Origin of the sequence: Streptomyces sp. NPDC051310 (assembly GCF_044455245.1) — a bacterium.
Lineage (GTDB): Bacteria > Actinomycetota > Actinomycetes > Streptomycetales > Streptomycetaceae > Streptomyces.
The window spans coordinates 56,948-104,147 of record NZ_JBITEO010000001.1; the positions used below are offsets into that span (position 1 = coordinate 56,948).

The window sequence follows — 47,200 nt, forward strand, 5'->3', positions numbered from 1 at the left end:
AGCGTCCAGTCGATGAACAGGGCTCCGAAGCGTCGCCCGAGCGGGGCGATGGAGCCGGGCCCCTCCTGCGGCAGCCCGAGCCGCTCGCCCCGGTAACCGAAGTCGACACCCATGTCCTCGGCGGCCGCGCGCGGTCCGGAGAGCCACGATCCGATTGCTTGCCTGTTGTCCACCCGACCACGGTACTGTGCCCGCTTTCGATCACTTCCGCCCGGGTCCTTGCCGTGTTACCCGTCGGGCTGCTGGTTAACTTCACCGAAACAAATGGGTCATGCCTGAGAAATCCCGGGTACCTAGGGTCGGAACCAGCGTGTGCCACCGCACTGGCCTCACGACCGAGCTGCAACCCCGCCCCTCCCTGGGTGGGAGTAGGAGGAGTTGGATGTTCCAGAACGCCGACGAAGCCAAGAAGTTCATCAAGGACAACGACGTCAAGATGGTCGACGTCCGGTTCTGCGACCTTCCGGGCGTGATGCAGCACTTCACGATCCCGGCGACGGCGTTCGACCCGGCTGAGGAGCTCGCCTTCGACGGCTCGTCGATCCGCGGTTTCCAGGCCATCCACGAGTCGGACATGGCGCTGCGGGCCGACCTGTCCACGGCCCGGGTGGACCCCTTCCGCCGCGACAAGACGCTGAACATCAACTTCTTCATCCACGACCCGATCACGGGCGAGCAGTACAGCCGTGACCCGCGCAACATCGCCAAGAAGGCCGAGGCCTACCTCGCCTCCACCGGCATCGCGGACACCGCGTACTTCGGTCCCGAGGCCGAGTTCTACGTCTTCGACTCGGTCCGCTTCGAGACCTCCGCGAACCAGGGCTTCTACCACATCGACTCCGAGGCCGGCGCCTGGAACACCGGTGCGCTCGAGGACAACCGCGGCTACAAGGTCCGCTACAAGGGCGGCTACTTCCCGGCCCCGCCGGTCGACCACTTCGCCGACCTGCGCGCCGAGATCTCCCTGGAGCTGGAGAAGTCCGGCCTCCAGGTCGAGCGCCAGCACCACGAGGTCGGCACCGCCGGCCAGGCGGAGATCAACTACAAGTTCAACACGCTGCTCGCCGCGGCCGACGACCTGATGCTCTTCAAGTACATCGTGAAGAACGTCGCCTGGCGCAACGGCAAGACCGCGACCTTCATGCCGAAGCCGATCTTCGGTGACAACGGCTCGGGCATGCACGTCCACCAGTCGCTGTGGCAGGGCGGCGACCCGCTCTTCTACGACGAGCAGGGTTACGCGGGCCTCTCCGACACCGCCCGCTACTACATCGGCGGCATCCTGAAGCACGCCCCGTCGCTGCTGGCCTTCACCAACCCGACGGTGAACTCCTACCACCGCCTGGTGCCGGGCTTCGAGGCTCCGGTGAACCTCGTGTACTCGCAGCGCAACCGCTCCGCCGCGATGCGCATCCCGATCACGGGCTCGAACCCGAAGGCCAAGCGCGTCGAGTTCCGCGCCCCGGACCCGTCGTCCAACCCGTACCTGGCCTTCTCGGCGCTGCTGCTGGCCGGCCTCGACGGCATCAAGAACAAGATCGAGCCGGCGGAGCCGATCGACAAGGACCTCTACGAGCTCGCCCCCGAGGAGCACGCGGGCGTCCCGCAGGTCCCGACCGACCTCGCCTCGGTGCTGAAGGCGCTGGAGGAGGACAACGAGTACCTCCAGGCCGGTGGCGTCTTCACGTCCGACCTGATCGAGACGTGGATCGACTACAAGCGCACCAAGGAGATCGAGCCGATCCAGCTGCGGCCGCACCCGCACGAGTTCGAGCTGTACTTCGACATCTAGGAACACCCGGCCCGCTCCCGCGGGCCGTCGCCGAGGACCGTCACCCCGCAGGGGTGGCGGTCCTTCCGCATGACGGCGGGCGCTCACGCGGACAGCGAGCGCTCCAGCGGGGTGCGGAAGCGGGGGGTGACGCGGGTGCCGGCCAGCCGGGCGTGGAGGCGGGACGCTTCCGCCTTGACGGCCTTCACCGCCTCGCTCCCGGGGTCCGTCAGCAGGCGCCAGACCGGCTCGCCGTCCGGGCGCTGGGCCCAGCCGCCGATGATCCGGCCGTTCCACCAGACCGTGGGGCCGATGTTGCCGCTGCGGTCGAAGAGCTCGGCGCGGTGGCCGGGGTCGAGGTACCAGTCGCGCTGCTGCCAGCCCATGGGCGTGGGGTCCAGCGCCGGGAGGAACGCGGCCCACGGCGCCGGCTCCCCGGCCGGGCCGGTGTCGCCGGGCAGTACGTACCCGGTGGCGCCCTCGTCGAGGTCGGTCTCGACGGCCTCGACGGCCGACAGCGCCTTGCGGACGTCCGTGACCTTCCAGCCGCTCCACCAGGCGAGGTCCGCCTCGGTCGCCGGGCCGTAGGAGGCCAGCCACCGCCGGACGAGCGCGGCCTGCGCCTCCGCCGGCGCAAGGGCCGGCAGCGCGGGGGCGATCGCCCAGCGGAACCGGCTGGACGTCCACGAGCCGAGCGGGCGGCCCCGCACCACCTTGCCCTCGGTGCCGAGCAGCCGCAGCAGCCGCGTGGCCACGGTCTGCGGCTGTTCGTAGCGGGTCCCGGGGCCGTACAGGAACTGCTCCCGCAGCCGCGGCTCGTCCTGGGCGAGCTCGGCGGCGGTGGACTCGCCGCGCCGCTCCAGGGCCGCGAGGGCCGACTTCTCGACGTCCGCGAGCCACGCCTCGTCGAGGGAGCTGCCGGCCTTCAGCTGCTTGATGAGCGTGGCCCGCTCCCGGGCGGCGACGGCGTCGGTGGTGGACGACTGGACGACGGGCGCCAGCGCGGTCGGGACGACGAAGAGCGTGTGGCGCATGGCGTGCATCCGCACCAGGGTGCGGTCTTCGTACGGCGCGCGCTCCATGGCCGCCACCGGGTCACCGGCCGCACCCGCCAGCCGCGCCCCCGCGGCCAGGTGCACGGTGGCCGGGTCGGTGCCGTGCAGCGCCGTCAGCGCGCCGGCGACCTGCTCGACCGTGCCCGCCCGGGCTTCGGGGGCCAGGTGGTGGCGTACGGCGATACGGCGCCTGCGCTCTTCGCCGGTCATACGGGGACGCGGAGTCGGCATGGAGGAAACCTCACCGGGCGGACGGAGCAGGCCCGTGTCCGCCGCCCCCGGAGGCGGCGGACACGGGGAAGGGGCGGGCCGCTCAGCGGCCGGAGCGGATCAGGGTGCGCACCATGCGGCAGGTGGCGTCGGACGGCCGGTGCACGCCGACACGGGCCGCCGTGGTGCGTATGGTCTCGTCATCGGCCTTCGAGGGGTGGTAGACGCCCGAGTCGAGCAGGGCGATCGCCAGGCGCATGGCCTTGAGGCGGCGGTTGTGGGAGACGTACCACTCGCGGGGACGGCCCGCCGGCAGTGGCTTCCTGTGCAGAGGCTTCCAGGGTTCGAGGGGCAGTGTCCGGACCGCGGCGACAGCCATCGGCGACCTCCTGGTACGCGGTGTGGGGCCCTCCCCCGGGCCCTCACTGACTACCCCGATTTTACCGGCGACCACTGACAATCGGCCCTGGCCGGACGGGGTGTGAGGGGGCCGGGCGGTACGGTGTCGGCCATGGAGATCTGGATCAATCCCGCCTGTTCGAAGTGTCGCGGAGCCCTGGAACTGCTGGACGGGGAAGGCGCGCAGTACACGGTCCGCCGCTACCTGGAGGACGTGCCGTCCGCCGACGAGATCCGGGGCGTGCTGGAGCGGCTCGGTCTGGAGCCGTGGGACATCACCCGTACCCAGGAGGCCGCCGCCAAGGAGCTCGGCATGAAGGACTGGCCGCGCGAGGCCGGTGCGCGCGAGCGCTGGATCACGGCCCTGTCCGAGCACCCCAAGCTCATCCAGCGCCCGATCATCACGGCGGACGACGGTACGGCGGTGGTCGGCCGGACGGAGGAAGCGGTCCGCGACGCGCTCGGCCGCTCCCGCTGAAACGCCTGTGACGAAAGGGAGTTGAGACGAACCGGCTCGCTACTCGTACGTAGGGGCACACACGGAACCCATCCGGCCGCCGCTCCCCCGTGCGGCCGGGGACAGGAGCCCCCACGTGTCACGCAAGAAGACCCTCGGCGCGAAGAAGAAGATCGCCCTGTTCGCCGGCGCGGCAGCGCTGGTCGGCGGTACGGCGGTGGTGATGACCGGGACCAGCCAGGCGTCGGTCGCCTGCGACGGACTGGCCACCGCGCTGAGCAACAACGAGAAGTTCATCGCCGGGCAGCGGGCCAACCCCGACGCCCAGTCGGAGGCGCGGATCGCCAACCGGCAGGCGGTCATCGAGCAGATCAAGCGCCAGCAGGCCGCGTCGGGCTGTGAAGTGGGCCAGGGCGGCGCGGGCCAGGGCGGCGCCGACCAGGCGGCCGGCGGCAACGGCGGCGCGGGCCAAGCCCCCGGCGGCAACGGCGGCGGACAGGGCGGGGCCGACCAAGCCCCCGGCGGCAACGGCGGCGGACAGGGCGGGGCCGACCAAGCCCCCGGCGGCAACGGCGGCAACGGCGGCGCAGACCAAGCCCCCGGCGGCAACGGCGGCGGACAGGGCGGGGCCGACCAAGCCCCCGGCGGCAACGGCGGGGCCGACCAGGCCGCCGGCGGGAACGGCGGCGGACAGGGCGGGGCCGCAGGTGAGGTCGTCTGCGCCGGGTCCACCGTGACCCTCTCCGGCGAGGGCGGCGCCCCCGCCGCCTCCAGCAACCAGTTCCCGGTCGGCACCCGGCTGAAGGTGACGAACCTCGACAACAACAAGTCCACCACCGTCGAGGTCACCTCCGTCTCCGGCAGCTGCGCCCTGCTGAACAACGCCGCGTTCGAGCAGGTCCGCGAGCCGGGCAAGTTCCTCATCCGCAAGGCCCGCATCGAGCGCGTCGGCTGACGCCGGACGGGCCCCGGCGGACCCCGCCGGCGGGGGCGCGGCTTCGGCCGGTGAGCCGCGCCCCCGCCGAAATCGGTTCGGGCCCGCGCGGCCACCGGTGCTACGTTGCGGGGGCCGGCCGCGGGACTCCGGCGCGACTTCCGGGACTTGCCCTGTAAAGCAACGATTCAGCTGTTCGCGCCCCCATTCCCCGGCCGGCACCTGCTTTTGCGCACACCGGGGGGAAGGCGATGGCGGAGACGTTCTCCGACCTCATAGCGGCCGAGGACGTGCTGCTGTTCGTCAACGCGGCCGTGACGGCGACGGGGCAGCGGGAGTTCCGCTCCGGAGCCGACGAGCAGCGGCTGTCGCTGTCCTTCCTCCACGCGTACGTACGGACCAACTACCGGTCCGTCTACGCGGCCGCGCTCGCCCTCGACATCAACGACCACAACGCCGCCCTCATCATCGAGGAGCTGCTGCGCACGGCGGCCGACGCCGGCGGTCCGGAGCGGAAGCGCGCCGAGGGCCGGCTGATCGCGGCCCGCCTCGCCCTGCTGCCCCCGCAGCGGGTCTACCGCCTCTTCCGCGGGCTGCGGGCCGCGAAGGTGAACAACCGCCGTACGCGCGCGGTGCTGCGCGACTGGCTGGCGGCCCGTCCTGACCTGGCGCACGACGCGGTCAAGTACCGGTCCGGCCTGAAGGGGGCCGTCCGTCACGCGCACCTGGCGCTCCCGCACGACGAGGCGGGCGACTTCCTGTTCGCGCCGAAGCGGCGCGTCCGGTACGACGACGCCTTCCTGGACGCGCACCGCCGCGCCCATTACGAGCAGTCGGCGGTCTACGAGCTGCCGTTCACCGTCGCCGAGGGGTTCGCCGCCCGGCACGGCATCCCCCGCCAGGTGTTCCTGGAGCGGATCGCGCCGCGGATGACCCGCATGGAGCGGCTGCGCACCCGGCGTACCGGACCGGGCGCGACCGACCTGACCGTCATGCCGCTGACCCGGCTCGCGCTGTACGCGCTGTCGCTGGGCGTGGAGGAGCGGGTGGCCCGGCGCGCCGAGCTGACCGCTGCGTTGCGGGCGGCGGCGCGCCGGGCGGCGGGGCCGTACGCCGGTACGTGGGGGCGGGTGGCGGCGGTGCTCGACGACAGCTACTCCTCGTCCGGTTCGGGCGAGAAGCGGCGCCGCCCGCTCGCGGTGGCGCTCGGCTGCCACTTCCTGCTGGAGGCGCTGGCGGGGTCGTACACGCCGCTGTGGACGTCGGGCGGGACCGATGCCCTACTGGTGCGCCCCTGGGGGCCGACGCCGCTCGGTACGCGGATCCTCGACGCGCTGGACACGGCGCCGGAGCGGCTCGTCATCGTCTCCGACGGGTGGGACAACGCGCCGCCCGGCCTGGCGGGCGAGGTGCTGCGCGTGTGGCGGACCCGGCTCGACGCCGGGCGCCGCACCAGCGTGGTGCACGTGAACCCCGTATACGACGCCGATGGCTTCGACGTGCGGCGTCTGGCCCCGAGCGTGCCGACGGCCGGGATCCGCGACGCGGAGGACCTGCCCGCGCTGGTGGAGATCGCGCAGTTCGCGGAGGGGCGCACGGGGCTGGCCGATCTGCAGGCGTACCTGGACCGGCGGGTGGAGCTGTTCCTGCGGAGCACGAAGCGGACGAAGGGCATGAACGAGACGAAGGGGGCGGAGGCGTGACCCGGATCGACCTGGCGGGGCTGACCGCCCGGCCCGCGCAGGTGTGGGGCGGCATCCGCCTGGTGCCGCTGGTGCGGGAGGAGCCGGTGGAGTGGCTGCGGCTGCACCGGGAGGTGTACGGCGGGTACGGGGCGGGAGCGGTCGGCGTCGGCCCGCGCACCGAGTACGTCTCGTACATCCCGCACGGCTTCGTCGCGGACTGGTCCGGCGACACCGGCCGGACGGGCGGGTCGGCGGCGTACGGGACGCAGTTCGGCGACGGCGCGGAGCCGCCCGCTTGCGTCCCGGTCCGGCGCCACCACCGCATGGCCAAGGGCGAGCGGGGTGGGAAGAGGCTCCGCTTCCTGCCGCTCCACCTCGCCCTGGAGGGCTACCTGGCGCTGCACTTCGGCGGTCCGTCCGTGGTGTGGGACGAGTGGTCCCAGCAGGCGGTACGCCAGGGCCTTTCGCCGCGTGCGGAGGCCGCGTACGCCGGGTGGCAGGTGCGCGGGCTCGGCGAGGCGCTGCGCGTGTTCGAGATCCATCCGGGCCAGTGCGGGGTGTTGGTGTACGCGGCGGACGCGCTCGCCGCCGCCTTCCTCGTCCCGCACCCGGACGACTACCGCGCGCTGCACCCGACCCTGATCGAGGACCTGTACGGCGAGACGGTGCACCAGTACGCCCTGTACGGCGCGCCGGTGCCCGAGTTCACGGCTCGCATCCGCGACACGGGCCACCTGCGCGGCCTGGCGGACCTGCGGGCCGCGGCCCGTGCGCAGGAGCGGTCGTGGACGGAGTCGCACGACACGCTGATGGCGCGGGACCTGCTGGGGACGTCGTACGCCTTCGAGCGGGTGCGGCGGGCGGGACCGTACGAGCTGTACCGCTTCCTGCCGCCGTTCGTGCACAACGCGGGGCAGGAACAGCACATCGGCGAGGTGATCACCGACCACAAGGGGCGGGCGGTGTACCTCAAGTCGTTCCGGCTGTCCGACAAGCAGATCCGGCGCGGGTACCTGCTGCGGCGGCTGGCGGACTGCGACTGGCACCTGGGGCGTACGGCGGAGGCGCTCGGCACCGGGTACGAGGAGCTGGTGACCCGGATCCGGGCCGCGGGCTTCGCGTCGTTGCTGAATGCGCACACCGTGTCACAGCGGGTGCGGGAGGGCCGGGGAAGCTGAGTAACACGGGGTTCACAAACGGGCAACGGCCGGGAAATCCCCTCTTGCCAAGCTGCGCGGCATACCGCTGCACCCGCACAGGATGAGGCCCCCGTGAGCATCAAGGCTGAGTACATCTGGATCGACGGCACCGAGCCGACCGCCAAGCTTCGCTCGAAGACGAAGATACTCGCGGCGGGCGCGGCCACCGGTGTCGCCGAGCTCCCGATCTGGGGCTTCGACGGGTCCAGCACCAACCAGGCCGAGGGCCACGCCTCCGACCGCGTCCTCCAGCCGGTCTTCTCCTGCCCGGACCCGATCCGCGGCGGCGACCACATCCTGGTCCTGTGCGAGGTCCTCAACACGGACATGACGCCGCACGTGTCCAACACGCGGGCGGCGCTGGCCGAGGTCGCGGAGCGGTTCGCCGACCAGGAGCCGATCTTCGGCATCGAGCAGGAGTACACCTTCTTCGACGGCACCCGCCCGCTCGGCTTCCCGGTCGGGGGCTTCCCGGCCCCGCAGGGCGGCTACTACTGCGGCGTCGGCGCCGACGAGATCTTCGGCCGTGACGTCGTCGAGGCGCACCTGGACAACTGCCTCAAGGCGGGTCTGGGCATCTCCGGCATCAACGCCGAGGTCATGCCGGGCCAGTGGGAGTTCCAGGTCGGCCCGCTGGCGCCGCTGGAGGTCTCCGACCAGCTGTGGGTCGCGCGCTGGCTGCTCTACCGCACCGCCGAGGACTTCGGCGTCACCGCGACCCTCGACCCGAAGCCGGTCAAGGGCGACTGGAACGGCGCCGGCGCGCACACCAACTTCTCGACGAAGGCCATGCGCGAGGGCTACGACGCCATCATCACCGCGTGCGAGGCGCTCGGTGAGGGCTCCAAGCCGCTGGACCACGTCAAGAACTACGGCGCCGGCATCGACGACCGCCTCACCGGTCTGCACGAGACCGCCCCGTGGGACCAGTACTCCTACGGCGTCTCCGACCGCGGCGCCTCCGTGCGCATCCCCTGGCAGGTCGAGAAGGACGGCAAGGGCTACATCGAGGACCGCCGTCCGAACGCCAACGTCGACCCGTACACGGTCACCCGCCTGCTCGTGGACACCTGCTGCGCTGCCCTGGAGAAGGCCGGCCAGGTCTGATCCGCCGCAGTCGTCGCGTACGTGGGGGCGCTCACCGGTGACCGGTGAGCGCCCCGCCGTACGCCGGTCGCTACACTTCGCCGGGTCGTTCACCCGTACGCGTATGAAGAGGCCACCTGTATGACGCAGCCGCTGACGACGGTGTCCCTCGGCGGTGCGCGGGTGCCGGGGCCCCGCCGGAGCACGGAGGGCGGGACGGAGCCGACGCGCCGGCTCGACTCCCTGACCGGTCTGCGCTGGTGGGCGGCGTTCGCCGTCTTCGCGCACCACATGACCAATCTGGCGCCGCTGCCCGTGCACAAGGTGCTCGCGTTCGGGACGTACGGCGTCACGCTTTTCTTCGTCCTGTCCGGGTTCGTCCTGACCTGGTCCGCCCGGCCGGGCGTCACGGCAGCGACCTTCTACTGGCGGCGCCTGGCGCGTATCCACCCGTCCCACCTGGTGGCGCTGCTGCTCGCCGTGCCAGTCTTCTACAGTTTCAGCCCCGAGCCCGCGGACTGGTGGGTGAAACCGGTCAGCGCCGGGATCCTGCTGCTGTCGGTGGTGCTGCTCCAGGCCTGGTCCCTGGACCCCGTCGTCATGTACTCCGGCAACCCCGCGGCATGGACGCTGACGTGCGAGTACTTCTTCTACGCGCTGCACCCGGCGCTGCACCGGCTCTTCGGCCGGACGCGCGCCCGCGACGCGCTGGTCCTGACGGCCCTCACGTTCGCCGCGGCCCTGCTCTACCGGGCCGCCGTGTGGCACTGGCCCGCATCGTGGCTCGCTCAGGTGCCGCATCCGGTCGTGCGGCTGAGCGAGTTCGTGATCGGCATAGGCATCGCACGCGCCCTGCTCACGGGGTGGCGGGTACCCCTGAGGCCGGTGTGGTGCTATGTGGGCGCGGGTGCGCTGGTCGGCTGGCTCGTGGTGAGCCAGGGCCGCTCGTTCGACAGCCCGGCTCTGGAATTCGCCGCGGACGTCGCGCGCATCGGCAAGGCGGAGTGGATCACCGTCGCCTGCGCCGCGATGATCGCGGCGGTGGCGTGGAGCGACCTCCGGGGACGCCGGTCGCTCCTGCGCGGACGCACCCTGGTACGGCTCGGCGAGTGGTCGTTCGCCTTCTACCTGGTGCACTCCACGTTCATCTACGCGCTGCGGGACGTCTACGGCCTGCAGCCGGTGGCATGGTCCAACCTCCTGTGGTATGTGCCGCTGCTGCTGGTTTCGCTCGCTGCCGCCGCGGCCCTGCACCACGCGGTGGAGCGGCCGGTGGAACGCCGGCTGCGAGCGTGGCGGGACAACAGGGAGAAGTCCAGGGCGGCTTCTGGTTGAATGGGGCCATGGCCAGCCTCCGGAACCCCACGTGCGCCGCGACGGGTCGCGGCGACCTGGAGCCGTTCTGGCCGTCCCGTCAGCACCACGACTTCGACCGGGTGTGTTGCCGCGCGAGGAACGCGTCGGCCCTCTAACGCCTCCGGCGGCACCTGATCCGTCCCCGAGGCCTTCGGCCGTCGCGCCATGACGTACTTCCGTCCCTTCGCGCGAAAGAGCTGAGCCCACCATGGCGAACACCCGTACCCGCTCCGCCTCCGTTCCCTCTCCCGTCCCCGCCCCGGCTTCCGCCCCCGCTTCCGTCCCCGGCCGGCACCGGCTGCGGGCCGTCGGGCGGGACGAGGTCGTCGACGTCACCGAGCTGCTCCCGCCGGGCGCCACCTGGCTGCCCGCACCGGCGCACGCCGTGCCGGCGCTGCCCGGGCAGCCGCCGATGATCGGCTACCTCGTCCTCGTCCCCGCAGAGCAGCATGAGCCGGCGCCGGGGGCGGGCGCCGCCCCGGCCGGAGGCCCCGTGACCGTCGACTCCTCCCGGCGCACCGCGTTCGTGGACGGGCGGCCGCTGGACCTCACGTACCTGGAGTTCGAGCTGCTGGCGCACCTGGTGGCGAATCCCCACCGGGTGCACACCCGCGACCAGCTGGTGACCACCGTGTGGGGCTACGGCCACGTCGGCGACGGGCGTACGGTCGACGTCCACGTGGCCCGGCTGCGGCGGAAGCTGGGCGCCGAGCACCGCCGCACGATCCAGACCGTGCGGCGGGTCGGCTACAAGTACACGCCCTGACCGGCGTGTTCGGGCGGTCCGCCCGACGGGTCCGTCTAGCCGGCGCGGCGGCGGGCCGCCAGGCCCAGCGCCGCGTCGGCCACGAGGAACACCAGCAGGCTGATGCCCAGCATCGGTACGAACCAGCCGACCAGTGCCGTCGCGGCCGCGATCGGCAGCAGCAGGGTGACCGGCACCTTGCGCCAGGCGCCGCGGGGCACGGGCCGGCCGAAGCCCCGCGTGCGCTCCTTGGTGGGCCGGCGCAGCCACCACATCCGGTAGCCCCACAGGATGAGGAGGATCAGGCCCACCATGAGGGCGGCGAGGGCGAGCTGGTTGGCGAGGCCGAGGAAGACGCCCATGTGCGCGTCGATGCCGATGCGGGTCAGCTTGGCGAACAGCGGGTAGTCGGCGAACCGCAGTTCGTCCATGACCGTGCCGTCGGCCGGGTCGATCGCGACCGAGTCGAGGTGGACCGGGAACTGGGTGTCGGTCTCCTTGACGACGTAGCCGTTGCCCTCCGCCGGGAGGGTCACCGCGATTTTTCCGGACACCCCGGCGGCGGCGGCCGACTCGACGGCCTTGTCGATGCCGACGTCCGGGCCGGTGGCGGCCGGGGCCGTGTGGCCTCCGGCGCCGTGGCCCTCGTGGCCGTCCGCGCCGCCGCCCGAGCCACTGCCCGCGGTCGCGCCGCCGAGCGCCGCGGAGACGGTGGGCGTGGGACTGCTGAAGGTCTTCTGCAGCAGGTCGACGTTCTCCCCCGCGTACCGCGACCACGTCAGCCCGGTGACGGAGAGCAGGACGAGCCCGGTGACCGCCCACAGGCCCACGGAGCCGTGCCAGGAGAGGGTGCGGCGACGGGACTTGGGTCCGCGCTCGGGGACGAACAGGGCGCGCTTGGTGCGGCGCCTGCGGCCGATCCAGAGCAGCAGGCCGCCGAGGGCGACGACCCACATCCAGCTCGCGGCCATCTCGCTGTAGTTGCGGCCCAGCTCACCGAGGTGCAGGTCCGCGTGGAACTGCGAGATCCAGGCGCGCAGCGGGAGGGCGCCCGAACTGCCGTAGCTGGGCAGGGCCCCGCGTACCTCCGCGGTGTACGGGTCGACGAAGACGGCGAGGGACATGCCCTCCTCGACCTCCGGGCTGCTCATGAGGACGCGGGTGGTGGCCCCCTCCTCCGCCGACGGCCACACGGCCGTCACCGTCGCCTCGGGGTGGGCGTCGCGGGCGGCGCCGATCTGGGCGGAGAGCGGGAAGACCTGGTCGCCGGCCGGCACCCGCAGCTCGTGGCGGTAGACGACCTTCTCGGCCTGGAAGGAGAGGGCGTAAGCCAGTCCGCTGACGGCGGCGAGGAGGAGGAGCGGGGCCATGAGGAGGCCCGCGTAGAAGTGGAGGCGCAGGACGAGGGGGCGCAGGGCGCTCCAGGTCGTCGGGCGGGCCGCTTCCTCGGGGGCGGTGCGTGAGGGAGTGGACGGTGAAGGGGTGGTCCGGGGTGCTGCGGCGGGTATCGCCTGATCGTCGATGGCCATGACTGTCCTAGGAGTCGGCGTTGTCTGCAGGGGAAGCGGCCCCCGGTCAGACGTGTGCGGCTCCGGGGACCGTGGCGCGGGGTACGGCGGTCGCGGGCGGCCCGCGCCGTGACAGGCTGTGCGCGAGGACGACGCCGTGGTGGCGGCGCGCGGCCCGCGGGCGCCCGGCGCGCGGCGGGCGCGGGGCGTCGGGCAGCAGCACGGCGTCGAGGAGCAGCCGCAGCGGCGTGAAGGCGAGGGCCCCGACGGCGCGGGCGAGGCGGAAGAAGGCGGCCTCGCCGCGGGCGAGCCACAGGGCGCAGACCGCGGCGGCGAGGAGGTGCACGGCCAGCATGCCGGCGGAGGCCCCGCCGAGCCCGACGGCGTCGAGGAGCGACAGCACGAGGCCGGACGCGCCGTCGTGCGCGGCGTCGGCTCCGGCGGCGGTGGCCGGCGGCGCGGTGTGGTGCCCCGCGGGCGGGGCCGCGCCATGGGCCGGGTGCAGCATGCCGGTGGCCGGGTGCGGGCGCCCGTGGGAGTGGCCGTGGCCCTGGTGGGACCGGCCCGCGCCGAAGGTCACGTGGAGGACGGCCTGGAGCGCGAGCAGCCCGGCGGTGATGAAGGGGGCGCCCCGCCGCCGGGCGGCCGCCAGCCAGGCCAGGCCCGCCGTCACCCCGAAGGCGAGGAGCAGGGTGACCTGCGGGAGGGAATGCGCAGACATGGACGAATGCCCCACCGCGGCCAAGGCCACACACACCGCCGCGAAAAGCGCGGCGCGCAGGGCGCGCAGGGGCGATCGGGGATCCGTCATCGTCCGCACATGCTGCCACCCCGGCGGTCCGGAGGGGAGTCCGGGTGTGTCGCCGGGGCGGGGTCCGGGTTTGTCGGCGGGCGGGGTCCGGGGATGTCGCCGAGCGGGGTTTTGAGGCACCGCCGGGCAGGCTCCGGCGCACCGCCGGGCGCCAGCCCCCGCACGGACCGGGCGCCGGTCCGAGGACGTACCGGGCGGCGACAACGGCTGTGTGCCGCGCGCCAGTGCCCATGCGTGCCGGGCGCCGGGTCCGAGGGATCGCCTGAGAGCAGAAACGCTGGTCCGCGCGGGGGCGGCCGGGCACAGTCGCGGCATGAGACTTCTGATCCTGGGTGGTACGGAGTTCGCGGGACGCGCCGTGGCGCAGGCCGCGCTGGCCCGCGGGTGGCAGGTCACGGTGTTCCACCGGGGGCGGCACGAGCCGCCCGCCGGCGTGACCGCCCTGCTGGGTGACCGGACCGCGCCCGGCGGGCTGTCGGCGCTCGCCGGGGGGCGGTGGGACGCGGTCGTCGACACCTGGGCGGCCGCACCCGTCGCCGTGCGGGACGCGGCCCGGCTGCTCGCCCCGCGCGCCGGGCGGTACGTGTACGTCTCCAGCCGCTTCGTGTACGCCTGGCCCATGCCGGCGGGGCTGACCGAGGACGGCCCGCTCGTCGCGGCGTCCCCGGACGCGGCCGGCGACGTGCCGTACGCCGAGGCCAAGCGGGGCGGGGAGCTGGCCGCCCTGGAGGCGTTCGGCGCCGGCCGCACACTGCTCGCGCGCGTGGGACTGCTCCTCGGACCGGGTGAGAACGTGGGCCGCCTGCCGTGGTGGCTGAACCGGATCGCCCGGGGCGGGCCGGTCCTCGCCCCGGGCCCGCGCGACCTGCCGCTGCAGTGCATCGACGCCCGGGACCTGGCCGAGTGGCTCCTGGACGCGGTGCGGGCGGGGCTCCGCGGCCCGTACAACCTGACCGGCCCGAGCGGGCACACGACCATGGGCGGGCTGCTCGACGCCTGCGTCCGCGCCACGGGTTCGGACGCGCGGCTGCGCTGGACCGAGCCGGAGGCGGTCCTCGACGCGGGCATCGAGCCCTGGACGCAAGCGCCGGTCTGGCTGCCGCCGGGCGAGGCGCACGACGCGATGCACCGCGGCGACGTGTCCAAGGCGCTCGCGGCGGGCCTGCGCTGCCGCCCGGTGGCGGAGACGGTCGCCGACACGTGGGCGTGGCTGCGCGACCGTGGCGGCGAGGCGCCGCAACGGCCGGACCGGCCGGCGGTGGGGGTGAGCCCGCAGCAGGAGGCGAAGGCGCTGGGGCTGTAACGGTTCGCCCGCTTTGCGGACGGAGATTTCTACGAAAGCCGCGGCGCGCTGAACGAGCCGTGCGTCCCACCCGTATGCAACGGAGCGGTTCTCCCCTCCCGGGATTGGAGTTCCATGGGACGCACACGAAAACGCTCAACGCTGGCCAACCGGGCGATCGCCGCCTCGGCTGCCCTGATACTGGGCGGGGGTGGGCTGGTAGCGGCCAATTTCTACGCATCCGCGGGCGAGGGCTGGTCCAGCCCACCGCCTCAGCAACAGAACACCCTCAACACCGGTCAGCAGGTCTCGACCATCGACTGCCCCGAAGTCGCCAACGGTCTTCCCCAGGTGCCCGACCAGGCACGCGGGGAAGTGGACCGGGAACTGGCGAACATGGACAGCCAGATCACCGATGCCTATCAGCGGTTCGCCGAAGAGAAGCAGCGGATCCAGCAGGATCCCCGGTTCGCCGAGAATGCCATCCTCACCCCGCTGAAGGACAAGCGGCTGGCCGCCATCGAGCGGATCGTCATCGCGATCGGCCGGAGCGGCGAGCGGCCCGAGAGCCTGTCGAGCCTGGCGCCCTGCAAGCTGCAGGCGGACGACACGACGTTCGGCGGCGACCAGGGTCAGGACAACGGCCAGGATCAGGGCCAGGACAACGGGCAGGACAACGGCCAGGACCAAGGCCAGGACAACGGGCAGGACCAGGGCAACGGCCAGGGTCAGGATCAGGGCCAAGGTCAGGGGCAGGCCGGCAACGGGCCGGTCGCCGGTGACTTCGTCGACATCCAGTCCGTCCAGCCCAACGTCCAGAAGGCCCGCCAGCTCCGCGGCGCCTCGCGCGGCAGCTTCGTCACCGACTGCGGCCGCAACGAGAACGGCAAGTTCAACCCGGACAACGTCATCGTGGCACCCGGTGTGAGCAATGGCGCGCACCACATGCACGATTACGTCGGCAACCAGGCCAACGACGCCTTCGCCAGCGACGACGACCTGGCCCGCGGCCAAACGACCTGCCGCAACCAAGGCGACAAGTCGACCTATTTCTGGCCGGTCCTGCGCGCGCAGAACGGGCAGAACGAGAACGACGCCAATGCCGACGGCGGCGGGAACGACAAGAACGTCGGTGAAATCCTGACGCCTTCGCAGGTCACCATGAATTTCGTCGGCAGTCCGGTCTCGAAGGTGAGCGCCATGCCGCGCTTCCTGCGGATCATCACGGGAGACGCCAAGGCGTTCACCAACGGTGATGCCAACGCCAATGCGTCGTGGAGCTGCACGGGGTTCGAGGACCGCCAGCTGAAGGACAAGTACCCGATCTGCCCGCAGGGCAGCCAGGTGGTGCGCACCTTCAAGTTCCAGAGCTGCTGGGACGGCCAGAACACCGACAGCGCCAACCACCGGACGCATGTCGCCTTCGCGGACGGGAACGGCCGGTGCCCGCAGGGCTTCCGGGCCATTCCGCAGCTGGTCCAGCGGATCGTCTACGACGTTCCGCAGGGGACCGTCTTCGCCGTGGACTCGTTCCCGGAGCAGCTGCACAAGCCGATCACGGACCACGGTGACTTCATCAACGTGTTCAACAGCCGGCTGATGAACCAGATGGTGAACTGCATCAACGGCGGACGCCGGTGTGCCTGACCTTCTGATCCCCCGATCCGGTGATCGGGGGATCAGGGGTGCACCGTCCGGTCCATCCCCCCTTACCTGCGCGGTCAGCTCGCGTGGTGCCCCGAGTGGGACCCCTCGTCTCCCCCACCGCCACTGCTCCCCGAGTGGTGCGACGAGCCGGTCTCCACGTCGCCACCGAGCCGGCCGCGCAGTGCTGCGACCACCTTCTCGTCACCGGAGACCACCCACTTGCGGCCCACGAGGTACGCGCCGCCGTAGTCATTGGCCTCGTTGATCCACTCTCGCTGGCCCCGGTCGGTGGCGAAGGTGGTCAGGACGTACGCGCCGTCCTCGGTCTCGCACTTCGCCTGGCGGAGCTCCTCCGCGTCCGTCGAGATCTCCGGCTCGCAGGCGGCCTTCGCCGCGAGCTGCTCCAGCGTGCCCGTCGCCGTCGGCGGCGCCGCGTCCGTCTTCCCGCCGCCGTCGCCGCCGGCGTCACAGGCCGCGAGGACCGGGAACGCCAGGGATATGAGGGCGGCTACCGCCACCCGTGCCGTACGTGTTCGTCGTTCCGTGCGCATCTGGCCATCGTGCCGGTTCGCACCCCTGCTCCGGGCGGGAACCCGGGGTAACGTGCGTCCCCCATCGCACCTGATGTTCCGTCAGCACCATGGAGGAGCGCTGTGTCCGGAGTGTCGAGACGTACGCTGCTGGGGACCGCCGGAGCAATCGGCGTGGGCGCCGCCCTCGCCGGGAACGGGCCCGCCATGGCGAACGCGACCGGCGCCGGGCCCGCCCGCGCCGCCCTCGAACGGCTCCTGCCCGGCCACGCGGACCAGTTCCGCCTCACCCCCCTCGGGGACGGCCCGGAGCGGTTCCGCGTCACCGGCACGCCGGGCCGCATCAAGGTCGCGGGCACGAGCCCCGCCACCCTCCTCACCGGTGTCCACTGGTACCTCAAGTACGTGTGCGGCGCCCACATCTCCTGGTCCGGCTCGCAGCTGGACCTCCCGCGCCGGCTCCCCGCGCCCGGCACCCCGCTCGCGCACGAGGCGACCGTCCCGCACCGGTTCGCGTTCAACGACACGCACGACGGCTACACCGCCCCGTACGCCGACTGGCCGCGCTGGGAGCGGCTGATCGACGTGCTCGCCCTGCACGGCTGCAACGAGGTCCTCGTCACCGTCGGCCAGGAGGCCGTCCACCACCGGCTCCTCCAGGACTTCGGCTACTCCGACGCCGAGGCCCGCGCCTGGCTCCCGGCCCCCTCGCACCAGCCCTGGTGGCTGCTGCAGAACATGAGCGGCTACGGCGGCCCGCTCGACCCCGGGCTGATCGCCCGCCGCGCGGCACTGGGCCGCCGCATCACCGACCGGATCCGCGAGCTCGGCATGCACCCGGTCCTCCCCGGCTGCTTCGGCACCGTCCCCGACGGCTTCGCCGCCCGCAACCCCGGCGCCCGCACCGTGCCGCAGGGCCTCTGGGCGGGCCTGCGGCGGCCGGACTGGCTCGACCCGCGCACGGCGGTCTTCACCGCGTTCGCCGCCGCCTTCTACCGCCACCAGGCCGACCTGTTCGGCGACGTGCGGCACTTCAAGATGGACCTGCTGCACGAGGGCGGCTCCCCCGGCGACGTGCCCGTCCCGGAGGCCGCCCGCGCCGTCGAGGCCGCCCTGCACCGCGCCCGCCCCGGCGCCCTGTGGATCGTCCTCGGCTGGCAGGCCAATCCGCGCCGCGACCTGCTCGACGCCCTCGACCGGCGCACGGTGCTCGTCGTGGACGGGCTGTCCGACCTGGAGACCGTCACCGACCGCGAGCGGGACTGGGGCGGTGTCCCGTACGCCTTCGGCACCATCCCCAACTTCGGCGGCCGCACCACCCTCGGCGCCCGGACCCACGTGTGGACCGAGCGCTTCCCGGCCTGGCGCGACAAGCCCGGGTCGGCGCTCGCCGGGACGGCGTACATGCCGGAGGCCGCCGAGCGGGACCCGGCCGCCCTGGAGCTGTTCTCGGAGCTCGCCTGGCGGCGGGAGCCCGTGGACCGCGCCCGCTGGTTCGAGGCGTACGCCGACCTGCGCTACGGCGGCCACGACCCCCGGGCGCGCGAGGCGTTCGCGGTGCTGCGGGACACCGCGTACCGCATCACCAGCCGCGACGGGCGCCCCCACGACTCGGTCTTCGCGGCCCGGCCCAGCCTGGCCGCCCGCTCCGGCGCCCACTACGCCACCCACTCCCCCGCCTTCGACCCCGCCCGCTTCGACCGGGCGTTCGCCGCGCTGCTCGGGGTGCGGGAGCCGCTGCGCCGCTCCGACGCGTACCGCTACGACCTCACCGACCTGGGCCGCCAGGCCGTCGCCAACCGCTCCTGGCAGCTGATCGGCCTGCTGCGGGCCGCGTACGCCCAGCAGGACCTCGACACCTTCCGCGCGCTGTCCCGGCTGTGGCTGGAGCTGATGCGGCTGGGCGACGAGATGTCCGGCTCGCACCGCGCCTTCCTCCTCGGGCCGTGGCTCGCGGACGCGCGCCGCGAGGGCCTGGAGCGCACCGCCCGCGTGCTGATCACCACCTGGGCGGACCGGCCCACGGCCGACGGCGGACGCCTGGCCAACTACGCCAACCGCGATTGGTCCGGTCTCATCGCCGACGTCCACCTGCCGCAGTGGCGGGCCTATCTGGACGAGCTGGCGGACGCCCTCGCCGAGGGCCGGCCCCCGAAGGACTTCGACTGGTACGCGCGGGAGGAGCGCTGGACTCGCGGCACGCGGACCTACCCCGTGCGGCCCCCGCACGACCCGTACCGCACGGCCCGGAAGGTCCACGACGTCCTCGCCGCGGCGCCCTTCCAGGGCGAGGTCACGGTCTCCTGCGACCCGGCCGGGCTCCCTCCCGGCGCCGAGGGACTGGTCACCGCCACCCTGCGGAACGTCAACGGTCTGCGCGCCACCGGCCGCGCCGGCTTCGTCCTCACGGGCTTCGGCGATCAGCCGCCCCTGGAGCTGGCTGCCGTCCCGGCGGCCGGCAGCGGGCAGGTCTCCTGGGGGATCACCGCCCCCGACCGCCCGCTCGCCCACCCCGTCGAGCCGCTCCCCTACGAGCTGCGCACCACGTACGGCCCCGCGGGCGAGGAGCCGGTCACCACCGTGCACCGGGGCAGCCTGTACGCCGCCGGCCCCCTGGACGCGTCCTGGCGCACGTACACCACCAACGGCGCGGTCTTCGGGCAGCTCGGCGACCGGTACGCGGTCAACGGCGGCGGCCAGGACCTCTGGAAGGGCGTCGCCGAGTTCGGGGCCCTCTACCGGGAGGGCGCCCTGGAGGACGGCGGAACCCTGACGGTCCGGGTGGACGCGCAGGACCCGACCGGCGGCTGGGCGCGCGCCGGGATCGTCGTCCGGAACGCGCTCCCGATGCCCTCGGCGCCCGGGTTCCTCAACCTGGCGGTCACGCCCGCGAGCGGGGTGGCCCTGACGTACGACGCGGACGGCGACGGCGCCCTCGACACCTACCGGCGGATCACCGGCCCCGGCTGCCGGGCGCCGCTCCTCCTGCGGCTGTCGCGCGCGGGCGACGCCTTCACCGGCGCCTGCTCGGCGGACGGCGGCACGACGTGGCGGACGGTCGCCACCGTCCGGCTGCCGGGCGCGGCCGCCGCGCAGGACGCGGGCCTGTTCATGACGGCGGCGAACGGCGGCGGCGGGGAGCGCGGCACCGCGGTGTTCAGCGGGCCGGCCGGCTGGAGCCCGGGCGGCAGGTGACCATCGCAGGATTCGCTCGTTCTGCTGAACGTGAGCACCCAGGAACTGGCTACCCCCGCCCCCCTCGACGTCGAACAGGCCGAGGCGGCGCTCGTCGAGCACTATCCCCGGCTCGTCCGCATCGCCTATCTGGTGCTGCCGCCGTCCCTCGGCCGCAACCGCCGCGTCCTGACCGCGCACGCGCTCGTCCAGCGCTCGCTGCCGCGGCGCCGCGGCCCGGTCGACCCCGCCATGCCGGGCCAGCGGCGGGCGGGCGACGACGCGGTCGATCCCGGGTACGCGTACGTGCGCGGGCAGGTGCTGCGCCAGGCGCTGGAGGCGGGCCTGCCGCTGCGGCGCCGCGCCTGGCCCAAGCGGGCGCAGCTGCCGCCGCTGCTGCCCCAGGTGTGGGGCCTGCGGCTGTTCCCCCGCTCCGGCGGCGCCGACGAACTGGCCCTGGACCAGCGGCTGTCGACGCTGTCGGGCGCGGGGCGGGCGGCGTACGTGCTGCGCGGCCTGGAGCGGCAGGGGGACGCGGAGGTGCGCCGGGTGCTGGCGGCCGCCGGTGTCGAGGACCCGGGTGCGGCGCTGGCCGAGGCCGGCGGTGTGGACGCGGCCCGGGGCACGAGCGGCGCCGGGCTGCTGGAGTCCGCGGAGTTCGACCCGTGCTCCCTGCAGGCGCGCCCGACCGATCTGATGCGGCGCCGCCAGCACACCAGGGCGGCGCTGGCGGCGCTGGCCGCCGCGGTGGTGTGCGGGACGCTGCTGGGCCTGCCCGGCGACGGCTGGGGTCCCGACGGGGCGGCCGCTCCGCCGTACGCCCGCAACCCGGTGTCGGAGGCGGCGCTGGACCCGGCTCATGTGCGGCGCGTCGCCCCGGCCCTGTGGCAGCGCTCGGCGCGCACCGACTTCTCGGTGTGGCCCGCGCGGGGCGGTCTCACCGGCGACACGGCGCTGCTGCGCCGGGCGCTGGCGGTGTGGGCGCGGCCGGGACCGACGGTGCAGGCCTCGGCGGCGCCGGGGACGCCGCCCGGACCGCCGATGGGGCCTCCGCAGCTGCTGTTCGCGGGTGAGGTGGACCAGGCGCGGGTGGTGCTGTTCCACGACGGTCTGCGGGTGGTGCGGTACGCGGAGCCGAAGGACGGCACGGCCGGGGCTGCGCTGGACTTCGTCCGGACGGACGGCGCGGACACGGCGTCCGCGGGCGCTCTGGTGGTGGGCCGTACGAACGCCAACGTGCGGTACCTGACGGCTCCGTGGGTGCGGGGCGTGGCCGTGCGGGACCTGCTGCGGCCGTCGGAGGCGGCGCGTCCGCTGGAGCGGGACGCGCATGGTGTCACCGAGCCGATGCTCAGCCCGGTCGCGCCGAGCCAGTGCCGGACGTGGGACGCGCTGGAGGTGCGCGACGGGGTGGCCACCCGGCTGCTGACCGACCTCGGCGAGCTCACCCCGGCCCGGCTCACCTCCGGTCCGCCGTCCGCGCCCGCGGACGTCACGGACGACGCGGCGCGCGCGGAGTGGGCGCGGACGGCCTGTCTGCTGCCGGTGGTGCGCTCGCACGGGGTGCGGTCGGTGAACTCCTGGCGCTTCGCCGAGCAGGACCTTCCGGGAACGGACGCCGCCGCCGGGCCCGCCCGGTGGCTGTGCACGCGCGCGGAGACCTGGCGGGGCACGGGCGGCAAGGTGCTGGCCCATTTCCAGGCCCCGGCGGCGGCGGCGAAGCCGGGCGCGGTGGCGGCGGGCTCGGTGGTGGCGCAGGCGGACGACTCCCCGGCGTGCGGGGCGCGTGAGCCGCACGTGCTGGCGGGCGCGCTGTGGAAGTCGCCGGCCGGGCAGTGGTACATGGTGGCGGCCGGCAGTCCGCAGGTGGCGTCGGTCGAGGTGACGGGCGCCGTGCGGGGCCACGAGGAGGGCCGGCGGATCGCGGTGCCGGTGGAGGGCAAGCCGGCCGGCCAGGTCGAGCTCGGCGGGCGGCTGGAGGACGGGTCGGAGATCGGCGTGCTGCGCTGACCGGCCGGTGAACCACCGGCTGCACGGCCCTGTTCCCGGCGCGTACCCATCAGTACATTGACGCCATGTCTCATACGCCGGTGGCGATACAGGCCGAGCGGACCGAGCTGAAGGCCCGGAAGGTCTCCTTCGACTGGGAGGAGACCCCGCTCCACTGGGTTCCGGGCGACCCGTTCACCACCCACACCATCAACGTGCTGCACCTGCTGCTCCCGGCGGGGGAGCGCTGGTTCGTCCACGTCTACCGGCAGGTCCTGCCGCCCCGCGGGGTAGCCCCGGCGTCTCCGGTGGCTACGTCGGCTGGACGACGTCGTCTCCGCACGCGCGGGGTAGTCCGACCTCCTGCTCCGCGTGCCGCTCGGTGCAGGTGCCGTCCCCGCACGCGCGGGGGTGGCTTCGTACACCAACTCTGGCAGCGTTTGTTCACGACTTTGGGAGGCGTCCGGGGGACGGTGGAGTCCGAGTTGTTCACGAGTTCGGCAGTACCGGATACGGCGGAGTGCCTCGGACGGCCTAACACCACAGCACGGTGGTGGAGTATTCCTCAGATTCTTCTGGCGTCCCCTGAGTCGATGTGGGTGAGCACCGCGGCGGCGCCGTCTTCTGCTGCGATGCGGTGGCCGAGTTCGGTCGCGCGGCGTCGGTGGGCCGGCTCGGACAGGCAGACCGTGATCGCGTCCCCGAGGGCTTCGGCGGTCAGGTCCTGGAACGGCACAGGTCGGGGGGTGACCCCCAGCTCGTACAACCGAGACGCCCAGAACGGCTGGTCGGCCATGACGGGAACGGCCACAGCGGGCACTCCGGCCCGCAGTCCGGCTCCGGTCGTACCCGCCCCGGCGTGATGGACGACGGCGGTGGTACGAGGGAACAGCCAGTCGTGCGGGACGTCGCCGATGGCCAGAACGTCGTCACCCCAGCCACTCAGTTCGGCCCACCCCGCCTGCACCACCGCACGCACCCCCGCCTGCCGTACAGCCGCAGTCACCAGCTCACTGAGCCGTTCCCCCTGTCCTGGCGCCATGCTGCCGAACCCGATGAACACCGGCGGCGGACCGGCCGCGAGGAAGTCGACCAGCTCGGCCGGGGGTTGCCACCCGTCCGGCCGCGCTGGCCACCAGTAGCCCGATACTTCCGCCCGCGACGGCCAGTCCCCGGGGCGCGGCACCACCAGCGGGCTGAAGCCGTGGAAGACCGGCCGGATGTCCCCCGATGACGATGCCGCGCCGGCGCCGGGCAGCCCGAAATGGGCGCGCAGCCGGGTCGCGGCGCCCGCGAAGGCCTCTTCCGCGCGTCTCACTACGTCCCGACCTGCGGCGAGGTTGCCCTCCGGCCCCGGGCCGCCGACGGTGCTGCGTGCGTTGGGCAGCGCGAATGCTCTGGTGGCGAAGGCCGGTACGAGGTACGTGCCGATGACAGGGATGCCAAGCGCTTCGCCGGCCGCCCGGCCGAGCGGCGCCGGGCCGGAGGCCGTGAGCAGCAGGTCGGCCCCGCCCGCCACGGCTTCCGCCACCCCGTCGGCGAGCCCGTCCGCGTACGCCCTCGTCAGCGCCTGGGCCTCCTCCCGCGACGCCGCCTGGGACCAGTCCCGGATCAGCCCCTGCGGGTCTCCCGGCACAGGCCGGTAATCGAGACCACACCCCTGGATGAGTGCGGCGAAGGACGCGTGAGCGGCCACGGCGACCTGATGGCCGGCGTCCAGCAAGCGCCGCCCCAGGCCGGTGAAGGGCGCGACATCCCCACGTGAACCGGCAGTGATGATCAGAATCCGCATGCAGCGATTCTCCTTGACGGATGGCGCCCGGCCGCCTCGCCGGCCAAGGGGCTCCCAGCGCGCCTCCAGCCCCGGCCGTGCTGTCGGTACTCGTGAACATCGAACACCGCCAGGTCGGCGTGCTGCTCAAAACCGCGGACATCCGCTGTCGAAACTCGTGAACGAAGCCACGGGGGTAGTCCGGCTGTGCACAACGTCGTACACCGGTACTCAATATCGTCCCCGCGCCCGCACGGGTAGTCCTGGGAGGGTCACGGCGCGCGGTGAAGAGCAGCCGTCGGCCCCGCACACGCGGGGAGTCCGCTGCCGAGCGGCTCGAGGTCAACGGGGTAGTCGTCCCCGCGCGCGGGGGTTGCCCGTGTGAAGCTCGCGAACTCCCGCTCGTCAGGGATCTTCGCCGCCCGGCACCGTTCCCGGTCACCGGTCCAGGCCTTGGGAAGGTACAACTCCCGGTCCACCAGGGCCCGTCCGCGGCTGGTGGCGTAGGCCGCGAACACCCCGATCTGGCAATTGTCGATCTTCCCGGACGTGTGTACTGCCGGCCCACCCCCGCCGAGGTGCTGCCCTTCTTGATGAACCCGTGTCGTCGACGATCAGCACACCACCAGGACCGAGCTTGCCGGCGACGTACTCGCGGACATCGTCACGGAGGACGTCCGCGTCCCGGACACTCGAATTGAGCAGTCTCTGGAATCCATCCCGGGTGCGGTGACCCGCGTACTGGCCAGTTGCCAGCCGTTCTTCCGGGCCACCGGCGCCAACAGCCCGCGCAGGTAGTGCCGCATCCGCCACCGCAGATTCGCCCGCCCGAACCGGCCCGCCACCCGCGCGAACACTGACTCCAACTCCAGAGCCCACACCTGGGCCCCAACCATCCCCACCATGTCCTGACACCGACAACCACCAGCTCAGGACACGATCCGCTGCTGGAGTACTACGGCAGGAGCAGCCAGTCGGCGGCCAGGGCGGCGAGCAGGCCGGTGCCGAGCAGCCAGGTGCCCAGCCGGGTACGGCCGTTGCGGCTCAGTTCGATGACCACCCCGCACAGGATCATGGCCAGCCCGTACACGCCGACCACCAGGACGGAGGTGCGGCTGGCCAGCCGCAGGACCAGGACCACCGCCATCGCCACCAGCAGGACGGACGCGGCGGCGATCCGCAGGCGCCGCGCCTGGCGCGGGGAGAGTCCGGTGCGGGGCGTTTCCTGGTCGGAGAGGCTCATGTCCGGGGAGCCTAACGGAAGGTGTAGCGGGCACCGTTCGAAGGGACCGTTAGGCTGTGCGCCATGACGACCGGGGTGCGCCGCAGAATGGGTGTCGAGGAGCGCAGACGTCAGCTGATCGGCGTGGCGCTGGAGCTGTTCAGCCACCGTGCCCCCGAGGACGTGTCGATCGACGAGATCGCGGCCGCCGCGGGCATCTCCCGGCCGCTGGTGTACCACTACTTCCCGGGCAAGCAGAGCCTGTACGAGGCGGCGCTGCGCCGTGCGGCGGACGAGCTGGCGGCCCGGTTCGAGGAGCCGCACGAGGGGCCGCTGGGGGCCCGGCTGCTGCGGGTGATGGAACGGTTCTTCACCTTCGTGGACGAGCACGGGCCGGGCTTCTCGGCGCTGATGCGCGGCGGCCCGGCGGTGCCCGCGGGGGCGGACTGCCCCCGCGCGGTGTCACCGACGAACGCGATCATCGACGAGGTGCGGCAGGCCGCGTACGAGCAGATCCTCGCCCACCTCGGTGTCACGGACCCGCCCGCGCGCCTGGAGCTGGTCGTGCGGTCGTGGGTGTCGCTCGCCGAGTCGACGGCGCTGCTGTGGCTGGACGGGCGCCGCATCCCGCGCGCCGAGCTGGAGCGCCAGCTGGTGCACGACTTCGCCGCGCTGACGGCGGTGAGCGCCGCGTACGACGAGGAGATGGCCGGGATCGTGCTGCGGATGCTGGCGGACGAGCCGGCCGACGGGCCGCTGGGCGACCTCGCCGGCCGGCTGGGCATGCTGGTGCCGAAGGTCCCCGCTCAGCGCCGGCGGTAGGACGGTGCGAAGTCGTGCACCTCGGCGGAGATGTGCACGGTGAGCCCGTCGACCGGCTTCAGGTGCTGGGGTACGAGCGCGAGGACCGCCTCCGTGAGCCGTGCCTTGGCCTCCTCGCGGCGGCCGGGTGCCAGCCCCACCGCGACGTGGACGACCGCCTGCTCGGTCGTGCCGTCGGCGACGACCGTCTCCTCGGCCCGCCGGAACCGCGTCTTGCACACCGCGGGGTTGGCGCCGACGGTGGCGCCGAGCACCGGGTGCAGGGCGAGGGCGAACCCCCGCCGGTCGAACGCCTCGTCGAGGGAGGCGGAGTAGTCGACTGCTATCTGAGGCATGGGCGGTCACTCCCGCGCTCGTACGGATCGTGCGGTCCCCACCACGATAGGCGGCGCCCTGATCATGGATCAGGGCGCCGCTGAATCTCATCGTGTGGCGGGGCTCACGTCCCGGTCCGCGCGGGGCTCACGTGCGCCGCGCAACCGGCCTCACCGCTGGGTGAAGACCGCGACGGTGCGGGCGGGGACCGTGAAGGTGCCCGTCGCCGGGTCGTACGCGGACGACCTGACGGTGGCGTCGGCTCCGCGTGCCTGGACCGGGTGCAGGGCGTACCCCTTCCCGGTCAGGGCCGCGACCGTCTGGGTCTGCCGCTCGGGGGTGGCGTTGAAGACCACGACCAGGTCGCCCAGGCGCATGGTGATCACGCCCGGGGTCTCGTCCTCGCCGGAGAGCGGGAAGGAGAGCGCGGACTGCACCTCGTCGGCCGTGGAGAGGCTGAAGGCCTTCTCCGTGGTGCGGATCTTCAGCAGGTCCCGGTAGGCGGCGGAGGCGCCCGTGATCTCCGGGCAGCCGACCTTCAGGGACGGCGAGGACAGCAGCGGCCGGCCGAAGGACCACTTGTCCTTGTTGTCTGCCGCGGGCGGCAGGCCGCGGCCGAAGCCGTTGCCGGCCCGGCAGTCCCAGTTGAGGACGTTGAACCAGTCGCCGCTGTCGTACGAGTTGCGGTCCAGGGACTTGGAGCGCAGCAGGTCGCTGCCGGCCTGGGAGAGCGCCGGGCCCTGGGAGAGGGTGGCGGTCGCCATGGCGAGGACCTGCATGCGGGCGCGGTCGGCCGGCGAGGTGGTCGCCGGCAGCTTGAAGGCGAGCGCGTCGTACAGGGTCTCGTTGTCGTGCGCGTCCGCGTAGGCGAGGGCGTCGCCGGGGGCGGCGGCGTAGCCGGCCGGGGCGCCGTTGTAGTCGACCTGGGAGCCCTTGACCTCCTTGCCCCGGGTGTCCGTGAAGGTGAAGCCGGCGAGGTTGCCGGACAGGCCGACCTTGATCAGGTCCTGGTAGTGCAGGAGGCGGGCCTTCTGCTCGGCCGGGGTGCCGTTGGCCGGGGACGCGTTGGGGTCGGTGAACAGGCCGGAGGCGAAGCCCTGGACGCCGGGGTCGGCGTCGAAGGGGCCGCCGCCGCGGACGGCGTCACGGGCCCGGTCGGAGAAGGTCGCGATGCCGGTGCCGGCCATGTTCTTCTGGGTGGCCTGGACGAAGCGGGCGTCGTCGGCGACCTCGCCGAAGTTCCAGCCCTCCCCGTACAGGACGATGCTCCTGCCGTCGACGCCGTCCTTCTCGACGGTCAGCGCGTCCAGGGCCGCGCGGACCGCGAGCATGTTCGCCTTGGGGTGGTGGCCCATGAGGTCGAAGCGGAAGCCGTCGACCTTGTACTCCTTGGCCCAGGTGACGACCGAGTCGACGACGAGCTTGCCCATCATCGTGTTCTCGGGCGCGGTGTTGGCGCAGCAGGTGGAGGTGGCGACGGAGCCGTCCGCGAGCAGCCGCTGGTAGTAGCCGGGGACGATGCGGTCCAGGACGGACTTCTCCGCCTGGCCGCTCGCGACGGTGTGGTTGTAGACCACGTCCATCACGGTGCGCAGCCCGGCCTTGTTGAGGGACTGGACCATCTGCCGGAACTCGACGGTGCGGCGCGTGCCCTCGGGGTCGGAGGCGTAGGAGCCCTCGGGGACGGTGTAGTGCAGCGGGTCGTAGCCCCAGTTGAACCCGTCCCCGGCGGCGGCCTTCGCGACGCAGGCCTGCTGCTCGTCGGAGTCGGGCGCGTACGCCTTCAGGTCGCAGGCGGGGGCCGTCTGGTCCGGCTTCCTCTCGGGGATGGTGCCGATGTCGAAGGCGGGCAGGAGGTGGACGTACGAGGTGCCGTCGGCGGCCAGCTTCCTGAGGTGCTTCATGCCGTCCGACGTGGTGTCGGTGAAGGCGAGGTAGCCGCCGGGGTGCTTCGACGTGGGGTCGCCGATCGAGAAGTCGCGGATGTGCAGCTCCTGGATCTGGGCGTCGCGCAGCGGGGTCGGGGCCGGCTTCCGCAGCGTGGACCAGCCCTTGGGGGCGAGCTCCGGGGCGGTGAGGTCGGTGACCAGGCTGTGCACCGAGTCGGTGGTGAGCGCGGTGGAGTAGGGGTCGGTGACCTTGTTGGTGACGACCTTCCCGGCGCCGGGCGCCCAGACGGTGACCAGGTAGCGGTACGGCTTGTTCCGCCAGCTCGCGGGGCCGGTGACCGACCAGACGCCGGTGGTGGCGTCGCGCTTCATCGGCACGCGCCGGCCGCCGAGTTCGAGCGCGACCTGCTGGGCGGTGGGCGCCCACACCGAGAGCGTGGGCCTGCCGTGGCGGAACACCGGGCCGAGGGCCTTCTGCCGGGCCTTGGCCGCGTACACGGCGTCGAGGACGCCGGCGGTCTGCACGCCGGTCGCGGACAGCAGTGCGCCGGTGGCGGCGTACTGGGTGGCGACGAGCTGTCCGCGCAGGGCCTCGCGGATCCGGTCGCGGTCGCGCGGGTCGACGGTGTACGCGGTGTACTTCGCCAGGTGGGGGAACTTCTCCCGCTGCGCCTCGGTGAGCGTGGTGGGGTGCAGCCGGAGCATGCGCGCGTCGTCGGACGTGAGCACGCCGTCCCGGACGGCGAGGGAGCCGGTGCGCGAATACTGCAGCTGGGTGGAGGCGGCGGCGGGGTTGCCGTTCCAGGCGACGGTCGTGCCGTCGATCCAGACCGCCGTGGCCTTGGTGAGGTCGAGGGCGGCGCCGCCGCCCTGGGGCTGCGGCAGCAGGTGCTTGTCGCGTCCGCCCAGCAGCCACACCTCGTGGCCGCTCGCCTTGAGGTCGAGCGCCTGGTCGCCGGGCAGGTCCTTCTCGTCGCCCTTGTGGAGGATGTAGCTGAGCGAGGTGGCCCCCGCCGCGAGCGGCACCTCGAAGACGGCGCCGTACGCGTCGGTGCGGACGGGCAGGAGCGGCTTGGCCCAGTCGGTGGGCTGTGCGGCCCCGGTCCACACGTGCAGGCCCCAGCCGTCGTACGCTCCGTCGGCGCGGCGGTAGTGCAGGAGCGCCTTGGTGGTGTCCTGCGGCGGGTAGGCGCCGGCCGGCGGCTGTGTCGCCGCGGCTTCCTTGCCCTGCTCGATCCACACCTCGCCGGACTTCGACAGGTCGATGGTGCGGTCGGCGGAGACGTCCTTGTTGCCGTCCTTGTCGATGACGAGGTAGCCGACGCCGGAGGCGCCGGGCTTCAGCTTGACCCAGGCGAAGGCGCCGTAGGCGTCGCGGCCGGTGAAGGCGTGGCCCTCGGGCCAGGTCGTGGCCTCACCGTCGGCGATGTCGCCCCAGGCGTAGAGCCGCCAGTCGGTGTAGTCGCCGTCGGCGCGGCGGTAGTGGACGACGGCGTAGTCCCGCTGGGTGGCGGTCGGTGCCGGTTCGGCGGGGGCGCGGCCCGCGACGGTCGTGGCGAGGTCGCTCGCGGTGCGGCCCGCGCTGTCGACGACCACGGCCTTGTAGCGCAGGGGGGTGCCCTCGCCGGCGGTGACGGTGTGGTTCACCTTGTAGGGGGCGTGGTCGGCGGAGCCGAGGACCTGCCAGCGGCCGTTGCCCTGCTGGGCGGCGAAGACGACCCGGTTCAGTGCTCCGCCGTCGACGTCGGCGGTGACCTCGACGGTGCCGGAGGCTCCGGCGGCCGGGGCCTTCAGGGCGATCGCGGGCGCGGCGGCCGGCGCCGGCAGCGGCTTGGCGGCCTTGAGCACGACGGAGGACAGGGCGGGCACGGTGACGGTGAGCCTGCCGTCGCCGTCGCTGGTGCGGGTGCCCTCACCGCCGTACAGGGTGTGGAAGCCGGTGTCCGCGGAGCCGGTGGGGACGGTCACCGTCCTGGGCGCGGTGGCGTTGTTGACGGCGACGAGGTACTCGCTCCGCGAGGACGTGTCCGTGCGGGAGAAGGCGTAGACGCCCTGCCCGTCGGCGGCGTACCGCTCGGTGTGGATGCCGTCGGCGAGGGCCGGGTGGGCCTTGCGGAGCGCGGCCAGCCGGGCGATCTGCCGGTAGAGCGGGTGCCCGGTGTCGTACGCGGGGGACGCGTGCGTGCGGTCGGTGCCGAGCTGGTCGTCGTCCAGGTAGTCCGCGATCCGCGAGGCGAACAGGGGCTGGCGGGCGTCCTTGTCGCCGCCCGCGCCGGTGAAGCCCTGCTCGTCGCCGGAGTAGACGACCGGGTTGCCCCGGGAGAGGAACATCAGCTCGTTGGCGAGCCGGTAGCGGCGTACCAGCTCGGCGTCGTCGGCCCGGGCGTTGTCCTGGGCGAGGAAGGTGCCGAAGCGGCCCATGTCGTGGTTGCCCAGGAAGGTCACCGACTCGTAGGCGTTGGCCTTGTCGGTGGTGTAGCGGTAGTCGTCGCCGAAGAGCCGGCCGAGCTGTGCGGCGGAGCCGCCCTGGGAGGCGTAGCCGCGGACGGCCGCCTGGAAGGGGAAGTCGAGGGTGGCGTCGAGGCGGCCCTCACGGACGTACTGGGAGGTGAAGGCGGGGTCGGCGGAGTACACCTCGCCGAACATGAAGAAGTCGTCCCGGCCCCGCTTGGCGGCGTACGCGTCGAGGGCGGTGGCCCACTGCGTCCAGAACTCCTTGTTGACGTGCTTGACGGTGTCGATGCGGAAGCCGTCGATGTCGAAGTCGCGCACCCAGCGCTGGTAGATCTTCTCCATGCCTTCGACGACCTCGGGGCGTTCGGTCCACAGGTCGTCCAGGCCGGCGAAGTCGCCGTGCGTGGAGGATTCCCCGGCGAAGGTCGAATCGCCCCGGTTGTGGTACATCGCGGGGTCGTTGAGCCAGGAGGGGACCTTGACGTCCTTCTGGCCGGCGGGGACGACGGGGGTGCGCGGGAAGGTGCCGAGATCCGTCCTCGGGAAGGGCGCGGTGCCGTCGGCGTGATCGCTGTCGTCGAAGGGGACGCCGTCCCGGGTCAGGTACGGGAAGGCGCCCTTGGAGAGGTAGTCGTAGGACTTCTCCCGGTAGTCGATGACGTCGGCGGTGTGGTTGGTGATGACGTCGAAGAAGACCTTCATGCCCTTGGCGTGGGCCTTGTCGATCAGCTTCTCCAGGTCTTCGTTGGTGCCGAAGTGGGGGTCGACCTGGGTGAAGTCGGTGATCCAGTAGCCGTGGTAGCCGGCCGAGGCGTCCTTCCCCCCGCCCTGCACGGGCCGGTTCTTGAAGATCGGCGCCATCCAGAGGGCGGTGGTGCCCAGGCCCTTGATGTAGTCGAGCTTCTCGGTCAGCCCCTTGAGGTCGCCGCCCTGGTAGAAGCCCTTGTCGGCGGGGTCGTACCCGGTGGCGAGGCGGGAGCCGGTGAGCCCGCCGCGGTCGTTGCGCGCGTCCCCGTTGGCGAACCGGTCGGGCAGCACGAAGTAGAACTGCTCGCGGGTCAGGTCGTGGCGCGCGGGCTGCGCCGCGAGCGCCTTGTCGGAGGGCGGGGCGGGCGGGGCGGTCACGGCCGCCGCCGGCAGGGCGGGGACGAGGCCCGCGCCGAGGGCGGTGACGAGCGCGGTGACGGCGCTTCGCCGCCGCCGTCTGTTGTGGAACAAGGGTTCTCCTTAACGAGTCGGTTCCCACCCCGCCCGGCCCGCGGCCTTCGGCCGGCGGCCGGTGGAGGAAGGGGGCCGGGGCGACGCCCCGGCCCCTGCGACGCGGCAGCTCCGCGCCGCAACCGATGGGGGCGTGCTGTCGCCGGGGGCGAGGGTCCCTCCCCGGCCCGCCGGAGCCGGGGAGGGAGGGCGGGCGCCGCCCGCGGGGGCGGCGCCCGCACCCGGTCACGTGCGGAACGTGTCGCTCAGGGCGACCTTCCCGTCGGACGGGACCGTGGCGGTGCGGTTGGCGCCGCTCTCCCAGGTGACGTTCCCGGCGGCGTCCTTGCGGAGGTACTTGTACTGGAAGGACGTCCCCGCGGGGAGGGCGACGTCGAGCTTCCACACCGGGTACGCGGCCGGGTCGAGCTTCAGGGCGCCGGCGGGGTTCCAGTTGCCGAGGGCGGCCTGGTTGCCGGTGACGTAGATGTTCTCGCCGGGCACGGTGGTGGCGTTGACGGCGAAGGACGCGCCGGTGGCCGTGGGGGGCGGGGTCGTGGATCCGGTCCCGCAGGTGCGCGCCCCGGCGTGGAGCGCGACGGCCGTGCCGGCGCCGAGCGTCGCCGTGAACCGGCCGTCGCCGCCGACGGTCACGGTCCGGTTGTTCTGGACGTCGCAGTAGTCGCCGGCGGGCAGCGACGTCTGGAACGTCCGGGTGAGGGCGGACGTCTCGTGGTTGAGGGCGACGTACGCCTTGTCGCCGCGGCCGAACGCGATCTGGTCACCGCCGTTGTCCCACCAGTTCGTGACGCCCTGACCGCGGGCCACGTTCCGGAAGGCGACCATCGAGGCGATCTCGCGCCAGGCGTGCTGGCACTTCCAGCCGTCGCTGTAGCAGGCGTTCACCTGCCCGCCGCCGGGCGGGCCGGCGTCCTTGTCGGTCCACTCGTAGCCGGAGTGGACGTCCGGGGAGCCGTAGGGCCAGGCCAGCATGAACACGCTGGCGAGCGTGTAGGCGGAGCCGTTCTTGTAGGTGAGGGTGTCGCCCTGGCGCTCGGTGTCGTGGTTGTCGACGAACACGCCGGACCTGCCGGACTCCATGTAGCCCCAGGCCTCGCCGTAGTTCTTGAGGTGGGCGAGGTTCTCGTTCTGGAAGACGCGCTTGAGGTCGCGGGCGTAGCGGAACTCCTGGACGTCGCCGTTGCCGAGGTACTCGCTGGGCGAGACCGCCTCGCCGGCGCCGTGTATCGCCTCCTGCTTCCAGTAGACGGACGGATTGGTGAGCTTGGCCTTGATGGCGGCCAGGTCGTTCGCCGGCATGTGCTTGGCGGCGTCGATGCGGAAGCCGTCGACGCCGAGCGACAGCAGGTCGTTCATGTAGCCCGCGATCTTGGTGCGGACGTACTCCTCGCCCGTGTCGAGATCGGCGAGGCCGACCAGCTCGCAGTGCTGGACGTTGACCCGGTCCTGGTAGTTGGTGATGTGGGCGGTGCAGTCGTCCATGTCGGACGACGAGTACAGGCCCGGGTAGCCGTACTTGGTGTACGCGGAGCCGCCGGTGCCGGTACCGGAGCCGGCCGCCATGTGGTTGATGACGGTGTCGGCGACGACCTTGACGCCCGCGGCGTGGCAGGCGTCCACCATCGAACGGAAGGCGGCGCGGTCGCCGAGACGGCCGGCGATCCGGTAGCTGACCGGCTGGTACGAGGTCCACCACTGCCCGCCCTGGATGTGCTCCTGCGGGGGCGAGACCTGGACGTAGCCGTAACCGGCGGGGCCGAGGGTGTCCGTGCACGCCTTCGCCACGGAGGCGAAGTTCCACTCGAACATCACCGCGGTGACGTCCTTGGTGCCGGGCGGCGCGGCCTGCGCCGGGGTGGGGGGTGCCGTGACGGCCACTGCGGCTCCCGCCACGAGGGCGAGCGCGGCGGCCACGGGCTTTCTGGCCATGTTTCCTCCTGGGGAAGGGAGGTGCGGATGCGTCGGTGCAGCCTCGTGCGGCAACGCGCCATGCCCGCAAGGCCCTGGGGGGTGAAGGCTCTTGCTGCAAAAGAGCAGCAAGAGTTTTCGGTCGAGACCGTACGAGCCCGTCGGCGTACGGTCAACCCTTTGGACACAGTCCGGTTACACCCCGGAAATCCGCGGGATTACCGGCTGCAAGACCTTTCGCAAGGAGTTGCAGCGGTGCTACTTTCAACCAGCGTTCCGGTCCGGTCGGCCGAGGGTCCCCTGCACCCCGGGGCCCCACGCGCCCGGCCGATCGGGCCGGTCCACCGCTCGCCGGCTGTTCCGCGGCCGGTGACGTACCGGGAGGCCCGGGGCCGAAGAAGACCCCGCCGCCCCGAACAGGGCAGGTCCCGGGCCTCCTCACCGCGGCTGCGGCCCCGGCTGCGCCGTGGAACCGCGCACCACCAGCTCCGGCTGGAACACGAACTCGGTGCGCTGCACCGGGTTGCCGTCGATCTCCTCCAGCAGCGCGTCGACCGCCGCGGTCGCCATCGCCTGCACCGGCTGGCGCACGGTGGTGAGCGGCGGATCGGTGAACGCGATCAGCGGCGAGTCGTCGAACCCGACCACCGACACGTCCCGCGGCACGTCGAGGCCGCGCCCCCGCACCGCCCGTATGGCGCCGAGCGCCATCAGGTCGCTGCCGCACACGATCCCCGTGCAGCCCTGGTCGAGGAGGACCCCGGCCGCCGCGTGCCCGCCCTCGACACCGAACAGCGTGGACTGCACGCGCAGTTCCGCAGCGGCCCGGTCGACGCCCAGCAGCTGGTGCAGCGCCGCGACGAACCCCTCGGCCTTGCGCCGCGACGGCACGTACCGGGTGGGGCCGATGGCGAGCCCGATGCGCTCGTGGCCCAGCTCCACCAGGTGCCGCACGGCCATGCGGGCGGCCGAGCGGTCGTCGGGCGAGACGAAGTGCGCGTCGATGTGTTCGTTGAACCCGTTGATCAGGACGAAGGGCACACCGCGCCCGGCGAGCCGGGCGTACCGCGCCGGGTCGGCGGCGGCGTCGGCGTGCAGCCCGGACAGGAACACGATGCCGGTGACGCCCCGCTCCTCCAGCTGCTCGACCAGCTCGTCCTCGGTGGCGCCGCCCGGCATCTGCGTGCACAGCACGGGCGTGTAGCCGTGCCCGGCCAGAACCTGCTCGATGACCTGGGCGAACGCCGGGAAGATGGGGTTGGTGAGCTCGGGGATGACCAGGCCGATGAGTCCGGCGCTGCGCCGCTTCAGCCGTACGGGCCGCTCGTAGCCGAGCACGTCGAGGGCGGCGAGCACCCGCGTCCGGGTGCCGCCCGCGACGCCCGCCTTGCCGTTGAGGACCCGGCTGACGGTGGCCTCGCTGACGCCCGCCTGGGCCGCGATGTCGGCGAGCCGCGGGGCGCCCCCTCCTGCTTCGCCCCGCGGCTCCACCGGTCCGTCGCCGCGTGGCGCGAGGACCGTCACACCGCCCACCAGACGGTGGTGTCGGCGGGCAGCTCGGCCGTGCCGTCCACGCTGGTGCGCACCCGCGCGCTGGCGAGCAGCATCCGCCCCGGCACGTCGATCCGTATCGCCCGGCCGGTGGTGTTGGCCGTGCAGACGAAGCCCTCGCGGCGGAAGGCCAGCACGCCCTCGGGCGCCTTCAGCCACTCCACGCCGTCGCCCGCGCCCAGGCCCGGCTGCTCGCGGCGCACCAGCAGCGCGCTGCGGTACAGCTCCAGCGTCGAGGACGGGTCGCCGGTCTGCGCCTCGACGCTCAGGGCGCCCCACGCCGTGGGCTGCGGCAGCCAGCTGCCCCCGCTGCCGAAGCCGTACGAGGAGCCCTCCCGGGTCCACGGGATGGGCACGCGGCAGCCGTCGCGGAATCCGTCCTGGCCGCTCGCCCGGAAGAACGAGGGGTCCTGGCGGACCTCGTCGGGCAGGTCGGTGACGTCCGGAAGGCCGAGCTCCTCGCCCTGGTACAGGTAGGCGGAACCGGGCAGCGCCAGCATCAGCAGGGTGGCCGCGCGGGCCCGGCGCAGCCCGAGCTCACGGTCGCCGGGGGTGCGCAGCTGGGTGCCGAGGCCGGCCGGGTTGGCGAACCGGGTGGCGTGCCGCGTCACGTCGTGGTTGGACAGCACCCACGTGGTCGGGGCGCCGACGGGCTGCATGGCGGCGAGCGAGGCGTCGATGACGCCACGCAGTTCGGCGGCGTCCCAGTGGGTGCTGAGGTACTGGAAGTTGAACGCCTGGTGCATCTCGTCGGGGCGGACGTAGTGCGCGGTGCGCTCGACGGTCGGGGTCCAGGCCTCGGCGACGAGCACGCGCTCGCCGTCGTACTCCTGGAGGACCTTGCGCCAGCTGCGGTAGATCTCGTGGACGCCGTCCTGGTCGAAGAACGGCATGACATCGTTTCCGAGCAGCTTGAGCTGGTCGTGGGCGCCGATGTCGGGCAGCCCCTCGGCCTTGACGAGCCCGTGGGCGACGTCGACGCGGAAGCCGTCGACGCCCATGTCGAGCCAGAAGCGCAGGATGGAGCGGAACTCGTCGCGGACGGCGGGGTGCTCCCAGTTGAAGTCGGGCTGCTCAGGGGCGAACAGGTGCAGGTACCACTCGCCGTCCGCGACGCGGGTCCACGCCGGTCCGCCGAAGATGGACTCCCAGTCGTTGGGGGGCTCGGCACCGTCCGCGCCGCGGCCCTTGCGGAAGTGGTAGCGCTCGCGCAGCGGCGACCCGGGGCCCTCGCGCAGGGCGCGCTGGAACCACTCGTGCTGGTCGGAGGAGTGGTTGGGGACGAGGTCCACGATGATGCGCAGGCCCAGCTCGTGGGCCTCGCGGATCAGCGCGTCGGCGTCGAGCAGGTTGCCGAACATCGGGTCGATGGCCCGGTAGTCGGCGACGTCGTACCCGGCGTCGGCCTGGGGCGAGGCGTAGAAGGGGCTGAGCCAGACGGCGTCGACGCCCAGATCCTTGAGGTAGGGCAGCCGGCTGCGGATGCCTTCCAGGTCACCCATGCCGTCGCCGTTTCCGTCGGCGAAGCTGCGCGGATAGACCTGGTAGATGACCGCGTCTCTCCACCAGCCCGTGTGCGTGCCGGTGGTGCCGGTGGTCGGGGCGGCGGGGGCAGCGAGGTGCTGGGTCATGTCTTCCCTGGGATCGAAAAAGGAGTGGGTGCGGCGACCGGCCCGGTGACAGGCCGGACCGGTCGCCGCTGACCGGGACGGAGCGGTACGGCGCGGATCGCGTAACGGGGTCACGACTTGGTGGCGCCCGCGGTGAGTCCGGAGACCAGGTGCCGCTGGACGAGGGCGAAGACGATCGTCGCGGGCGCGGCGATGAGCACGGCCGCGGCGGTCAGCGAGCCCCAGTCGGCGGTGTACTGGTTGACGAAGGTCTGCAGGCCGCCCGCGAGGGTGAGGTTCTCCTCACCGGTCATGAAGGCGGAGGCGTAGGCGACCTCGGCCCAGCCGGTGATGAAGGTGTAGAACGCGGTGACGGCGAGGCCCGGCTTGGCGAGCGGCATGATCAGCCGCCAGAAGGTGCCGAAGGGCGTCAGGCCGTCGACCCGGCCCGCCTCGTCGATCTCGGCGGGGATGCCGTCGAAGTACCCCTTCATCATCCAGGCGCAGAAGGGCACGGCGACGGTGAGGTACGTGATGACGAGGCCGATGGGCTGGTTGAGCATGCCCAGCGAGGCCAGCAGGTTGTACAGCGGCACGATGAGCACGGCGACCGGGAACATCTGGGTGATCAGCAGCAGCCACATCAGGGGGCGGAGCCCCGGGAAGCGGAAGCGGCTGACGGCGTAGCCGGTGGTGGCGGAGATGAACACACCGATGACGGTGGTCAGTCCGACGACGACCAGGGAGTTGCCGACCCACGACAGGAACTCGGTGTCGGAGATGACGTGGCTGTAGTTGGCGAAGGTGAAGTTCTTGACGAGCGAGGTGTCGAAGGCGTCGTTCGTCGGCTTGAACGAGGTGATCACCAGCCACAGCGGCGGGAAGACGGCGACGACCGAGGCGAACAGCAGCGTCAGGTGCAGGCCGGCGGAGGCGAGCGGCGAGCGCTCGCCGCGGAGCCGGACCTTGCGCGGGGTGGAGGTCGTGCCGGTCACCACATGTCTCCCTGCTTCTTGAGCGCGCGGCGGTAGACGACCGCGAAGAGCGACAGGAGCAGCAGGATGACCACGCCCCAGGCCGCGGATGCCGCGTAGTCGCGCGGGCTGACGACGAACGAGAGCCGGTAGGCGTACGTCACGAGGATCTCGGTGGCGTCGCCCGGCCCGCCCCGGGTGAGCAGGTAGATCACCGGGAACATGTTGAAGGTCCAGATGCAGCTCAGCAGCGTCACCGTGGCGGAGACGGGCCGCAGACCGGGCAGGGTGATGTGGCGGAAGCGCTGCCAGGGGCTCGCGCCGTCCATCTCGGCGGCCTCGTACAGCTCGCCGGGGATGGACTGCAGGCCGCCCAGCATGGAGAGGATCATGAACGGCACGCCCAGCCAGACGTTGACCGCGATGACGGCCACCTTGGCCCAGGTGGGGTCGTTCAGCCAGGAGATGCCGTCGATGCCCCCGCCCGCCAGCAGCTGGTTGAACAGGCCGTTGCGCTCGTTGTAGAGCAGCTTCCAGGTGAAGACCGAGACGAACGGCGGGACGGCCCAGGGCAGGACCAGGGCCATCCGGTAGAAGGTGCGTCCGCGCAGGTTCCGGTTGAGCATGACGGCGAGCGCGAGGCCGAGCGTCACCGACAGGGCGACACAGGTGACCGTCCACACGAGGGTCCAGCCCAGCCGGTTCCAGAACACCTCGTCGGTGAGGACCGCCGTGTAGTTGTCGAGACCGACGAACTCGTACGTCGCGGGGATGTGGTTGACGCCGATGGTGCGCTCGACGTTGGCCTCGTTGGCGTTCGTCAGCGACAGGTAGAAGCCGCGCACCAGCGGGTAGCCGATGATCACGCCGATCACGATCACCACCGGGGCGACCATGCTCCAGGCGTACCAGTGGGTGGACAGCGCCCTGCGCAGCTTGCCCGGCGGCTCGGCGCCCGGGCGGGTGTCAGTGCGGCGGCCGCGGCCGCGGGCGCTGTGGGCGCCCGCGGCCTTCGCCACCGACTGGCTGGTCTCGACAGCCATGGGTCGGTCAGCCCTTCTCACTGCTTACTTGTAGTCCTTCAGGAGCTTGCGGTAGGCGTCGCCGGTCTCCGCGGCGGCCTTCTCCGGGCTGGTCTTGCCGGTGAGGACGTTGGCCATGTGGAGGCGGATCGGCTCGAAGAGCGAGTTGCCCTGCGGGATCCAGGGGCGCTCGACGGCCTTGTCGACCGCGGGCTTGAAGAACTTCACCATCTCGTTGTCGGCCACGGTCGGCTGCGTGTAGACCGACAGGCGGGTCGGCAGCAGGCTCAGCTTCTCGGTGGTCTGCTGCTGGACCTTGGCGGAGCTCATGTACTTGGCGAACTCGTACGAGGCGTTGAGGTTCTGGGAGCCGGCGTAGACCGAGAGGTTCCAGCCGCCCTGCGGGGAGCCCTGCGCGGCGCTGCCGGCCGGGACGGGGGCGATGCCCAGGTTGGCCGGGTCCTTGAACTGCGCACCGGCGCGGGCGTCGGCGATGGCCCACGGGCCGTTGAGCATCATCGCGACCTTGCCGGACTTGAACGCGTTCTGCATGTTGTTCCAGCCGTCGGAGGCGTCGGTGATCGCCGCCTTCGAGTCGACCAGGTCCTTGATGGTCTTGTACGCCTTGACGCCGGACTCGTCGTCGATGGTGACCGTCTTCGACTTGGCGTCGACCATGTCGCCGCCCTCGCCGTAGAGGAAGGACAGGAACCAGTACGGGTCGTCGCCGCGCAGGTAGAGGCCGGTCTTGCCGGGCGACTTCTCGCTGATCTTCTTCGAGGCGGCCTTGAGCTCGTCGATGTTCTTGGGTACCTCGACGCCGGCGTCCTTGAGCATCTTCTTGTTGTAGAAGAGCGCCATGGTGTCGATGACCTGCGGTACCGCGTAGGTCTTGCCCTCGTACTTGGTGCTCGCGGCGGCCTGCGGCAGCCAGTCCACCTCGTTCTCGATGGCGGGCGTCCCGTCGAGCGGGGCGAGGTAGCCGAGGCTGGCGAAGTCGGCGACCCAGGCGACCTCGGTGCGCATCACGTCGGGCGCGCCCGAATTGCCGCCGGCGGCGTTCTTGAACTTGGCGTTGGCCTCGCCGAACGGGACGCTGACGTACTTGACCTTGACCTTCGGGTGCAGCTTGGTGAAGCCCTCGGCCAGCGCCTTGTAGGTCGGCTTCTCGGCTTCGTTCGAGGTGTCCCAGAAGGTGACGGTGCCGGAGAGCTCGCCCGAGCTGTTCGTGCCGTTGCCCTCGCCGTCACCACCGCAGGCCGCGATCGTCAGGCCGAGGGCCGCGACCAGCGCGGTGGCCGCTATGCCACGCCGCATGTGAACTCCTTCAACTGTTCCCGGAAAGATGAAGGCGTCACTCGCCTCCTGCAGACCGCTCCCTCGCGGCGCGCCGGGCTGGGCAGGAACGTAACAGGGATGAAAACGCGCCGAAAGACCTTGCGGCATTTTTCTGCAAGGGCGCCTGATCGTTACATCCGCGTGTCCCTACGGTTGCCGATGGATCGCTTGACACGCCCGTGGCGATGGGGTTGCGGACCCCCCGGAGCCTCTGCAAGCCTTTTCGCAATGCGTTGCAGGATCCTTGCAGGACCGTTTCATGGCCGCCCCCACCTCGTTGGTTGTACGAAACCCCCGTCCCGGCGCACCCGAGAGGGAACCCGCACATGGTCCATGAGCTCACCTCGCCCGCCCCGGCCCCGGACGATCTGCGTCGTGCAAGCCCTTCCAAGCCCGGCTGGTGGCGGGATGCCGTCATCTACCAGGTGTACGTGCGCTCCTTCGCCGACAGCGACGGCGACGGCATCGGCGACCTGCGGGGCGCCCGGGAGCGGCTGCCTCACCTGGTGGCCCTCGGCGCCGACGCGGTGTGGCTCACGCCGTTCTACGCCTCCCCGCAGGCGGACGGCGGCTACGACGTCTCCGACTACCGCGCGGTCGACCCCGTCTTCGGGGACCTGGCGGACGCGGACGACCTGGTCCGCACGGCGCACCAGCTGGGCCTGCGGGTGATCGTCGACATCGTCCCGAACCACACCTCCGACCAGCACCCCTGGTTCCGGGAGGCCGTCGCCGGCCGGGGCCGCCGGCGCTACCACTTCCGCCCCGGCACCGGCCCGGACGGGTCCCTCCCGCCCAACGACTGGGAGTCCGTCTTCGGCGGCCCGGCGTGGACCCGGGTGGCCGACGGCAGCTGGTACCTGCACCTCTTCGCGCCGGAGCAGCCCGACCTGAACTGGGACGACGAGGAGGTGCGCGACGAGTTCGAGTCGGTGCTGCGCTTCTGGCTGGACCTCGGCGTCGACGGATTCCGTATCGACGTCGCGCACGGCATGGTCAAGGCCCCGGGCCTGCCCGACATCGGGCACCGCGAGCAGGTCCGGCTCATCGGCTCGCAGCAGCTCCCGTTCTTCGACCAGGACGGCGTCCACGAGATCCACCGGGCGTGGCGCCGGCTGCTCGACAGCTACGGCGACGAGCGCATCGGGGTCGCCGAGGCGTGGGCCCCGTCGGCGGAGCGGCTCGCCCTGTACGTCCGGCCCGACGAGCTGCACCAGGCGTTCAACTTCCAGTACCTCAACTGCCCGTGGGACGCGGACGCGCTGCGGCGGGTCGTCGACGACTCGCTGCGGGCGACCACGTCCGTGGGCGCGACGACCACGTGGGTGCTGTCCAACCACGACGTCGTACGGCACACCACGCGCTACGGCGCCGGCGCGGCCGGCCTGCGCCGGGCCCGCGCGGCGACCCTGCTGATGCTGGCGCTGCCCGGCTCCGCGTACGTCTACCAGGGCGAGGAGCTCGGGCTGCCGGAGGTGACCGACCTGCCGGACGAGGTCCGGCAGGACCCGGCGTTCCAGCGCGGCGAGGGCCAGGACGGATTGCGCGACGGCTGCCGGGTCCCGATCCCGTGGACCTCCGGGGGCCCCTCGTACGGCTTCGGCCCCGGCGGCAGCTGGCTGCCGCAGCCGCCCGAGTGGCGCGATCTGTCCGTCGAGGCCCAGACCGGTGACCCGGCCTCCACGCTGGAGCTCTACCGCAGCGCGCTCGCCCTGCGCCGCGCCCACCCGGCGCTGGGCGCGGGCGACGGCGTCGAGTGGCTGCCGGCGCCCCCGGGCGTCCTCGCCTTCCGCCGCCGCGCCGAGGGGGCCGCGCTCACCTGCACGGTGAACCTCACCCCCGGCCCGGTACGGCTGCCCGCCCCCGGCCGCCCGCTGCTGTCCAGCGCCCCGCCGGCCGGGGCCTGCACCGGCGAAGCGGCCGCCCTCGGCGGAAAAGTGCCTGCTCCCGCGCGGGAGTTGGCCGATGACGACCCCGACGGAGCCGAGGGGAGGACCGTGCTCCTGGCCCCTGATTCCTGCGTCTGGTGGGCAAGCTGACGTGAGGCCGGTACAGTCGCATCCTATGACCGCGCGGCTAGCCGACATCGCAGCCCAGGCGGGGGTCAGCGAAGCCACAGTCAGCCGCGTGCTCAACGGCAAGCCGGGTGTGGCCGCGGCCACCCGCCAGTCCGTGCTGGCCGCCCTCGACGTGCTCGGCTACGAGCGGCCCGTGCGGCTGCGGCAGCGCAGCGCCGGGCTCGTCGGGCTGATAACGCCCGAGCTGGACAACCCGATCTTCCCGGCCCTCGCCCAGGTCATCGGCCAGGCCCTGACCCGCCAGGGCTACACCCCGGTCCTCGCCACCCAGACCCCCGGCGGCTCCACCGAGGACGAGCTCACCGAGATGCTCGTCGAGCGCGGTGTCTCCGGCATCATCTTCGTCTCCGGCCTGCACGCCGACACCACCGCCGACATGACGCGCTACGACCAGCTGCGCGGCAAGGGTGTCCCGTACGTCCTCCTCAACGGCTTCTCGCCGAAGGTGCAGGCCCCCTTCGTCTCCCCGGACGACCGGGCCGCGATGCAGCTCGCCGTCACGCACCTCGCCTCGCTCGGGCACACCCGGATCGGCCTGGCGGTCGGCCCGAAGCGGTTCGTGCCCGTCGTCCGCAAGATCGAGGGCTTCAAGCGCGGCATGAGCGACCGGCTGGGCCTCGGCCCCGACGAGTCCGAGGAGCTGATCCAGCACTCGCTCTACACCCTGGAGGGCGGCCAGGCCGCCGCCACCGCGCTCATCGAGCGGGGCTGCACCGCTCTCGTCTGCGCCAGCGACATGATGGCGCTCGGCGCCATCCGCGCGGCCCGCCAGAAGGGGCTGCACGTGCCCCGCGACATCTCCGTCGTCGGTTTCGACGACTCCCCTCTCATAGCGTTCACGGACCCGCCGCTGACCACCATCCGCCAGCCCGTGCAGGCGATGGGGCAGGCCGCGGTCCGCGCCCTGCTGGAGGAGATCGGCGGTACCCCCGCACCGCACAGCGAGTTCGTCTTCATGCCCGAGCTGGTGGTGCGCGGGTCGACGGCGTCGGGACCTCAGGGTCAGCGGTCATCCGAAAGACGGATCGATGGCGATGAGGACCCGACTGACGGATGATCGACGCAGTGGACACATCTGGCAGACTCTCGGCCCATGGGTGACACGACAGTGAGAACATTGGAAGGCCGCACGGCGGCCCCGCCATCACCCATCGAGGAGCAGCGCCCGCACCCCGCGCCCGCGCCCCCCACCACCTGGGAGCGGCTGCGCGCGCCGCGGCGTCCCCGCATCTGGTTCGAGATCCTGCTGATCGCGGTGAGCTACTGGACGTACTCGCTCATCCGCAACGCCGTACCGGAGCAGAAGGCGGAGGCACTGCGCAACGCCGACTGGATCTGGCGCGCCGAACAGGTCCTCGGCATAGCCGTCGAGAAGACGGTCAACCACGCCGTCGACTCGGTGACCTGGCTGATCGTGGGCATGAACTACTACTACGCCACGCTGCACTTCATCGTCACGATCGGTGTGCTGGTGTGGCTGTACCGGTGGCATCCGGGCCGGTACGCCGCCGTCCGCCTGGTGCTGTTCTCGACCACCGGAATCGCCCTGCTCGGCTACTACCTGTACCCGCTGGCCCCGCCCCGCCTGATGACCAGCGAGAACTTCATCGACACGGTGCTGGTGCACCACACCTGGGGTTCGATGGCCTCCGGCGACCTGAAGCACATGTCGAACCAGTACGCCGCGATGCCGTCGATGCACATCGGCTGGTCCCTCTGGTGCGGCCTGACCATCTACGCGCTGGCGAAGGCGCCCTGGGCGAAGATCCTCGGCTTCCTGTACCCGACGCTCACCCTGGTCGTCATCGTCGCCACCGCCAACCACTTCTGGCTCGACGCGGTGGGCGGCATGCTCTGCCTCGCCTTCGGCTACACCCTGGCGACCGTCTGGTACCGCAGCGTCCCCCACCGGCTGCCGCGCCAGGTGGGGACCCTGCCTCACGCTCCGTAGAACAGCTCGTCCACCACGGCCCGCGCACGGCGCGTCGTACGGCGGTAGTCCTCGACCATCTCGCCGACGTGCCCCGGGCCGTACCCGAGGTAGCGGCCCACCGCGGCCAGCTCCCGCCCGTCGGACGGGAAGGTGTCGCCGGCCCGGCCCCGGACGAGCATCACGCCGTTGCGCACGCGGGTGGCGAGCACCCACGCCTCCTCCAGCGTCCGCGCGTCCCGCGCGTCGATCAGCCCCGCCTCGCGCGCGGCGGCCAGCGCCCGCCGGGTGCGGGTGGTGCGCAGCCCCGGCACCTCGTGCCCGTGCCGCATCTGCAGCAGCTGCACCGTCCACTCCACGTCCGACAGACCGCCCCGCCCCAGCTTGGTGTGCAGGGTGGGATCGGCGCCCCGCGGCATCCGCTCGGTCTCCATCCGCGCCTTGAGCCGGCGGATCTCCCGCACGGCCGCCTCGTCCAGCCCCTTCGCCGGGTAGCGCAGCGGGTCGATCAGCTCGATGAACCGCCGGCCCAGGTCCGGGTCCCCCGCCATGGGCTCGGCACGCAGCAGGGCCTGGCTCTCCCAGCCGAGCGACCACCGGCGGTAGTACGCCTCGTACGACTTCAGGGTCCGCACCAGCGGGCCGCTCTTGCCCTCGGGCCGCAGGTCGGCGTCGATGAGCAGCGGCGGGTCGGCGGTCGGCAGCTGGAGCAGCCGCCGCATCTCCGCGACCACCGTGTTCGCGGCCCGCGCGGCCTCCTGCTCGTCCACGCCCTCGCGGGGCTCGTGCACGAACAGCACGTCCGCGTCGGAGCCGTACCCGAGCTCGTGCCCGCCGAAGCGGCCCATGCCGATCACGGCGAACCGGGTCGGCAGCTCCTCGCCCCACTGCTCGCGCACGACGGCACGCAGGGTGCCGGAGAGGGTGGCGGCGTTCAGGTCGGTCACGGCGTTGCCGACGCGGTCGACCAGGGCCCCGGTATCCACCTCGGCGGGCCGGTCCTCCGTGCCGTACGAGGCGACGATGTCGGTCGCGGCGGTACGGAACAGCTCCCGGCGCCGTACGCCACGGGCCACGGCGACGGCCTGCTCGGCGTTCTCCGCGCGCCCCACGGCCGCGAGGATCTCCGGCTCCAGGTGGTCGCGGCCGCGCGGCTTCAGCCCCTCCGGGGCGCCCAGGATGGCCACCGCCTCGGGGGCCCGCAGCAGCAGGTCGGGGGCGAGCCGCCCCGCCGACAGCACCCGCGCCAGGTTCTCCGCCGCGGCGCCCTCGTCCCGCAGCAGGCGCAGGTACCACGGGGTCTTGCCCAGGGCGTCGGACACCTTCCGGAAGCCGAGGAGTCCCGCGTCCGGGTCCGCCGAGTCCGCGAACCACCCCAGCAGCACGGGCAGCAGCGTCCGCTGGATCGCCGCCTTCCGGGTCACCCCGGACGACAGCGCCTCCAGGTGCCGGAGCGCGGCCACCGGATCCGCGTACCCCAGCGCCTCCAGCCGCTGGCCGGCGGCCTTGGCGCTCAGTCGTGTCTCGCCGGGCGTGAGCTGCGCCACGGCGTCCAGCAGCGGCCGGTAGAACAGCTTCTCGTGCAGCCGCCGCACCACCGCCGCGTGCCGCTTCCACTCCCGGTTCAGCGCGGCCACCGGATCGGTCCGCAGCCCCATCGACCGCCCGAGCCGCCGCAGGTCGTCCTCGCTCTCCGGCACCAGGTGCGTACGCCGCAGCCGGAACAGCTGGATCCGGTGCTCCATGGCCCGCAGGAAGCGGTACGCCTCGTCCATCTGCGACGCGTCCACCCGCCCCACGTAGCCCCCCGCAGCCAGCGCCCTCAGCGCCTCCAGCGTCGACCCGCTGTGCAGGGTGGCGTCACTGCGGCCGTGCACCAGCTGGAGCAGCTGCACGGCGAACTCCACGTCCCGCAGACCGCCCGGCCCCAGCTTCAGTTCCCGGTCCACCTGCGCGACGGGGATGTTGTCCACCACCCGGCGGCGCATCCGCTGCACGTCGGTGACGAAGTTGTCCCGCTCCGCGGCCTGCCAGACGAGCGGTGAGACCGCGTCGATGTACGCGGCGCCCAGGTCGGCGTCCCCCGCGACGGCGCGCGCCTTCAGCAGGGCCTGGAACTCCCACGTCTTGGCCCAGCGCTGGTAGTAGGCCAGATGGCTGGAGAGCGTCCGCACGAGCGGCCCGTTGCGGCCCTCCGGCCGCAGATTCGCGTCGACGGGCCAGATGGCGCCCTCCACGGTCGTCTCCGAGCAGATGCGCATCAGATGCGACGCCAGCCGCGTGGCCGCCTGCAGCGCCTTCGCCTCGTCGCCGCCGTCGCGCGGCTCCCCCACGAAGATGACGTCCACGTCCGACACGTAATTGAGCTCGTTGCCCCCGCACTTGCCCATGGCGATCACCGCGAGCCGGCACACGGCCGCGTCGTCGGGCGCCGCGGCACAGGCCAGCGCCAGCGCCTTGCGCAGGGTCGCCGTGGCGAGGTCGGCGAGCTCGGCGGCGGTCTCCGCCACGTCGATGGTCCCGCACACGTCACGGGCCGCGATGGCCAGCAGGCACCGCCGGTACGCGACCCGCAGCGACACCGGGTCCGCGGCCTTCGCCAGCTCGCGCTCGAAGTCGGCGACCCCCGGATGCAGGTCCGTCGCCTCGTACGTCACCAGAGCCCGCCAGTCCTCCGGGTGGCGCGCCAGATGGTCCCCGAGCGCCTCGGACGCCCCGAGCACCCCGAGGAGCCGGTCCCGCAGCGGCTTGGCACCGATCAGCGTCCCCAGCAGCTGCCCGTCACGCTGCGCCTCGGCCAGCCGCACCAGCCCGCGCAACGCCAGATCCGGGTCGGCCGTGGCCCCCAGCGCGTCCAGCAACACCGGATCCTCGCGCACCGCCGACAGCGCGGGCAGCTCCAGCAGCCGCTCGGCGGCGGAGGGATCGGTGAAACCGTGCCGCAGCAGCCGCGTGAACGTACTGCTCCTGCGCCCCGGCGTCATGGTGCTCCCCCTCTTCTCGGGGCTCGGTTCGCCTCCGGGGCGCCTGCTGCGTGCGTCGACGGTCGATCGTGCTCGATTCGCTCGTACCTCGCGAACCTCCGCGCGTTCTCCCTTTCGACGCCCGCGCGCCCCTTCGGCTCACTCGCCTTCGGGTGTCCTGGCGCCGAGCCTATCGGCCCACGTGATCGGGGGCATGACCGCCCGCCGCGCCTTCCGGCCCCGACGACGCGGACGCGGGTCCCAAGGGAGGGGTGCCAGGCGCCACCGGCAGACGGC

General features: G+C 72.7%; 34 protein-coding genes and 1 pseudogene (1 of these 35 only partly in view). 17 read left to right on the forward strand and 18 right to left on the reverse strand.

Annotated features, from left to right (window positions below; translation table 11 throughout):
• On the reverse strand, nucleotides 1-173 hold the beginning of the coding sequence (locus ACIA79_RS00240) for an RDD family protein (RefSeq protein ID WP_399425538.1). Its footprint begins 295 nt before the window's first position; only the first 173 of its 468 coding nucleotides appear in the window; the start codon lies at nucleotides 171-173; its stop codon lies beyond the left edge, outside the window.
• A gap of 209 nt (nucleotides 174-382) precedes the next feature.
• On the opposite strand from ACIA79_RS00240, the gene glnA reads away from it, so the two are divergent.
• Nucleotides 383-1,792: a type I glutamate--ammonia ligase gene (glnA, locus tag ACIA79_RS00245; RefSeq protein ID WP_399425539.1), complete on the forward strand. Its 1,410-nt coding sequence runs from the start codon at nucleotides 383-385 to the stop codon at nucleotides 1,790-1,792.
• Between the two features lie 83 nt (nucleotides 1,793-1,875).
• Here the strand turns inward: glnA and ACIA79_RS00250 are convergent, their stop codons facing one another.
• Entirely contained in the window at nucleotides 1,876-3,057 is a 1,182-nt protein-coding gene (locus ACIA79_RS00250; RefSeq protein WP_399425541.1) for a winged helix DNA-binding domain-containing protein, read from the reverse strand.
• Nucleotides 3,058-3,139: 82 nt separating this feature from the next.
• Nucleotides 3,140-3,415 (reverse strand): hypothetical protein, encoded by a 276-nt coding sequence (locus tag ACIA79_RS00255; protein WP_399425543.1) that lies wholly within the window; start codon nucleotides 3,413-3,415, stop codon nucleotides 3,140-3,142.
• 132 nt (nucleotides 3,416-3,547) lie between these two features.
• Here ACIA79_RS00255 and ACIA79_RS00260 point away from each other — a divergent pair, with 132 nt between their 5' ends.
• The 7 genes from ACIA79_RS00260 (at nucleotide 3,548) to ACIA79_RS00290 (ending at nucleotide 10,918) form a co-directional block, all read left to right on the forward strand.
• Nucleotides 3,548-3,913 carry an arsenate reductase family protein gene (locus tag ACIA79_RS00260; RefSeq protein WP_399425545.1) on the forward strand — a complete coding sequence of 122 codons (366 nt, stop codon included), beginning with the start codon at nucleotides 3,548-3,550 and terminating at the stop codon, nucleotides 3,911-3,913.
• Nucleotides 3,914-4,028: 115 nt separating this feature from the next.
• Nucleotides 4,029-4,847 carry a hypothetical protein gene (locus ACIA79_RS00265; protein WP_399425547.1) on the forward strand — a complete coding sequence of 273 codons (819 nt, stop codon included), beginning with the start codon at nucleotides 4,029-4,031 and terminating at the stop codon, nucleotides 4,845-4,847.
• Between the two features lie 230 nt (nucleotides 4,848-5,077).
• Entirely contained in the window at nucleotides 5,078-6,529 is a 1,452-nt protein-coding gene (locus tag ACIA79_RS00270; RefSeq protein WP_399425549.1) for a hypothetical protein, read from the forward strand.
• Nucleotides 6,526-7,689: an ARPP-2 domain-containing protein gene (locus ACIA79_RS00275; RefSeq protein WP_399425550.1), complete on the forward strand. Its 1,164-nt coding sequence runs from the start codon at nucleotides 6,526-6,528 to the stop codon at nucleotides 7,687-7,689. The genes ACIA79_RS00270 and ACIA79_RS00275 overlap by 4 nt, the downstream gene beginning before the upstream one ends.
• A 93-nt stretch (nucleotides 7,690-7,782) precedes the next feature.
• Nucleotides 7,783-8,817 (forward strand): glutamine synthetase, encoded by a 1,035-nt coding sequence (gene glnII / locus ACIA79_RS00280; RefSeq protein ID WP_399425552.1) that lies wholly within the window; start codon nucleotides 7,783-7,785, stop codon nucleotides 8,815-8,817.
• 120 nt (nucleotides 8,818-8,937) lie between these two features.
• Nucleotides 8,938-10,131, forward strand: a complete 1,194-nt coding sequence (locus ACIA79_RS00285) for an acyltransferase family protein (protein ID WP_399425553.1) — start codon at nucleotides 8,938-8,940, stop codon at nucleotides 10,129-10,131.
• 229 nt (nucleotides 10,132-10,360) lie between these two features.
• Nucleotides 10,361-10,918, forward strand: a complete 558-nt coding sequence (locus ACIA79_RS00290; RefSeq protein WP_399425555.1) for a winged helix-turn-helix domain-containing protein — start codon at nucleotides 10,361-10,363, stop codon at nucleotides 10,916-10,918.
• Between the two features lie 35 nt (nucleotides 10,919-10,953).
• Here the strand turns inward: ACIA79_RS00290 and ACIA79_RS00295 are convergent, their stop codons facing one another.
• Entirely contained in the window at nucleotides 10,954-12,426 is a 1,473-nt protein-coding gene (locus ACIA79_RS00295) for a PepSY-associated TM helix domain-containing protein (protein ID WP_399425557.1), read from the reverse strand.
• Nucleotides 12,427-12,472: 46 nt separating this feature from the next.
• Nucleotides 12,473-13,126 carry a hypothetical protein gene (locus tag ACIA79_RS00300; protein WP_399425558.1) on the reverse strand — a complete coding sequence of 218 codons (654 nt, stop codon included), beginning with the start codon at nucleotides 13,124-13,126 and terminating at the stop codon, nucleotides 12,473-12,475.
• Between the two features lie 403 nt (nucleotides 13,127-13,529).
• Between ACIA79_RS00300 and ACIA79_RS00305 the strand changes: the two genes are divergently transcribed.
• A complete protein-coding gene (locus ACIA79_RS00305; RefSeq protein WP_399425559.1) occupies nucleotides 13,530-14,519 on the forward strand; it encodes an NAD-dependent epimerase/dehydratase family protein in 990 nt (329 codons plus the stop codon).
• Between the two features lie 114 nt (nucleotides 14,520-14,633).
• On the forward strand, nucleotides 14,634-16,145 hold the full coding sequence (locus tag ACIA79_RS00310) for a DUF1996 domain-containing protein (RefSeq protein ID WP_399425561.1): 1,512 nt from the start codon (nucleotides 14,634-14,636) through the stop codon (nucleotides 16,143-16,145).
• Between the two features lie 74 nt (nucleotides 16,146-16,219).
• Here ACIA79_RS00310 and ACIA79_RS00315 read toward each other — a convergent pair whose 3' ends face one another.
• The gene (locus ACIA79_RS00315) at nucleotides 16,220-16,696 is read right to left on the reverse strand and encodes a hypothetical protein (RefSeq protein ID WP_399425563.1); all 477 of its coding nucleotides are present in this window, start codon (nucleotides 16,694-16,696) and stop codon (nucleotides 16,220-16,222) included.
• Nucleotides 16,697-16,798: 102 nt separating this feature from the next.
• On the opposite strand from ACIA79_RS00315, the gene ACIA79_RS00320 reads away from it, so the two are divergent.
• From ACIA79_RS00320 to ACIA79_RS00330, 3 genes and pseudogenes are all read left to right on the forward strand, one after another.
• Nucleotides 16,799-19,870 carry an alpha-N-acetylglucosaminidase gene (locus ACIA79_RS00320; protein WP_399425564.1) on the forward strand — a complete coding sequence of 1,024 codons (3,072 nt, stop codon included), beginning with the start codon at nucleotides 16,799-16,801 and terminating at the stop codon, nucleotides 19,868-19,870.
• Nucleotides 19,871-19,900: 30 nt separating this feature from the next.
• Complete coding sequence (locus ACIA79_RS00325; RefSeq protein WP_399425566.1) at nucleotides 19,901-21,859, forward strand: hypothetical protein; 1,959 nt, start codon at nucleotides 19,901-19,903, stop codon at nucleotides 21,857-21,859.
• A 65-nt stretch (nucleotides 21,860-21,924) separates the two neighbouring features.
• A pseudogene (locus ACIA79_RS00330) lies at nucleotides 21,925-22,119 on the forward strand (metal-dependent hydrolase); the annotation flags it as partial.
• A 284-nt stretch (nucleotides 22,120-22,403) separates the two neighbouring features.
• Here ACIA79_RS00330 and ACIA79_RS00335 read toward each other — a convergent pair.
• From ACIA79_RS00335 to ACIA79_RS00345, 3 genes are all read right to left on the reverse strand, one after another.
• The gene (locus ACIA79_RS00335) at nucleotides 22,404-23,630 is read right to left on the reverse strand and encodes a glycosyltransferase (RefSeq protein WP_399425569.1); all 1,227 of its coding nucleotides are present in this window, start codon (nucleotides 23,628-23,630) and stop codon (nucleotides 22,404-22,406) included.
• Between the two features lie 251 nt (nucleotides 23,631-23,881).
• Nucleotides 23,882-24,127, reverse strand: coding sequence for a hypothetical protein (locus tag ACIA79_RS00340; protein WP_399425570.1), 246 nt, complete (start codon nucleotides 24,125-24,127; stop codon nucleotides 23,882-23,884).
• 437 nt (nucleotides 24,128-24,564) lie between these two features.
• The gene (locus ACIA79_RS00345; protein ID WP_031069569.1) at nucleotides 24,565-24,852 is read right to left on the reverse strand and encodes a hypothetical protein; all 288 of its coding nucleotides are present in this window, start codon (nucleotides 24,850-24,852) and stop codon (nucleotides 24,565-24,567) included.
• 63 nt (nucleotides 24,853-24,915) lie between these two features.
• Between ACIA79_RS00345 and ACIA79_RS00350 the strand changes: the two genes are divergently transcribed.
• Entirely contained in the window at nucleotides 24,916-25,653 is a 738-nt protein-coding gene (locus ACIA79_RS00350) for a TetR/AcrR family transcriptional regulator (protein WP_399425571.1), read from the forward strand.
• On the opposite strand, the gene ACIA79_RS00355 is transcribed toward ACIA79_RS00350, so the two are convergent.
• The 8 genes from ACIA79_RS00355 to ACIA79_RS00390 form a co-directional block, all read right to left on the reverse strand.
• Nucleotides 25,638-25,988, reverse strand: a complete 351-nt coding sequence (locus ACIA79_RS00355) for a 5-carboxymethyl-2-hydroxymuconate Delta-isomerase (RefSeq protein ID WP_399425573.1) — start codon at nucleotides 25,986-25,988, stop codon at nucleotides 25,638-25,640. The genes ACIA79_RS00350 and ACIA79_RS00355 overlap by 16 nt on opposite strands.
• Nucleotides 25,989-26,138: 150 nt before the next feature.
• On the reverse strand, nucleotides 26,139-31,529 hold the full coding sequence (pulA, locus tag ACIA79_RS00360; protein WP_399425575.1) for a pullulanase-type alpha-1,6-glucosidase: 5,391 nt from the start codon (nucleotides 31,527-31,529) through the stop codon (nucleotides 26,139-26,141).
• Nucleotides 31,530-31,754: 225 nt separating this feature from the next.
• Nucleotides 31,755-33,458: a carbohydrate-binding module family 20 domain-containing protein gene (locus ACIA79_RS00365; RefSeq protein ID WP_399425576.1), complete on the reverse strand. Its 1,704-nt coding sequence runs from the start codon at nucleotides 33,456-33,458 to the stop codon at nucleotides 31,755-31,757.
• A 417-nt stretch (nucleotides 33,459-33,875) separates the two neighbouring features.
• A complete protein-coding gene (locus tag ACIA79_RS00370; protein ID WP_399425578.1) occupies nucleotides 33,876-34,970 on the reverse strand; it encodes a LacI family DNA-binding transcriptional regulator in 1,095 nt (364 codons plus the stop codon).
• Nucleotides 34,958-36,619 (reverse strand): glycoside hydrolase family 13 protein, encoded by a 1,662-nt coding sequence (locus tag ACIA79_RS00375; RefSeq protein ID WP_399425580.1) that lies wholly within the window; start codon nucleotides 36,617-36,619, stop codon nucleotides 34,958-34,960. Before ACIA79_RS00375 ends, ACIA79_RS00370 begins: the two co-directional genes overlap by 13 nt.
• Nucleotides 36,620-36,729: 110 nt before the next feature.
• Nucleotides 36,730-37,593 carry a sugar ABC transporter permease gene (locus ACIA79_RS00380; protein WP_399425582.1) on the reverse strand — a complete coding sequence of 288 codons (864 nt, stop codon included), beginning with the start codon at nucleotides 37,591-37,593 and terminating at the stop codon, nucleotides 36,730-36,732.
• Complete coding sequence (locus ACIA79_RS00385) at nucleotides 37,590-38,615, reverse strand: carbohydrate ABC transporter permease (RefSeq protein WP_399425583.1); 1,026 nt, start codon at nucleotides 38,613-38,615, stop codon at nucleotides 37,590-37,592. Before ACIA79_RS00385 ends, ACIA79_RS00380 begins: the two co-directional genes overlap by 4 nt.
• Nucleotides 38,616-38,639: 24 nt before the next feature.
• A complete protein-coding gene (locus ACIA79_RS00390; RefSeq protein ID WP_399425585.1) occupies nucleotides 38,640-39,911 on the reverse strand; it encodes an extracellular solute-binding protein in 1,272 nt (423 codons plus the stop codon).
• Nucleotides 39,912-40,258: 347 nt separating this feature from the next.
• On the opposite strand from ACIA79_RS00390, the gene ACIA79_RS00395 reads away from it, so the two are divergent.
• From ACIA79_RS00395 to ACIA79_RS00405, 3 genes are read left to right on the forward strand one after another with little or no spacing between them, the layout of a single operon-like run.
• Nucleotides 40,259-41,971 carry a glycoside hydrolase family 13 protein gene (locus ACIA79_RS00395; RefSeq protein ID WP_399425587.1) on the forward strand — a complete coding sequence of 571 codons (1,713 nt, stop codon included), beginning with the start codon at nucleotides 40,259-40,261 and terminating at the stop codon, nucleotides 41,969-41,971.
• Nucleotides 41,972-41,996: 25 nt separating this feature from the next.
• Complete coding sequence (locus ACIA79_RS00400; RefSeq protein ID WP_399425589.1) at nucleotides 41,997-43,067, forward strand: LacI family DNA-binding transcriptional regulator; 1,071 nt, start codon at nucleotides 41,997-41,999, stop codon at nucleotides 43,065-43,067.
• Nucleotides 43,068-43,103: 36 nt separating this feature from the next.
• Nucleotides 43,104-43,961, forward strand: coding sequence for a phosphatase PAP2 family protein (locus ACIA79_RS00405; RefSeq protein WP_399425590.1), 858 nt, complete (start codon nucleotides 43,104-43,106; stop codon nucleotides 43,959-43,961).
• Here the strand turns inward: ACIA79_RS00405 and ACIA79_RS00410 are convergent.
• On the reverse strand, nucleotides 43,949-46,924 hold the full coding sequence (locus ACIA79_RS00410) for a bifunctional [glutamine synthetase] adenylyltransferase/[glutamine synthetase]-adenylyl-L-tyrosine phosphorylase (RefSeq protein ID WP_399425592.1): 2,976 nt from the start codon (nucleotides 46,922-46,924) through the stop codon (nucleotides 43,949-43,951). The two genes, ACIA79_RS00405 and ACIA79_RS00410, sit on opposite strands and share 13 nt — an antisense overlap.
• Nucleotides 46,925-47,200 lie beyond the last annotated feature (276 nt).

Excerpts from the sequence above, each read along its gene's own strand:
- glnA (WP_399425539.1), top strand. The coding sequence starts at position 383 with ATGTTCCAGAACGCCGACGAAGCCAAGAAGTTCATCAAGGACAACGAC.
- ACIA79_RS00250 (WP_399425541.1), bottom strand. The coding sequence starts at position 3,057 with ATGCCGACTCCGCGTCCCCGTATGACCGGCGAAGAGCGCAGGCGCCGT.
- ACIA79_RS00255 (WP_399425543.1), bottom strand. The coding sequence starts at position 3,415 with ATGGCTGTCGCCGCGGTCCGGACACTGCCCCTCGAACCCTGGAAGCCT.
- ACIA79_RS00260 (WP_399425545.1), top strand. The coding sequence starts at position 3,548 with ATGGAGATCTGGATCAATCCCGCCTGTTCGAAGTGTCGCGGAGCCCTG.
- ACIA79_RS00270 (WP_399425549.1), top strand. The coding sequence starts at position 5,078 with ATGGCGGAGACGTTCTCCGACCTCATAGCGGCCGAGGACGTGCTGCTG.
- ACIA79_RS00285 (WP_399425553.1), top strand. The coding sequence starts at position 8,938 with ATGACGCAGCCGCTGACGACGGTGTCCCTCGGCGGTGCGCGGGTGCCG.
- ACIA79_RS00290 (WP_399425555.1), top strand. The coding sequence starts at position 10,361 with ATGGCGAACACCCGTACCCGCTCCGCCTCCGTTCCCTCTCCCGTCCCC.
- ACIA79_RS00295 (WP_399425557.1), bottom strand. The coding sequence starts at position 12,426 with ATGGCCATCGACGATCAGGCGATACCCGCCGCAGCACCCCGGACCACC.
- ACIA79_RS00300 (WP_399425558.1), bottom strand. The coding sequence starts at position 13,126 with ATGTCTGCGCATTCCCTCCCGCAGGTCACCCTGCTCCTCGCCTTCGGG.
- ACIA79_RS00305 (WP_399425559.1), top strand. The coding sequence starts at position 13,530 with ATGAGACTTCTGATCCTGGGTGGTACGGAGTTCGCGGGACGCGCCGTG.
- ACIA79_RS00310 (WP_399425561.1), top strand. The coding sequence starts at position 14,634 with ATGGGACGCACACGAAAACGCTCAACGCTGGCCAACCGGGCGATCGCC.
- ACIA79_RS00315 (WP_399425563.1), bottom strand. The coding sequence starts at position 16,696 with ATGCGCACGGAACGACGAACACGTACGGCACGGGTGGCGGTAGCCGCC.
- ACIA79_RS00335 (WP_399425569.1), bottom strand. The coding sequence starts at position 23,630 with ATGCGGATTCTGATCATCACTGCCGGTTCACGTGGGGATGTCGCGCCC.
- ACIA79_RS00345 (WP_031069569.1), bottom strand. The coding sequence starts at position 24,852 with ATGAGCCTCTCCGACCAGGAAACGCCCCGCACCGGACTCTCCCCGCGC.
- ACIA79_RS00350 (WP_399425571.1), top strand. The coding sequence starts at position 24,916 with ATGACGACCGGGGTGCGCCGCAGAATGGGTGTCGAGGAGCGCAGACGT.
- ACIA79_RS00355 (WP_399425573.1), bottom strand. The coding sequence starts at position 25,988 with ATGCCTCAGATAGCAGTCGACTACTCCGCCTCCCTCGACGAGGCGTTC.
- ACIA79_RS00365 (WP_399425576.1), bottom strand. The coding sequence starts at position 33,458 with ATGGCCAGAAAGCCCGTGGCCGCCGCGCTCGCCCTCGTGGCGGGAGCC.
- ACIA79_RS00375 (WP_399425580.1), bottom strand. The coding sequence starts at position 36,619 with ATGACCCAGCACCTCGCTGCCCCCGCCGCCCCGACCACCGGCACCACC.
- ACIA79_RS00385 (WP_399425583.1), bottom strand. The coding sequence starts at position 38,615 with ATGGCTGTCGAGACCAGCCAGTCGGTGGCGAAGGCCGCGGGCGCCCAC.
- ACIA79_RS00390 (WP_399425585.1), bottom strand. The coding sequence starts at position 39,911 with ATGCGGCGTGGCATAGCGGCCACCGCGCTGGTCGCGGCCCTCGGCCTG.
- ACIA79_RS00395 (WP_399425587.1), top strand. The coding sequence starts at position 40,259 with ATGGTCCATGAGCTCACCTCGCCCGCCCCGGCCCCGGACGATCTGCGT.
- ACIA79_RS00400 (WP_399425589.1), top strand. The coding sequence starts at position 41,997 with ATGACCGCGCGGCTAGCCGACATCGCAGCCCAGGCGGGGGTCAGCGAA.
- ACIA79_RS00405 (WP_399425590.1), top strand. The coding sequence starts at position 43,104 with ATGGGTGACACGACAGTGAGAACATTGGAAGGCCGCACGGCGGCCCCG.
- ACIA79_RS00410 (WP_399425592.1), bottom strand. The coding sequence starts at position 46,924 with ATGACGCCGGGGCGCAGGAGCAGTACGTTCACGCGGCTGCTGCGGCAC.